Origin of the sequence: Streptomyces sp. NPDC001401, from assembly GCF_042895385.1 — a bacterium.
Classification (GTDB): domain Bacteria; phylum Actinomycetota; class Actinomycetes; order Streptomycetales; family Streptomycetaceae; genus Streptomyces.
The window spans coordinates 109,429-163,626 of the sequence record NZ_JBIAWI010000020.1 but is presented as its reverse complement, the minus strand read 5'-3'; the positions used below and the strand labels follow the sequence as shown (position 1 = coordinate 163,626).

The following is a 54,198-nucleotide window of genomic DNA, read 5'->3' as shown; positions in this document are numbered from 1 at the left end:
GCCAAGACCACGGTGGCCGCCGAACGCGGGGTACGGATGGTGCTCAGCGAGGACTCCGCGCTCGGCGAGGACCCGCCGCATCTGCGCCGGCTGCTGACCATCGTCGGCAACCTGCTGGACAACGCGATCGACGCGGCGGCCGGCGGACCGCCCCCGGCAGGCGGCCGCGAGGTGCAGCTGTCGCTGGTCGAGGCCGTCGACCAGGTGATGGTCAGCGTCGCGGACAGCGGCCCGGGGATTCCGCCGGGCGCCGCCGAGTCGATCTTCGAGGACGGCTGGTCGACCCGGCCCGACCGGGGCACCGCCCGGCGCGGGCTGGGCCTGGCCCTGGTCCACCGGCTGGCACAACGGCACGGCGGGACGATCACGGTCAGCGAGGGGCCGGGCGCCGTCTTCACCGTCGTACTCCCGCTGCTGCCCGACGCCACCCCCGGACCACGAGACACACAGTTGACGTCGGCCCTGCCGACAGGAGGTGACCGCGGATGATCAGGATTCTGGTGGTGGACGACGACTTCCGCGTCGGCCACATCCACTGCGACTACGCCTCCCGCGTCGACGGCGTCGAGGTGGTCGGGCGGGCGTCGACCGTGGCCGAGACGCTGGACGCGGTGCGCACCCTCCACCCCGACCTGCTGCTGCTCGACATCTTCCTGCCGGACGGCAGCGGACTCGACGTGCTGCGGCAGCTCAGCTCGGACGAGGGCGGCGCCCGCCCCGACGCGATCATGATCACCGCGGACCGGGACATCACCTCCGTACGCACCGCCATGAAGCTCGGCGCCGTGGGCTACCTGGTCAAGCCGTTCGGCGCCGCCGACCTGGCCGAGCGGCTCACCGCCTACCGCGAACTCCAGCACCGCGTGGACGCCCTGGGCCTCGCCCCCCGAACCGACCAGGCCGACGTGGACGCCCTCTTCAGCGCCGCCCGCCCACCGGCCGTGCCCCGGGTTCCGGCCAAGGGCCACTCCGCGCCCACCCTGGCCCTCCTGCACCAGGTCCTGCGCACCGCCCAGGAGGCCCTGTCCGCGGCCCAGGCCGCCGAACTCACCGGCGTCTCCCGCGCCACGGCCCAGCGCTATCTCTCCTACCTCGTGCGGGAGGGCATGGTCCGGCTCGAACTCCGCTACGGAACCACCGGTCGCCCCGAACACCTCTACCGCATCGTCCACTGAGCCGGGCGCCGGGCCCCACCCTCACGCCCCCGACAGCGGCCTGACCGTGCGGATCTGCTGGGCGTGTCCGACCGGGCCGTCGACGTCATGCAGGACCGTGCTGGTCAGGCCCTGCCCGGACGGGCCGAAGGCGACCGTGGTGTCCAGTCCCGTCCGCCGCAGCCAGGTGTCGACGCAGTCGGTGGAGCAGAACAGACGCTGATTGGCGCAGGTGTGCACGACATCGTCCCAGGCTCGGTGCCGGGCGGCTCCCCGGCTCTGCGGGGACCCGCAGTCATGCACGCGCCGTGGCAAGAGCGAGTACCGGGCGCCGCCTCTTCGGAGTCGGCGATACGCTCGCGCCGCCCGCGCGGGACCGGGAGGCGCGGTATGGAGTGGCAGGCCGCGCGCGGTGCTCACCAGCTGATTCCGGCCGCCACCGGAAGGTGGTCGCTGCCGGTGGCCGGCAGCACCCAGGAGCTCTCCGGCCGCACGCCACGGACCAGGATCTGGTCGATCCGCGCCACCGGGAACTTCGCCGGCCAGCTGAAGCCGAAGCCGTCCCCGGCCGCGTCCTGGACCGAGTGCAGCCGCGAGGTGATGCCGTCGAACGCGCGGTCGTCCGTGGTGCCGTTCAGGTCGCCGAGCAGCACCATCCGCTCGTTCTTCTCGGCGGCGATGGCCTTGCCGAGCGCCTGCGCGTTCCTGTCCCGGCTGGCCGTCCAATAGCCCGACCGGGGATTCACCCGCACGGATCCCAGGTGGGCCACGTACACAGCGAGGGGCCCGTGGTCCGTGGCCACTGTGGTGCGCAGTGCCCGGTTGTAGGCCATCTTGACGGCGGCCGGTTTGGTGGCTGCCAGCGGCCCGTAGTCCATCTCGGTGTCGACCGGCCGGATGTCCGACAGCGGCAGCTTGCTCCACAATCCGACCGTGCCCATCACCGTGTGGTACGGGTACGCCTTCGCCAGAGCCTTCTCGTACAGCGGCTTGGCCTGCGGGGTGATCTCCTCCAGTGCCAGCACGTCCGCCTTGGAGGCTGCCAGGTCGCGGGCGGTGCCGGCCGGGTCGGGGTTGCCGGCGCCGACGTTGTGGCTGACCACCGTGAGGTCACCGCCCGGGTGGGACTTGTCGCCGAGGAGCCCTCCGAAGAGGCTCAACCACACCGTGACAGGCAGCAGCAGCGCGACCACCGCGGAGGCGGAGCGGCGCCACAGCGCCCCGGCCAGCAGCACCGGGACGAACAGCCCGAACCACGGCAGGAAGGTCTCCACCAGGCTGCCGATGCCCCCTGTCCCGTTCGGGATCTTCGAGTGGAGCAGCATGAGCAGACCGAGCAGCAGCGCCAGCGCCGCGAGCACCGGGCCACGCTTCCAGGGCCCCGGCCGGGAGGCGAAGCGGATCGCCCGGCGCATACCCGCGCGCCAGGCCCCGGCGCCCGTGTCCCGGCGAGCGGCACCGCCCTGTCCGGTCTCCGCCGTGCACGCCGCGTCCACCTGCGCCATCGTCTGTCCTCGCTCACTGCCGGTCACGGCTGCATCCTCGGGTCCTGGGTGGGGTCGGCATACATATGGGGGCAACCACGATCAATCGCACTCGCGCGCAGTTCGTAGTGCCACGGTTCGTTCTTGTAGATCTGGCACAGCCCGTACTCGGCACCGTGCTCGGACAGCCACGTCGTCGCATCGGAGTGCCCGATGTCGACCGCGTCCCCCGACACATGAGGAGACGTCGCCGCGGTGGCCACCCAGCGCGCGGCCTCGGCTTCGGACCCGTACTTGGCGATCGCCTCGCGAAGAAGCTGATCCTGGTACGCCGGGGAACGCCAGCCGCTGTTGACATAGAACTTCACTCCGTCGTCCGCGGCAGCCGCCGCGGCCTGGCGGAGGGCCTTGAGCAGACCCGGCTTGAGCTTGGCCACAGCCGGAATCGAGTCGTCCAAGACCGTCACGCCGTCGGGGACGGCACCGTCGGCCTCGCCGAGCGCACCACGGTGCTCACCGCGAAGAGCATTCGAGAGTGATGCGGCCGAGGGGAGCGAGGAGGACGAGGAGTTCGGTAACTCGTAGCAGAGCGCTGCGGCGATCACTGCTAAGACGGCCGTCAGGCCGACCACAAAGAACCATCGAATCCGGCGGGCCGGTGTCCGTGCCGATGGTGGGGTTCGAGTCATACCGCCAGTCAAGGCAGCACGATGTTGCCGCCACGTATGCGGTTTTCGATATGCCGACGATATGCGCCGACTCGTAGCCTCGATGACATGCGTGTGCTGATTGTCGAGGACGAGCCCTTTCTGGCAGAAGCCATCCGCGATGGCCTACGCCTGGCAGCGATCGCGGCCGACATCGCAGGTGACGGCGACACCGCTCTGGAACTCCTGGGCATCAACGCCTACGACATCGCCGTCCTCGACCGCGACATCCCCGGACCGTCCGGTGACGAGATCGCCAAACGCATCGTCGCCTCCGGCAGCGGAATGCCGATCCTCATGCTCACCGCGGCCGACCGCCTCGACGACAAGGCCTCCGGGTTCGAACTCGGCGCCGATGACTACCTCACGAAACCCTTCGAACTCCAGGAACTCGCGCTCAGGCTCAGAGCACTCGACCGCAGGCGTGCCCACAACAGGCCTCCCGTGTGGGAGATCGCGGGTCTACGGCTGGATCCGTTCCGCCGCGAGGTCTACCGCGACGGCCGCTATGTCGCGCTGACCAGGAAGCAGTTCGCCGTACTCGAAGTCCTCGTCGCTGCCGAAGGCGGTGTCGTGAGCGCCGAGGACCTGCTGGAACGTGCGTGGGACGAGAACGCCGATCCGTTCACCAACGCCGTGCGCATCACCGTCTCGGCACTGCGCAAACGGCTCGGCGAACCCTCGATCATCGCGACCGTGCCGGGCGTCGGCTACCGCATCGACACGCAACCGGAGGCCGGACACGAGGGAGGCGAGCGTGGATAGGGCACCCGGGGTGAGCGTCCGCCTCAAACTCACCCTCAGTTACGCCGGATTCCTCATGCTTGCAGGTGCCTTGCTGCTCGCCGCCGTGTGGCTGTTCCTCCTGCGGTACGTCCCCGACCGTGCGATGCTCATCAACCCCGATGACAGGCCCGAGGGTGGTGTTTTTCCCATCCGGTCCGCCCTCCTGGACGTCTTTGCCCCAAGGGCAGCCGTAGTGTTGGCGTTCCTGCTGGTGTTCGGCCTCGTCGGAGGGTGGATCCTCGCCGGCCGCATGCTCGCCCCGCTGACCCGCATCACCCACGCCACCCGCATGGCCACGAACGGATCGCTTTCGCACCGGATCCAGCTGCCCGGCCGCAAGGACGAGTTCCGCGAACTCGCCGACGCCTTCGACGTGATGCTCGTACGGCTCGAAGCACACGTCGCCGAACAGCGGAGGTTCGCGGCCAACGCCTCACACGAGCTGCGCACCCCGCTGGCGATCTCGAAGTCGCTTCTCGACGTGGCCCGCACTGATCCGAACCGCGACACCGGCGAACTCATCGACCGCCTTCACGCCGTCAACACCCGAGCGATCGACCTCACCGAGGCACTTCTCCTGCTCAGCCGCGCCGAGCAGCGGTCGTTCACCCGAGAACCGGTCGATCTGTCACTCCTTGCGGAAGAAGCCACCGAAACGCTCCTTCCTCTCGCGGAAAAGCACGGCGTCACCATCGAGACCGGCGGTGACATCACCCCCACGGTCGGATCGCAAGCACTCCTGCTGCAACTGACCATGAACCTGGTGCACAACGCGATCGTCCACAACCTGCCTGAACAGGGCACCGTGTGGGTCAACACCAGCGTCCGTCCCGACACCGTGGTGCTCACCGTCGAAAACACCGGCGAGAAGCTCACCCCACAGTTGCTCTCGACACTCACCGAACCATTCCAGCGCGGCACCGAGCGCATACACACCGACCACGCGGGCGTCGGCCTCGGCCTGGCCATCGTCACGACCATCACCCAGGCACACGAGGGAACACTCACCCTCACTCCGCGCTCTGCCGGCGGGATCCGCATCACTGTGGAACTGCCCGCGATATCCCCGCACACCGGCGGGTGAAGCATCAGGGAATTGATGCGCTGCCACCACAGATCGGCGGCGAGGCCCTCACGAGTAGCTGGTACCCGTCACGTATTGGGTGGATTCGAAGAGGCCGGAGGCCATCTCGATGCCGGTGGTGACGGCATCCCGGGCGGTCGCCGTCATACACCCGTTGGCCCTGCGCAGAGCAGTCGCTGTGATGTTCCGTGGATTGCTGCCGCGTCGAGAATGCAGCAGCGAGGGGCCCGCCTCAAGGCCGGGCCCCTCATGGGCTCACGCTGCGGGCTCTGCTTCAGCCCTCTTCCCACGAGACGCTGCCCACGCCGGTGCCGATGGGCCCGTTGCACGACGCGCCGGACCAGCCCTCCCGGCCAGGGTTGAGCGTCACCCACTCCCCGTTGTGGTCCACCTCCCACCCGCACACCACCACGGCGCGGAAGGCCACGGCCTGCGCGGTGTTGTTAACGCAGTGAGCCCACCCCGTAACCCCGTCATCGGTATAGGTGTTGCAGGACAGAACGTTCTGCAGACCGACGTCCTTGGTGGTCACCTTCTGTGGCGCGGCGTCGTCGGCGTGGGCGGTGGTGGCGCCCACCATCGGCACGGCGGCCAGGGCGAGCGATGTGGCGATTGCGCTGATGAGTTTCAATTTTCCCCCTCAATCTGCCAGTTGACTCAGTGAGCGTGGGATTGCTGCGGGCTTTGCTCAGCCCTCTTCCCACGAGACGCTGCCCACGCCGGTGGACCAGGGATCGCAAGTGTTGCTCGACCAGCCCTGGTAGCCGGGGTTGAGCGTCACCCACTGCCCTTTGAGGTCAAACGCCCGCCCGCACACGATCGTGGCGCGGAAGGCCACGACCTGCGAAGTGTAGTTACTGCAATGAGCCGTTCCCGTACGCCCGCCATCCGTATAGGTGTCGCAGGTCAGAACGTTCTGCAGGCCGACGTCTTTGGTGGTCACCTTCTGTGGCGCGGCGTCGTCGGCGTGGGCGGTGGTGGCGCCCACCATCGGCACGGCGGCCAGGGCGAGCGATGTGGCGATTGCGCTGATGAGTTTCAACTTTCCCCCTCAATCTACCAGTTGGATCACTGAGCGTGGGATTGGTGCGGGCTTTGCTCAGCCCTCTTCCCACGAGACGCTGCCCACGCCGGTGGAGAAGGGATCGCACCTATTGCCCGACCAGAATTGATGGTCCTGCTTCCGCACGGGAATCGGCAAAGCCCTTCGATACCAGTCGAAAGGTCCAGGTGGCTTGGGCCAGAAGAAACTTCCGCCGTCCGGGATGAGGTTCGCGGTGTTTCCTGGTGCTGTGACCTTCGGTCACAAGCAGCGCGTTGCCATGAGAGCCGCGGACGAGTCGGGCGTGCGCCGGAGCGCGGAGTTTGCCGCTGGCAAACGGCCCTGCTCCCGTCTGACCAGCGCGCCGACTGTGCAGTGCGTTGCTGTGTAGGCGCGCGTGGGCATGGTGGAAATGGGCAGAACGTGGGGCGTCTTCGGCGGGAGGGCAGCTGACCAAGCCGTCCCTGCCATGCAGGGCCGGGGAATCGAGCCCTGCGGTGGTTTCGGCGAATGCTCAGGACGCCGAACGGCAAACGGCGGGCGCAGCCGTGCCCGAGGCAGTAGTTCGGCACAAGACGAGCCAAGGCCCGTTATCTGCAGCGCCCGCCTGGGGAAAGACGATCTGACATGCCGCACGACTTTGTGTTCCCTGACTCCTTCACCTCGCGACGCAATCCGCACGTACAGCGGGCCTACAGCCGTGAGCGGAACTGGTGCGCACGCTACCGACTGAGTGGGGAGCAGACTCGCGAAAAAGACCCGCCTTATCGAGCAGCTGACGACGGTGCTGTCCGGACCGCCGAAACCCGAAACCTCTGACGTGGCGGTGGCCGCGTTCGTTGATGTGTGGTGCAGTGAGCGCCGGGGGATGTCCCGGGCCTGGAAGCGGCGGGCCACGATGCACTGGGAGAGCTATTTCTGGGCGAATCTGGCTGAGGCCGTCGCCCGACGCCAGGGCGTCATGCCGGCCACCCTGGACGGCTATTTTCGAACACCTCCGTCAACGGCACGGGAGCTTCCTGCGGTGCGGACGCCAACCGCCTCACCGGGGCACCGCTGAAAGCGCGGGTACTGGGTGACGCAAGGGCGGCGCGGACACTAAAGGGCGCGAGCGGCGTGGACAGCTTCGAGCCGCCCGTCCGTACGGCGCAGCCCGAGGTGCGGCCGGTTGTGCGAGATGGTCGGCTGGGCCTGACTCTGCAAACTTGCGCGTAAGGGAGCCCAGTGTGGCAATTATCGCGATCTTCGACCAACCCGGCATGACCCAAGCCCAGTACGAGCAGGTCGCCGACAAGGTGAACAACGGCCGTGGCCTGGTCAAGAGCCCCGCGGACTGGCCCGTACCCGGCCTCATCTCGCACACCTCCGCCCGCACTCCCGATGGCTGGTACGTCGCCGACGTCTGGGAGTCCGAGGAGGCGTTCCGCCGGTTCAGTGAAGTCGTCCTGCCGCTTCTGCGGGAGGTCGGTGCTCCGGAGGTGGAGCCAAAGATCTACCCGGTCTTCAACCTGGTGACCGCGTAGCCGTCGGTCATCTGATACACGAGGGGCTGAGGCATGACCCACAGCCCCGGCTGAGGGGGTGCCACGGCACCCCCTCAGCCCTCGTCGCGAGGGAATGCTGCGACTCGACAGCAGGATCGCCACTGGCGCGATCCACGGAACTTAAGGTCAACGCATATCGTCGGTAGCCCTCACCCGATCAGTGGCCACGCTGAAAGTGCTCACTGTCCCCAGTGAGCGCCTCGGGTCCTCAGCCGCACGGCTCCAGCCCCGATCTTCAATAGCCGACAACACCGTCAGGCCACAGGTGCTGGGGCCATGTCGTCCAGCAGCCGCGGAGGGGGCCCTTGAGTCCACACCACCCGTAGTGTCGAGGCGGAGATCCGCCAGCCGTCGGCCGTCCTGACCAGTTCGGCGTCGGCATGGCCGGCCGAGATGAAGACGCTGCCCGAGCCGTCTGCCAGGACGTGGGTGCTCAGTTGGGCGCCACGGGTAGTGGCCCGGGACCCGTCGATGTCGATGATGGCGTTGGTGCCCAGATGCACGGTTCGGTCGAACAGAGCCATTCCTTGCCGGACGCGGGCCAGTAGGGCGTCGCGGCCGTGGACGGTGCCGATGGGCATCTCCGCGGTGACGTCTTCGGTGTGGAACGCGCGAGCCCATTCCTCGTCGAAAACCCCGTCGTCCAGGGAGCGCAGATAGCGGTCCAGCAGATCGGTGATCTCGGCGCGGTCGGTCAGGGCCTGCAACTGTCGCTGCATCTCTTCGGTGTCCATGGCTGCACACTTCTCCCTCAAGCGCACTTGAGGTCAACCTGTCTGCTCCGAGTCCAACCGAACGAGTTGTAGATGATCACGTGCTGTGGGACGCGGTGACAACAAACCACCAGTGGTCCGGGCTTGAGCCGCGCAAGTCCTAGCGGGGGAGGAAGCGGTCGACCAGGAGCGTGAGGCGGTCGGGAACCCGGTCGGCGGGCAGGCGTCCGGCGCGGGTGAGGGTGACCAGTCCGTGCAGCGCGGCCCAGAACGTCTCGACGAACAACCCCGGGTCATCCGGGTGCGCGTGGTCGACGAGTGGGTCCAGGAGGGCCTGGAACGCCTCGCGCAGCGGGGCGGGCGTGGCCTCGTCGGCGAAGGGGAGGCCGTTGTCGAGGCTGAACATGGCGTCATACAGGGCGGGATTGCGCGCGGCGAATTCGGTGTAGGCCCGGGCCAGTGCTGCCACCGCGTTCCGGCCGGCGGGCCCTTCCGGTGCTGCGGCGCGCAGCGCGGTCGTCAGCTCGGCGAAGCCCTCCAGTGCGACCGCTCCCACGATCTCGTTCTTGCCCCGGAAGTGGCTGTAGAGCACGGGCTGGCTGTACTCGATCTGCTCGGCGAGCCGGCGCGTGGTGACGGCGTCCCATCCGTGGGTCTCGGCGAGTTCGCGGGCAGCGGCGATGATCATGCTGTGGCGGTTGGCCCGCTCGCGTTCCTTGCGTTCACGTACCGACATGTCTCGATTCTAGCACCGCTAGACAATCAAGCAATGGCACGTCTAGCATCGCACTAGAATCTAGCGCCGCTAGATCAGGTTCTTGGGAGGGGACATGCAGGACACACTGGCCGTCGTCACGGTCGTCGTGGTCGGGATGATGGTGGGCGTGGAGTTCGCGGTGGCGGTGTTCGTCAACCCGATCCTCGACCGGCTCCCGAACGATGGCGGACTCGCCGCCCGCAGCGACGGGGCGCGCGTCCTCGGCCGAGTCATGCCGTTCTGGTACATCGGCTCGGTCGTCCTGGGCGCGGTGTGGGTCGCACTGGCGTGGGGCAGTGACGGCGCGTCGCTCGTCGCCGCGGGCACAGTGCTGCTCGTGCTGAGCGTGGTGATGTCGATCCTGTTGCTCGTGCCGATCAACTCGCGTGCCGCGACTTGGTCGCACGAGGGCGTGCCCGCGGACTGGAAGCAGCAGTTGGGGCGGTGGGACCGGTTTCACTATGTCCGTGTGGGCGTCATTGTGCTCGCGTTCGTGCTCTTCGCCGTCGCCCTGGTGTGAGTCTGTTGCGACAGCGGATCCCGGTCGTGAGTGATCACGCCGTTTGGTCCGTGGTGATCTGATGAACAGACGGTGGGCCCGGCTGGAGCAGTTGTTGCCGAAGGGTGTCAGGCCGGGCCGTCCACCGGTGTGGTCCACGCGGCGGCTGATGGAGGGCATACGGTGACCAAGGGCCTGATCGCCTGGGACCTGAACGTGGACTCCACCGTCTGCCGGGTCCCACCAGCATGCCGCCGGGGCGGCTGAAAAGGCGGACCTGCAAAGGATCTGCCCGGCGGCATCTTCAACGGAACCGGCCGACGACGGTCCAGGACTCTCCGGGGCGGACTGACCGGCAAAATTACGGGACTTGCGTGCGGTCCCGCACGATGATCTTGCCGGTGTTCCGGCCGCGCAGCATTCCCAGGAACGCGTCCACGATGCGCTCGAACCCGTCGACGACCGTCTCGTCCAGAGCGAGCCGGCCGCTCTGCAGATGCGGTACCGCGAACTCGTACAACTCCTCCTGCACATCACGGTAGTTGCTGACCAAGAAACCCTCCATGCGGATGCTCTTCTCCACGATGTCGGCGTAGTTGAAGCGTGGCGGCGCCGCGTCGGGAATGTTGTACTGGCTGATCGTGCCGATCCGGACGATGCGCCCGAACCCGCGCAACGCCCCGACCGCCGCGGCCAGTTGCTCGCCGCCGACGTTGTCGACGAACACGTCGATGCCGTCCGGCGCGACCTTGCCGAGCAGCTCGGCGGCGGGCCCCTCGTGGTAGTCGAAGACGGCGTCATAGCCGACCTCCCGCATGAGATGGCCGGCCTTCGCCGCCGAACCGGCACTGCCCACGAGTCGTCCGGCGCCGAGCAGCCGGGCGAACCGGCCGGTCGCCGTGCCCACCCCGCCCGCGGCCGCCGACACGAACAGGTCCTCGCCCTTCTTCAGCCGGGCGATCCGGGTCAGGCCCACATAGGCGGTCAGACCGGTGCCACCGAGGATGCTCAAGTACGCGGTCAGGGGCACCCCGTCGAAGCGGGGCAGCCGCCGGATCTCCTCGGGCGTGACCACCGAATGCGTGCGCCAGCCCTGCCGGTGGAACACGATCTCACCCTCGGCCAGCCCAGGCGTGCGCGAGGCGATGACCCGCCCGATGGCGCGCCCCTCCAGCGGTGCGCCGAGCGCGAAGCCGCCGGGCACGTCGTCCATCATCTCGCGGTGATACGGGTCGACGGACCAGTAGAGGTTCTCCACGAGCGCACTGCCGGCCGCCGGTTCGGGAAGCGCGGACTCGACGAAGGCGAAGTGCTCGGCGGTGGGAAACCCGTGGGGGCGGGCGGTCTGGTGCACGGTGAGTGCGGTCTCGTTCATGCCCGGACCGTAGGGCGGGAATGCGCCTGGTGGGCAGCCGGTTGGGCTCATGCGACACGCCCTTCCATGAGCAGTTCTCATACGTTGAGGTGACCGCCCCGTGGCCCGCACGACCGACTCCGATCTCGCCCCGCACGAACTGCGCGTGCTGGTGGCGGTCGCGGACACCTGCGGCTTCTCGGCCGCGGCCCAGACGCTCGGTCTGACCCAGTCGGCGGTCTCCCACTCGGTGCGCGGCAGCGAGCGCAAGATCGGTGCAGTGCTCTTCGAACGCGGCCGCACCGGTGCCCGCCCCACCCCTGCCGGAGAGAAGGCCGTCGCGCACGCCCGCCACATCCTGCGCCTGCTGGACGTCCTGACCACCGAGGCGCGCGGTGCGGCCCGGTCCGACGCGGCAAAGGGGCCGCTGCGGATTGCTGCCTTCCGCAGCGCGGCTCTGCACCTGCTGCCGCCCGTCCTCCAGCAGCTGCGCGCCCGGCATCCCGGAATCGAGCCGCGGGTGCGGATCGTCCGCGAGGTGGGGCGCGGCACCGCCGGCGAAGTGGCCGACGGGAAAGCCGACATCGCCATCGCCACGCTGGGCGGCTCCGTGCCGCTTCCACCGGGACTGGTCGCCAGCGGCCTCTTCGAGGAGCCGTATGCCCTGGTGCACGCGCCGGGTCACACCGCTCCGCGCTCACTGCCGCTGGTCGACTGGGCCGAGAACTGCGGCTCGTACACCCGCGACTGGTGGGCTGCACAGGACTGGATCCCGCAGGCCACCGTCGAGGCCGAGGACGACGGAGCGGTGCTCTCCCTGGTCAGCGCAGGCCACGGAATGGCGATCATGCCCGCGCTCTCCCTGACCGGAGCACCGAACTCGGTCCGTATCACCGATCTCGGCCCCCAGCGCCCGACACGCCAGGTCGGCCATGTCACCACCTCCGCACTGGCCAGATCCACCGTCGTGCGCGCCTTGGTGAGGGAACTGAGGGCGGCAGTCCCCCAGGGCGTGAGCCTTCTCGGCGGCGAGGCTTGATCAGCTGGTCCGCTGGGCACAACGTCACCAGCACAACGGGCAGACGACGCCGGCCTCTACGGAAATGGCGTCAGCCGCCTGATCAGCGCGATGAACAGCCCAACGCCCCGTCACAGCCCTGCTAGTGGCGCTTGGGGCGCAAGGTGCTGTCCGGGTGCAGTGTGCCGTCGTCGTCGAGGGCGTTCAGCACGGCGGGCAGGCCCTTGGTGAGCATCTTGGTGCGGACGGTGCCGAGGATTTTGGCCATGAAGAATCCTCCGGTGCCGGTGAAGCCGGTGTGGTGGTAGGTGAAACGTGTCCCGCCGCCGTGCGGTGCGAGTCGGTAGGCGACCTCCGTTACCTCGCCGCCGCCCTCGTCCTGCCAGGAGTAGCGCAGCAGCGAGGGCTCACGTGCCTCCAGCACCTCGCACAGCACGACGCCGCTCCACCCCGGCTTCGGCTTCGCGATGAACTTGAAGGTGGTGCCGGCCGTGGCCGTGAAGCCCTCCGGGCGTGCGCCGGCGCCAGTGGCCGTCCATAGCGGGATCAGCTCCGGATCGGTCACCGCGCGCCAGACCTTCTGCGGCGGGTGAGGGTAGTCGCGGACGATGCGGATGGTGCTCATGGCGGACTCCTCGGGCAGGGGCGTCAGACGCAGCACATACTTACAGTCAATGAAAACTTACAGCAACAGAAAATTTATAGCGACTGGACTACGCTGCACCCATGAGCATGCGCACTGTGGACTGGACGGCCCTGCGCCGTCGCGACGCGGAACCCGCCGCCGAGGGACTACGGGAGCGCAAGAAGCGGCTGTTGCGGCGGCAGCTGTCGGACACGGCCACCGAGATGTTCATGGAACGGGGCTTCGACGCCGTGCGGGTCTCCGAGATCGCCGAAGCCTGCGGGGTGTCGGAGAAGACCGTGTTCAACCACTTCCCCACCAAGGAGTCCCTCGTCCTGGACCTGGGCGAGGCCACGTTGGGCTCCCTGCGGACCACGCTGGCCGATCCGGATCTGTCGCCGGTCGAGGCTGTACTGAAGATCTTGTCCGGCGAGCTGGCGGCCATCACATCCTGGCTGACCGAACAGGACGACCTGAGCCAGGCAAAGAACATGCTGCTGCGCTTCGGCATGCTGATCAGATCCACTCCGTCCCTGCGGGCCTATCAGCGCGACATGGTCGATCAGCAGGTCGCCGTAGCCGCCGAAGTCCTGGCTCAGCGCAATGAGATGAGCCCGGACGACCCCGAACCACAGATCGCCGCAACCGCCCTCCTCGCCCTGTGGCCCATCCAGTTCCAGGCGCTACGCAAGCACCTGGACCGCGTCCAGGCCCCCGAGCAGCTGCACGACATGGTCAGCGCCGACGTCCGACGCGCAGCCCGACTCATCGACACGGGACTGACCTCGCTCGGCCCGGTCCGGCACAGCAAGTGAAACGGTCGGCAGGCCTCGGGCAACGCACGATGTGCCCCGGGCCCGCGGTGCGCCTCGTAACAACAACGGCCGTACCGCTCGTGCTCTGTCACCAACCGCTGTAGCCAGAACGCGCGGACAGTGCCCAGTGAAGTGCCCTGTGTCGCTGACGGCCGCGAGGCGGGCAGGGACAATCGGCCCGGTGAGTTCTTCTCCTCAAAAGTGGGCCCGTGCCGAACAGCTCGATGCCGCACGGATGGTGGACGCCCTTTATGCGCAGGCCGGTGTCCGCTTGAGTCTCGAGGGTGCCTGCTCGGGTGGACAGGTCGGTGCTGCCTACGTGCGCTGGACGGACGGTCACCGCTCCGTTCTGAAGTGGCGGCCGCATAGCCGGGCCGAAGAGATGGAGGCAGGGCCGCTTGCCGTGACCGAGGCGCTGCGGCTGGCGGGCTATCCGGCTCCGGCCACCGAGCTGGTGGCCCAGGTCGGCCATGCGGTGGTCATGGTGCAGGAGCTTCTGCCGGGCAGGAAGCTCGACCAGCTCGACCAGCGCAGCCTGGACCAAGTGCTGCAACTCAACCAGTTGCAGGCCGATCAGCTTTCCAATCGCCCTGAAATCCCCGCCGTGGACCTGCACTTGCGCGACGACGGTCCCGGCTACTGCCTGCACGGGCCGTTGCGTCAGCACAACCGCCGCAGTGCGGCGTTGGAACGGTGGATCGCTGCCGTCGGCGCCGACAGCCGGCCTCGGTTGTCCGGGGCGGACGCGGTGCACCTGGACTTCCATCCGGGCAACTTGCTGGCGAGCGGCGGGGCGATCACCGGAGTCGTGGACTGGGACGGAGCTGCCCGCGGGGACCGTCGATTCGACCTGGTCACCCTGCGCTTCGGCATCCACGGGCAGGAAACCGACCGAGGGGTGACAGAGCGGCTGGATGCCGTCCTCGATGCGCTGCCCGAGGACATCCTGCGGCCCACCTGGGCTCACATGAGCCTTCGCATGGTCGACTGGGCCATCAGGCACTTCACCCCGATCGACGTGGAGCACTGGCTGGACCTGGCCGAACAGCGCGTGAGCTGACGTCCAGGTCGAGGAGGTGACACAGCGCCGAGATACAGCCAACCGTCCGCGCCATGAGGCAGGTCACCAGCGAAGCCCCGGGGCACGGCGTCCGCTATGCCACGAGTGGCGGGACCGTCCACCACACCGGCCGGCCCATGGGTGCGCGGATGGGAAACCGCGGGGCCGGCAGACCGCTCTCGCGTGGGGGAGTGGCTACGACGGAGCAAACGGCGGTGGCCCGGGGTGAGCTCCCTAGCGGGTGGCGCTGGTGTCCCGCACCGCCTGAAGCTCCCGTTCGGCCACGGTCCGGAAGCTGTGGGGCGGGCGGCCGGTGAGGCGCTGGACGGTGTCGGTGGTCCGGTCCTCGGCTCCGCCGGCGATGGCGCGGTCCATGTCGGCCAGCATGGCGGCGAACTCCAGCGGCACGACTGCGGCCAGGCGGTCGCGCATCTGTGCGTACGTCAGGTTGCGGTGGACCACGGGGCGGCCGGTGACCTCCGTGACGATTGCGGCGATGTCGTCGTGGCTGAGCGCCTCCGGTCCGGTCAGGACGAGGTCGCTGTTGGGCGGGCGGTCGTCGGTCAGGGTTCGTACCGCGACGGCGGCGATGTCGTCGGCGTCGACGAATCCGACCCGGCCGCTCCCGGCCGCGGTCAGGATGGCGCCGTCTTCACGGATGCTGCGGGCGTGTGCATGCGTGCCGGTGAAGTTCTGCATGAACCAGGAGGGCCGCAGTACCGCCCACTGGTCGAACAGGCCGGGCAGGGCCTGATGGACCTCTCCCACCGCCGGGCCCCCTTCGGGGACGGCCGAGGAACTGAGGAGTACGGCGCGGTGCACACCCGCCGTGCAGGCCTGGCGGAGGAAGGGCAGCATGACCGCGGCCGGGTCCGGATCACCGACCGGCGGGACGAGGTAGACGCGTTCGGCTGAGGCGAGGGCATCGCCGAAGGTGGCGGGGTCGTACCAGTCGAACCGGACAGGTTGCGCGCCCGGGAGCCGGGCGGCCCTTCGGCTCGCGGCCCTGACGCGGTGGCCGGCGGCGATCAGCCCGGCGGCGGTGCGGCTACCGGTGGTGCCGGTGGCCCCGATGACCAAAGTGGTGCCGGTGGCCGAGGTGGTGTCGTTGACGGTCATCAGGCGTCGCTCCCGGCGAAGTCCAGGCCGGGCTCCTGGACGGCGAGGGGGTTCCAGTAGTCCCGGTAGGAGGTGAAGCGCCCGTCCTCGACGGACACGACGGCGATGTAGGTCATGTCGAAGTCGGCCCCTGTCTCGACCAGACGGCCCACGCCGCGCATCTCGACCACGATGGTCTCCGGGCTGGTGGTCCGGTGGATCCGCAGGTCGGGGAAGTCGTGCAGGTCGATGTGGTCGGGGTAGTCGCGCATATAGGCGGCGACGGCCTCGCGGCCCTCCAGTCGCTCGGGCCAACCCGGGGGCGCGAAGGGGAACTCCATCACGCCGTCCTCGGCCCACAGGCCGACCCAGGCGGCAATGTCCTTGTCGAGAAGCAGGCGCAGGCTGTGGCGGTACAGCTCGTCCGGCTCCCTCGGCTCCCGCGGCTCGCTCGGTGAAGTGTGCGTGGTCATGGGCATGGGGTCCTCCGTCCCGTACGATACGGACCTAGGGTCCGTTTTGAGGGATGATATGGACCGCGGGTCCGCTTTGCAAGGAGAGGCATCACGTGACCGAGCGCAGACCGCGCAAGGACGCAACTCGTAACCGGGCGGCCGTCTTCGCGGCCGCCGACGCGTTGTTCGCTCAGGGGCAGAGCCCCGAGAGCGTCACCATGGCCGACATCGCGGCCGCGGCAGGCGTCGGCAAGGCAACGCTCTTCCGCGCCTTCGGCGATCGCACCGGGCTGATCCGCGCGCTGTACGCGGCACGGCTCGAACCGATCAGGAATGCGGTCGAAGAGGGCCCGCCGCCCCTCGGGCCCGCCACCCCGCCGCCGGTGCGCGTGCCGGCCCTGCTCGACGCCCTCCTGTGCTTCAAACTCGACAACCGCCACCTCGCACTCGCCCTGGAACAGACCGGCGCGGACAGCCCCTACCGCACCGAACACTACGAGCGCTGGCACACCCTGCTCCGGGACCTGCTGGCGCAGATCCCGGGACTGACCGGCACCGACTTCGTCGGCTTCACCGCCCACGCACTGCTCGCCGCCACCCGGGCCGACCTCGTCGCCCACCTGGCCGGCAAGGAGGGCGCGTCCCGCGAGGAACTGCGGGAGCAGCTGGCGAAGTTCACCGCTTCGGTCCTCGGCATCCGTACGGGGCGGGGGGTGCCCTGAGGACGAGTCATACGGCGTGTTCGGCGCACAGGCACCCGACGCCCCGCTCGATCCACTCCTGGCCGGTCCACTCCGGATGCCGCTCGATCAGCAATGCCCGGACCTCGGCGACGATCGCGTCCTCACCCATCGCGGAATCCCGCCTGAGCCAGGTCTCGTCGCGCAGTTCGCGCAGGTAGTCGCGGACGTCGGCGAGCACCTGTGGGCCGCCCAGGTCGCCGTGACCCGGCACCACCACCCGGGGTGCGGTGGCGGCCAGCCGGTCCATCACCGTCAGCCAGCGCACACCGGAGACGTCCGTGTCGTACGGCGGGAACCACGGGAAGATGGCGAACTGCCCGGTCTCGGCCAGGTCGCCGGTGAACAGGACGCCCGCGTCCGGGACTTCGACCACCTGGTCGCCCTTCGTGTGGCCGCGGCCGGTGGGCCGCAGCCGCACGCTCCGGCCGCCGAGGTCCAAGTCGTATGCGCTGTCGTCGTCGTAGACCACGTCGGGGGTGGGCACCGGGACGCCGTCCAGGCGGCGGGCGATCGGCCCGCCGAAGCCGCGGAACATCTCCAGGTAGCCGGGCCCCTTCGTCTTCAGGTCGTCCGCCTGCGCGCGGTTGACCAGGTACGTGGCCCGGTCGGCGAAGACGTGTGCGCCGAAGGCGTGCTCGGGGTGGAAGTGGGTCGTGGTCAGGTACAACCGGCGGCCCTTCGCCACCTCGCAGGCGAGGGCGAGAACCTGCTCGGCGTTGGCGGTGCCGATGCCTGTCTCGACGACGAGTACGGCCTGCGTACCGCCGATGATGCCGATGTTGGGCACCAGTTGGACCCGGTGGTTCGGGATCACCAGCAGGTCGGGCGCGATCTCCTGCGCATGGGCAACCTGCACGGCGGGGTCGGGAAGCTGTTCGTCCGTCATGCTCCGATTCCACTGCCGCCGGACCTCGGCCGTCCAAGACCGACCAGGTGGGCTCGATACCGTACGGGTATCGTCGCCGGTCATGGAGCTACGCACGCTGCGCTATTTCGCCGCCGTCGCCGAGGAACTCCACTTCGGCCGTGCCGCCGCCCGGCTGCACATGAGCCAGCCACCGCTGAGCCGGGCCATCAAGCAGCTGGAGACCGACCTCGGAGCCGCCCTGCTGCACCGCTCCGCCGCAGGCGTCACGCTCACCCCCGCCGGGGCGGCCCTCCTCGACGAGGCGCGCACCCTGCTCGACCAGGCCGAGCGGATACGCGTACGCGTGGCTGCGGCGGCCGGCGCCGCGAGCCTCACCGTCGGCATCCTGGGCGACGGCACCGACCGGGGTGCCGCACGGCTGGCCGCCGCGTATCGCCGACGGCACCCCGGCCTCGAGGTCCGCATCCGCGAGACCGACCTGACCGATCCGACCTGCGGGCTGCGCGCCGGACTGGTCGACATCGCCCTGACCCGCGGGCCGTTCGACGAGACCGGCCTGACCGTGCGCGAGCTGCGCACCGACCCGGTGGGTGCGGTGCTGCGCGCCGACGACCCGCTGGCCCGCCGCGACCGCCTGGAGCTGGCCGACCTCGCCGACCGGCGCTGGTTCCGGTTCCCGGACGGCACCGACCCGGTCTGGCGGTCGTATTGGAGCGGCGGCGAGCCGCGCGAGGGTCCGGTGGTGCGCGCCGTCCAGGAATGCGTGCAGGCCGTGCTCTGGAACGGCACGGTCGGCATGGCCCCGCTCGGCCACGACCTGCCCCGGGGACTCGCCGTGGTGCCGCTGACCGACATGACGCCGAGCCGTGTGGTGGTGGCGTCGAAGGCGGGCGATGCCAACCCGTTGCTCCGGTCGTTCGTGCAGATCGCGACGGCCGCCTACCGCGACTGACTGTCTCCCTGTCCACTGTCGGCCCCAGGCTCCGCGCCGCCGGACGTACGGGCGAACTCGGCGGGCGTTCGGCCGTACTGGCTCTTGAAGGCCCGGATGAAATGGCTGCTGTCGGCGAACTGCCAGTGCGCGGCGAGTTCGGAGACGCTCGGGCGGCCCGCCGGCGCGAGGAGTTCGAGCCGGGCCCGTTCGAGCCTGCTGCGGCGGATGTACCCGGCGACGGTCTCCTCGGCTGCCGCGAACGCCCGGTGCAACGTCCGTACGGAGACGCTGAGTTCACGGGCCAGCGTCGACGGGGAGAGGTCCGGATCGGCGAGTCGGGTCTCGGCGAGGTCCTTCGCCGCCCGGACCAGTGCGTGGCCGAGGCGGGGCTGGGTGCCGTCGGCCCGCTGCCGCAGTACCCCCTTGACCAGTTCGATCAGGGCGTTGTGGGCCGCCCGCGCACCGGCCGGGGTGAGGTCCTGAACGGTCTCACCGACCAGGTTCACGTGGGCGAGCAACAGCCGCATTTCGGCCGAGGCCGCCGATCCGGTGATCAGCCGGTCCGGGGCCGGCGGTCCGAGTGCCTGCGCGGGCAGGATCAGCACCTTCGCCGTGGTGTGCTGTGCGACCTCGAACGTCGGCGGGCCGCTGCGCTGAAGCATGAACTGCCCCGCGGGTACGGTGAGTCGGCCGTCGCGCCGCCGGGTGAAACTCCAGGTGTGCCGCCGTACCACGTGCATGAGCACCTGGTCGTCGCGCTGGGGGGACAGGCCCTCGTTGGTCCCGATGAGCGACTCGCTGTGGACATCGGCGATCACCGAGTCGTGCGCCTTGACCGCGCGGGCACTGATCCGGAAGTCACCTGTGCTTCCCGGAGCGAACGCGGGTGCGGGATACGCCTCGCCGACCTGTGCTTCCCAGCTGTGCCGGAAGACGTCGAAGCCGTGCTCCGGGTTGCCCGACGCGGTGACGTCCACGGCGAACGTCCGCCCGGACCCCGGCCCGTTCGTCACCGTCAAGGCCGCCTCATTTCCGTCGTGGCGCTGATGTTCTGCCGGTGTGGCGCTGCCGTTCAAGCCTATGCGGTGCCGCTGTTCCTAGCGTGGGCGCAGCCGGACGCTCCCGCGCCGGCGTACCGTCTGAGAGGACCGAAGCAGTGAGTGATGTCGCCGATCGAGTCGTCGTGGTCACCGGAGGCGGGTCGGGCATCGGTGTCGCGGTCGCGCACCGGTTCGCGGCCGACGGTGCTGCCGTCGTGATCGTCGGGCGGACGCGGGAGAAGCTCGACAAGGCCGCCGCGGCGGCCCCTGACGGAGCGGCCGTCCTCGCGCGCACCGCCGACCTCACCGTGCCGGACGAGGTCGATGCACTGATCGCCTCCGTCGTCGCCGATCTGGGGCGCATCGATGTCCTGGTCAACAACGCGGGAGCACCGTCGTTCGGCACCGTCGAGACCGTCACCCCTGATCAGTGGCGAGCGACGATGGCGATCAACCTCGACGCCATGTACCACACGAGCCGGGCGTCGATACGGCATCTGCGCGCCACCCGTGGCTCCGTCATCAACGTCGGATCGTCAGGAGGTCTGGGCGGCGACTACGGCATGGTCGCCTACAACACCGCCAAGGGCGCCGTCGTCAACCTCACGCGCGCCATGGCGCTGGACCACGCCCCCGAAGTCCGCGTCAACGCCGTCCACCCCGGCTTCACGCTCCACACCGGGATCACCGCGGGCGCCACCCCCGACATGCCGGTCGTGCAGTCCTTCGCTGAGCGCATCCCCTTCGGCCGCGTCGCCGAACCCGAGGAGATCGCGGGAGTCGTCGCCTTCCTCGCCGGCCCCGACGCCCGCTACGTGACCGGCGCTCAGATACCGGTCGACGGCGGCCTCGGCGCCACGAACGGCCAGCCTCGCATCGAGATCTAGACACTCCGGAACGCGGGAACCTCGTATGGCCGGCTGGGCTCCTCCACCGGCCAAGCGTTTCCGCGTAAGATCACACAGCCCGTTCTCCGGTTGATGAGGAGCCCCAACAACCATGACTGACAAGCGTGTTGTGGTGGTCACCGGCGGAGGCACCGGCATCGGCGCCGCAACCACCCGGCTGCTTCGGGCAGGCGGGCACCACGTCGTCATCGGTGGACGTCGTCCCGAGCCGCTGCAGCAGGTCGCCGACGAAACCGGCGCTGTGCCGCACCCTGCTGATCTCACGGATGCCACTGCCGTACGTGAGCTGGTGGAGGCCACGGTCTCGCGCTACGGCAGGCTCGACGGACTCGTCCTCAACGCGGGCGTCGGGCGCAGTGGCGCGGTGGGAGATCTCTCGGACGAGACATGGGAGTTGGTGATGCGCACCAACCTGACGGGCCCCTTCCTGCTGCTGCGCGCCGCACTCCCGCACCTGCTGAAGACCCGCGGTTCGGTCGTTGCCGTCGCCTCCGTCGCGGCGCTGCGCAACGGGCTGGGCAACGCCGCGTACGCGACCTCCAAGGCCGCGCTGCTGCAGCTGTGCCGCTCCTTGGCCGTCGACTACGGCAGCCAGGGGCTGCGCGCCAACACCGTGTGCCCCAGCTGGGTGCGCACCGAGATGGCTGATGGTCGTATGGCTCGTTTCGCCGAGGAATCCGGCCTGGGCGGCGGCGTCGAGAGGGCCTACGAAGAGGCGACGAAGCTGGTGCCCGCAGGGCGCCCCGGCGACCCGTCCGAGGTCGCCGAGGCCATTGCCAGGTTGCTTTCGCCCGCCGCGTCGTTCGTCAACGGCGCGGTGCTCACGGTGGACGGCGGAGTATCGGCACTGGACGCGGGAACGCTGGCGTTCGACTTCAGCCTCGAGCGTCGCGACGGTGGTCACTGACCGGCAGAAGGCGGCTTCCTCAATCAGGCGTCTGTGAGCGCCCGTCGGGAGTGGAATCCTCCGGCAGCAGTGACCGCAGCGCCAGCTTCGTCAGTTCGGCCTCGAGGGTGTCCCCGTCCGGGACGACGGCCGCGCGGAAAGCGCGGCCGGCCAGCAGTGAGACGAGCCACCAGGCGGCCGTGTGCGGGTCGATGTCGTCGCGGACGTCGCCGGCCGACTGGCCACGGCGGAGCAGCTCGGCGAGCGTGTCGGCGAAGTGCTGGTGCACCTGGCGCAGGGCCTCGCCGAGCTCCGGGTCGTGGGCCAGCGCGGTGGCGTCCGCGAACAGGAAACCGTGCGCGCCGGGCTGATGGAAGTGATCCATATGGGCCGGATCCAGGAAGGCCGTGAGCACTTCGGGCACCGTGCGGCCGGTGTCGGCGGCGTGATGCAGGAGGGCGGAGACCGCGTCGGTGGCGTGATCGAGGGCCGCCCGGTACAGCGCGGACTTGGAGCCGAAGTTCTGGAAGACCACCGGCTCGGTGACCCCGACCTTCTTGGCGATGTCGGAGACCTTGCCGCGCTGGTAGCCGGTCTCGGAGAAGACCTCCGTGGCCGCAGCCAGGATCGACGCGCGCCGCTCGGCGGCGGGCAGGCGCGTACGCGTACGGGAGCGGGACTCGGTCACACAGGCCATCGTATGCCGCCCTTGCCGGATTTCTTAGTCGGGACTAAGTTGGAGCCAGTACTTAGTCCCGACTAAGTTATGGAGGAGGGTCATGCACCTCGGACACCTCATGCAGGGCGAGCCGCACGCAGACACGCCCGGCGTGACCATCGCAACCCCTCGCACCTACGAACTCTGCGGAGACCTCTGCTTCTTCGGTCGCCGGGGCCGCGCCTTCAGCCGCCTCGCCGAACTCAGCGGCGCCGAGCCGGGCGACCGCGTCCTGGACGTCGGCTGCGGCACCGGCTACCTGACCCGGCGCATGGCCGCCCGGATCGGCCCGGACGGTTCGGTGACCGGCGTGGACCCCTCGCCGCCGGTCCTCGACTACGCCCGGAGCAAGAGGCAGCGCCCCGGCAGCGCCCCCTGCACCTACCAGCAGGGCATCGCCGAATCCCTCGACGCGCCGGACGCCTCCTACGACACGGTCGTCACCAGCCTGATGCTGCACCACCTCCCGGAGGAACTGCGGCCCACGGCACTGCGCGAGATGCACCGCGTCCTACGGCCCGGCGGACGACTCCTGGTCGCCGAATTCCGGCCGCCCAGGGGCGGGATCGGCCGCCACCTGGTGCATGGCGCCGCCGGCCACGCCATGTCCCACAACCGGATCGACCTGCTGGACGGGCTCATCACGGACGCGGGCTTCGAGGTGGCCGGGCACGGCGACGTACGACCCTGGCTGTACTACGTACAGGCGATGAGGACGCACCCCCGGCCGCGAGCGTAGCGTCGTTGAACGGGCTCTGGCCTCAGCGAACGGAACGCAGGGGTAGGCGGCACGATCAGAGAGGAGAGTGCGTGAGCACTCAGCACAACGCTGCGGACGGATGGGCCGGCGGTCTCGGCGGAGCGGGGCGCGGTGCGTTGGAGGGTGTGCGCATCGCCGACTTCTCCCGGGTTCTCGCCGGGCCGTACGCCACCATGCTGCTCGCCGATCTCGGCGCGGACGTGGTGAAGGTGGAGCGGTTCGGTATCGGGGACGACACGCGGGCCTGGCACCCCCCGGTGGACCACGACGGCACCTCGACGTACTTCCTGAGCGTCAACCGGAACAAGAGGTCCGTCGTCCTGGACCTCACGACCGGGAGCGGTCTGGAGCAGGCCCGCGCCCTGGTCGCCGAGTGCGACGTCCTGGTGGAGAACTTCCGCCCCGGCACGATGGAACGGCTGGGGCTCGGCCATCGCGAACTCCGCGCCCGGCACCCGGAGTTGCTCTACTGCTCGATCAGCGGCTTCGGAGCCGGCGCGGGAGCGACGATCCCCGGTTACGACCTGCTCGTGCAGGCCGTGGGCGGCCTGATGAGCGTGACCGGGGACGCGGCCGGGGAGCCGATGAAGGCGGGCGTGGCGCTCGTCGACGTGATCACCGGCCTGCACGCCGCGCTCGGCATCCTCGCCGCACTGCGGCACCGGGACGCCACCGGGGAAGGGCAGCTCGTGGAGGTCAATCTGCTGGGCTCGCTGCTGTCGGCCATGGTCAACCAGGCGTCGGCGTTCGCCGTTGCCGGTGTGGTTCCGGGGCGCCTGGGCAACGCGCACCCGAGCATCGCCCCGTACGAGACCTTCCCGGCCGCCGACCGGCCCATCGCGATCGCGGTGGGCAACGACCGGCAGTTCGCGGCGCTCGCCGAGATCGTCGGCGATCCCGCTCTCGCCCTCGACGACCGCTTCCGCACCAATGCCGACCGGGTCGCCCACCGCGCCGAACTGCGGGACATCCTGACCGAACGGCTGGCCGCCGCCGGTGCGGACCACTGGTCGTCCGTCCTGCTGGCCGCGGGCGTGCCCGCCGGGCCGGTCAACACCCTTGACGAGGCCTTCGCCTTCGCGCACAAGCTCGGTCTTCCCGGCATCGTCGACATCCCTGCCCCACCCGCCGACGGAGCACAGGGCACGCCCTCCCGCCAGGTCGCGAACCCCATCACGCTGAGCGGGTCACCCGTGCAGTACCGCCTGCAGCCGCCGCGCCTGGGACAGCACACCGCGGAAATTCTCCACCCCACTGCCGACGAGGCGTCCGCGGCGGACGGATCGGTCACCTGACCGTTCCCGGCGCATGTACCCACGACCAGACCGCTCACCCAAGAAGACGCCGGCGAAGATCGTCGTAGTCGGCAAGATGTGGCCGCCTGCGGAAACGGGGGTGCGGCAGCCGGCCGGGCACCGGCTCCGTCACTCCCCTTGCTGGAGCGCCGACGTGGGCAGCGGCGATGCCGACTCGTGCGTCTGCCACGAATGGTCGGCGGGGGCGTAGCCGAGGTCGCGGCGTGCTGCGGAGATGTCGAACCAGTGGGCGCGGGTCAGTTCGGCCACGAGGAAGCGTGTCAGCAGCGGACGCTGTCGCCTGCGCGCCGCCTTCGCCGTGACTTCCAGAAGCGTGGCGGCCGCCCGTGCGGCGGAGGCGGGGACGCCCCGGACGTCCACGGTGCTGCCGTCGTGTGCCAGCAGGCCCCGGACGGTGCCGGCGAGGGTGCAGGGACGGCCCTGGGTGATGAAGTAACTGGCGCCGGCCAGTGGGGAGTCGGCCGCCAGTTTCGCCACGGCCAGCACGTGCGCCTCCGCGGCGTCGGCGACGTGGACGGTGTCCACGAGGTTGGATCCTGTTCCGGGCAGCAGCAGTTTCCCGCGTCGGACCGCGGCGCGCAGACCGGGCAGCAGATGCGGGTCGCCGTCGCCCCAGATCAGATGCGGGCGCAGTGAAACCGTGGCCAGACGGGGGCTGTTGGCAGCCAGGACCAACTGCTCCGCCCGGGCCTTGGACCAGGGATAGGGCGCAAGGAACCGCTTGGGACAGGGGGCCGACTCGTCCACGCCTTCCAGGTCCCGTCCGGCGAAGACCACGCTGGCGCTGGAGCAGTTGACCAGCCGGGTCACCCCATGGTGTCGGCAGGCGTCGAGGACGGCCGCGGTTCCCGCGATGTTGACGGACGCGAAGTCGCGTCGCGGCCCCCATACGTCGGCCAGTGCGGCCGTGTGCACGACGGCGTCACACCCGCGTACGGCGGCCGCGACCGCCGCGGCATCGCGGATGTCGCCGAACACGGCCTCAGTTCCGTCGGGCGGGGGTGCCCGGCGGCCGCGTTGCAGGGAACGTACCTGGTGACCGCGGGCCGTGAGACGCCGGCAGATCTCCGCGCCGAGGAATCCGCTGCCGCCGGTGACGAGGATCTTCATGCGGGTTCCTCCGCGAGACGGCGCCGCGCCCACTGGCCGAGTGCGCCTCGTTCGATCTTCGAGTTGTGCCGGACGTCGACGGGGAACCCGGGGTGGAAGACGATCGCGCGGACCTGGGCACCGCTGTCCAGGGCGGCGAGGGTGCGGCGCAGGTCGGCGACGATCCGGCTGCGCTCGGCGCCGCGGCGCGGGCCGTCGGTTTCCACGCACAGTGCGGGCAGGGCCTGTTGGTTGCTGCCGGCGTCGACCAGTGCGGTGCGTCGGACTCCGTCGACCGCGTTGCAGGCCGGCTCGATGCATTCGGTGTACAGGGGGCCGTCCGGGCCGGGGACGGTGTGCGCCTTGCGCCCGCAGTACCAGAGGTTGCCTTCCTCGTCTCTGCGGCCGAGATCGCCCGTGCGGTGCCACACGGACGGCCCGTCGGGGATCTTCGCCTGGGTGTCGGCGTGCGGGCGGCCGTAGTAGGTGCGGCTGACCAGGGGGCCGCACACCGCGATCTCGCCGATGCCGTGGGCGGGCAGCGGCTCGATCTCCGACCAGTGCGCGATCGGTCCGGCGTCGGGCGGGATGATGTCCACGGACACGGCCGGCAGAGTCCGGCCCACGCATCGGCCGGCGCCTCGTTCGCAGGCGGCGCGCGCCGAGCGCAGGTCGTGGCCGTCGATCGCACTCACCGGAAGGCTCTCGGTGGCGCCGTACACGCTGCGGATCACCGCCTGCTCCGGCAGGGCGGCGGTGAGGCGGTCCAGGAGGTCGTACTCCAGCGGGGCGCCGAAGGTGGCGACCGCCCGCACCGCGGCCAGGGCCCCTTCTCTGCGGCCGTCTGCGGCGAGCACGTTCATCAGGGCCGGAGAGCCCAGCAGGCAGCTCGCGCCGGTCCGCGTCACTGCTTCCAGCAGGTCGGCACGGCGGGCGCGGCCCGGCCTGCGGAAGTCCATCCGGGGGATGACGACGGTGACGCCCAGGGCCGGGCCGCCCAGGGCGAAGGGCAGGAACCCGACGAGCAGCACGGTTCCCGGCCGCGCCCCCAGCACGTCTCCGGTGGCGGCGCATTGGCGCACGAGCTGTTCGTTGGTGTAGACGGCGCCCTTCGGTGTGCCCGTGGAGCCCGAGGTGTAGGCGATCAGCGCCGTGCTGTCGCCCGTGGCATCCAGCCGGACGCGCGGTGCCGTGCGAGCGAGCGCGGCGATGGACGGCCAGGGGCCGGGGCCACGGCCGGTGGAGACCAGCGTGCGCATGGTGGGCGGTGCCCAGCCGCGCAGCGCTCGTGCCACCTGTGCCAGCGGTTCTCCCACGAATGCGTGAGGGGCGGCCTCCTGCAGACAGCGGCGCAGCGCATCACGGGGCAGGCCGGGGTCGATCAGCACGGCGCAGGCTCCGAGCGCGGACAACGCGTACACCGTGGCGAGCAGGTCCGCCGGGCGGCGGGTCATCACCACCGCACGCGTGCCCGGGCCGATGCCCGCAGCGGCCAACGCGTCGGCGGTGCGCAGGCATCGGGCATACAGGCCGGCATACGTGATCCGTTCCCGGCGCCCGCCGCAGAAGGTGTCGAGTGCGACCGCGGTGGGCCGGAACCGCTGCCAGTGCGAGAGCCGTCCCAGCAACCCGACCTGGGTCACGGGCACGGCAGTGGGGGAGGTGAACACGGCTCAGCTCTGCCTTTCCGTGTGGCGGCCGAGGAAATCCCGTACACGGGCGTTGACTTCCTCGCGGGCGTCCTCCTGGACGAGGTGGCCGGCGCGTGGAAACAGCCGCACCTCGGCGGAGGGAAAGCGGCGTTGCCACTCGGCGAGGAAACGGTGGTCGAAGACCGGGTCCCGGCCGCCCCAGCACACCAGCATGGGCAGTGACGTCAGCTCCGGTGCCTCGAGGGGGCCCACGTCGATCAGCGGCCACGCCGGGTCGGCGGAGGTCACGGGAATGTCCTGGACGAACCGCAGCACCGCCAGCCGCCGGTGTGCGCCGCGATAGGGGGCCAGGTAGGCGCGGCGCACCGGCGCGGGCAGCGGGGACGTCACGCCGAGACGGGACGCGGCCACGGCGAAGGCGTTGGTGCGGTGCACGAACCAGGCAGGCGGGCGGCCCCCACTGCGGATCAGGCGCAGGAACCACGGCAGGCGGTAGCCGGACGGCATCGTGAAGGCGGCGGAGTTGAGCATGACGATGCGGGAGAACCATTCGGGCCGGCGGCGTGCAAGGGTCATGCCGATGATTCCGCCCCAGTCGTGCCCGATCAGAGTCCAGCCCCGGGCCGGCAGGCCACGCTCGGCCTCCAGGTACCGCACCAGACGCTCCAGATCCGCCAGGCGACGGGAGGCGGTGTAGGCGTAGCCGGACTCACTCGGGCGCTCGGACAGCCCCATCCCGATGTGGTCGGGGACGATGCACCGGTAGTCGGAGCGCAAGTCCCGCACCAGGTGCCGCCACATGTAGCTCCAGGTCGGGTTGCCGTGCAGCATGAGCAGCGGCGCGCCCGTGCCCTCGTCGAGATAGTGCTGGCGCACACCGCCGTTCGCGAACCAGTTCGGGGCGAAGTCATAATCGGGACAACGGAGTTCGGCCTCGGTCAGCGACATCGGAGCATTGTCGGCCCCGCACGAACCTTCCGGTGCTGCGCGTAACTCCCAGGCATGAAGCCTCCGTTCATGATCACTCCACTGGCGGTATCCGGGCCGGCATCCGTTTGCCGTGCGGAGCTTGTTCTCACTTCACTTGCCCGGGTCGCCGCCGGCGGCACTCGACGACGACTGCGGCCCGGGCCGCGGAGGCGGCAGGACTTCCATGACCAAGCCCCGCTACAGCACGATCCGCCGAGTCGCCGTCCATGTGCCCGCGGATCGTCAGACCGGCACGGAGATCGAGGACGAGATCCGCTCCCGACACCCCGGCCTCCGTGTGCTGCCCGGCCTGCTGCGCCAGATGTACGGCTTCGAGGAGCGCCGCGTGGCGCCCGCCGACGCCTGGCCCTCCGACCTCGCAGCGGCAGCGGCCCGGCGCCTTCTCGACGAGTGCCGCCTCGGCCCCGACGCCGTGGACCTGCTCGTCTTCGCCTCCGCGAGCAAGGACCTGGAGGAGCCGGCCACCGCGCACGTCGTGGCCGACAAACTCGGCGTCACGGCACCGGCCTTCGACGTCCAGAACGCCTGCAACGGCGTCCTCAACGCCGTGGAGATCGCCGACGCGATGATCCGCGCGGGCCGCCATCGCCGCGTGCTCATCGCCACCGGCGAGCGGGGCAGCATGCTCGCCCGCTTCCCGGTGCGCGACCGCGACGAACTCGCCCTGCTGTTGCCCGCCCTCACGCTCGGCGACCTGGGGGCCGCACTCCTGATGGAGGCGAGCGAACGCCCCGGCCTGATCGGCATCCACTTCGTCACCAACTCGTCCGGCTGGCGGGCCGCGACGGTCACCAACCCGTACCTCGCGCCGAGTGCCCCGGCGATGTCCCTGCGCTTCGACTCCCAGGCGCTGGCCGCCTCTTTCACGGGGATGGAGCAGCAGGCCATGGACGCACTGCGCGAATGGGGCCGCAAACCCGACGATCTCGATGTCGTCTGCGTGCACCAGCCGTCCGTCGCCTTCACACGCGCCATCCTCGACTCGACCGGCATCGACCCCGGCAGGGCCGTGGCCACCTTCCCCCGCTACGGCAACGTCGCCACCGCGAGCCTGCCCCTGCAACTCGTCGAGGCCGCCCGGGAAGGCAGGCTGCGCCCCGGCGCTCTGGTGGCCCTCCTCGGTCTCGCCAGCGGAGCCTCCGCCGGAATCGCCCTCGTGGAATGGCAGCCCGACCCCGCTTGACGATCGCAGCCGCCGCCCGGACCCGACCCCTACGCAAGGAACGCGCCATGCACGCCACCACCGACACCTACCGCGCCGTCTGCGCTGCCCTCACCACCACCTTCCGTATCCCCGAGGACGAACTGTCACCGGACGTCACCCTGGAACAGCTCGAACTGGACTCGCTTGCGCTGGCCGAATTCGTCCTGGTTCTCGAGGAGCGGCTCGGGGTGCGGGCCGACAGCGGGGCTGCCGCCCGCTCCACAACGCTGGCCGAAGTGACCGCTTACCTCGACGACCTGCGCGCGGCCGGGGCGACGGCCCGATGACCCCGGCCAGGCCGCCGATCGCCGTCACCGGCCTCGGTCTGATCACCCCCGCAGGCCAAGGGGCCGAGGCCACCTGGGAGGCGGTCTGCGCCGGACGTTCCCTGGCCGCACGCGACCCCGCCCTGGAGGGCCTGCCCGTGGATTTCTCCTGCCGTCTCCCGCTCCGGGAGGAGGACATCGACCGGTGCGTCGGCCGCAAGTCCTGGCGCATGGGCCGATTCGCCAAGCTCGGTGTCCTCGCCGCCCGGGAAGCGGTGCGCGACGCGGGCCTGGATCCGGCGAGTTGGCACGGAGCCCGCGTGGCCACGGTCATCGGCTGCGGCATGGGCGGCACCGAGAAGTGGGAGGAACAGCACCTGCGGCTCGAGCGCCGTGGCCCCGACCTGGTCTCACCCCTCGCCATCCCCATGATCATTCCGAACCTGGTGGCCGGCGAGGTCTCCATCGACCTGCACGCCCACGGGGTCAGCCTGGCACCGGCCACCGCCTGCGCCTCCGGCGCCACCGCCATCGCCCTGTCCCGCGACCTGCTCGCCGCCGGCCTGTGCGACGTGGCCGTGGCGGGTGGCGTCGAGGCCGCCGTCAGCCGCCTCACCACGACCGGATTCTGGCGCATGGGTGCCCTGTCCGAGCGGACCCACGCGGTCACCGAGGCATCCCGCCCCTTCGCCGCCGACCGGGACGGCTTCGTGATGGCCGAGGGCGCCGGCATCCTGGTCCTGGAACGCGCCGCAGACGCCGCTGCCCGAGGCGCGCGCCCCCGTGCGCTGCTCGCCGGGTGCGGCAGCACCTCCGACGCACACCACCCCACCGCTCCGCCGGAGGGCGCCGAGGGCGCGGAGGCGGCCCTGCGCACCGCCCTCGCCGAAGCGGACCTCGCCCCCGCTGACGTGGACCACGTCAACGCCCACGGCACGTCCACGCCCCTCAACGACGCCACCGAGGCCGCGCTGATCGCCCGCGCCCTGCCGCACCGCCCCAGCGTCACCGCCGCCAAAGGCGTGCTGGGCCATACCCTCGGTGCGGCCGGCGCGATCGAGGCGGCCCTGACGGTCCTGACCATCCGGCATCGCCGCGTACCGCCGATCGCCAACCTCCAGGCTCCCGCGCCCGAGTTCGACATCGACTGCGTCACCAAACAGCCCCGCCGCCAGGACGTGCGCACGGCCGTCAGCCACTCCTTCGGCTTCGGCGGACACAATGTCGTCCTGGCTTTCACCGAGGCATGATCACCCCCGAACCGGCCCTACGCCCCCACACCGCCCGGTAGTTGAAGAGCCCCCAACAGGGAGTCCGCGATGCCCGCCAGTCCGGCGCGGGGTCGGCTCTCGGGCACGTCGCACAACGTGCCCGGCACACACCGCAGACCTCAGCGATGTTGGCGGGGCTGCCCTCGGGACGGCCCCGCCGCGTGCCGTCAGGCCCGGCGGCGCCGCCCCCGGCCGTACCCGCTACCAGGACCGGGTCACGGCAGGACCTGGATCTTCCGGCCCTTGCCGGCCTGGAACTGCTGCAAGGCCCCGGTGTAGTCCGCCAGCGGCAGCCGGTCGCTGATGAATACGTCGGGGTCGAGCACTCCGGCGGCGAACAGCTCGGCGGCGCGCTCGTAGCTGTGCAGGACCGCCATCGAGCCGGTGATGGTGATCTCCTCGTTGTAGATGCGGTACGGGTCGATCGTGGCCTGGGCCGCGTAGTCGGCGACACCGAACTGGAGGTAGGTTCCGCCCTTGCCGACCCGGCCCAGGGCGTCCTGGATGGCATGGGCGTTGCCGGTGGCGTCGATGACCACGTCCCAGCCGCGGGGGCGTTCGATCGCGTCGGCCGTGGTCGCCGCATTGCTGCAGCCCAGGGTGCGGGCCGTGGTGAGCCGGTCCTCGTTGAGGTCCACCATGTCGACCGTGGCGGCGCCGGTGCGCTTGGCGAGTTCCAGCATCATCAGGCCCATCGTGCCCGAGCCGTAGATGAGCACATGGCTGGCGAGGGAGCTGCGCAGGATGTCGTAGCCGCGTACCGCGCAGGACAGCGGTTCGATGAGGGCGGCGTCCTCGGTGCGGACGTGGTCGGGGAGTTTGACGCAGTTGGCGGCGGGGGCGGCCGTGTACTCGGCGGCGCCACCGGGGACCGTGACGCCGATGGCGTTCCAGCGCTCGCAGAGGTTGCCGCGTCCGAGACGGCAGTAGTGACACTCGTGGCAGTGGAGCGACGGATCGACCGCCACCCGGTCGCCGACCTTCAGGTCGCGCACGCCGGAGCCCAGTGCGACGACCTCGCCTGCGAACTCGTGCCCGGGAACGATGGGCAGGGTGGGCGCGAACTCGCCCTGCAGGATGTGCAGATCGGTGCCGCACAGACCGCAGGCGGAGACATCGATCACCACCTGCCCCGGGCCCGGTGTGGGGTCGTCGACGCTCTCGACGCCGACCTGGCCGGGCGAGCTGATGACGGCAGCTTTCACTTGACTGCTCCAAGGGACAGGCCCTGGACCAGCTTGTCCTGGGCGGCGAAACCGGCGATGAGCACCGGCAGGGAGACGCAGACGGCGGCGGCGCACACCTTGGCCAGGAAGAGGCCCTGGCTGGTGACGAAGCCGGTGAGGAACACGGGTGCGGTGCTGGAGACGACTCCGGTGAGCACCCGGGCGAAGAGCAGTTCGTTCCAGCTGAAGATGAAGGAGATCAGCGCGGTGGCGGCGATGCCCGGGGCAACGACCGGCGCGACGATCCGGGCCAGCGTCGTGGGCAGTCCGGCGCCGTCGATGGAGGCCGCTTCGAGGATCTCGACGGGGACCTCGGAGAGGAAGGAGCGCATCATCCACACCGCGATCGGCAGGTTCATCGAGGTGTAGAGGACGATCAGCACGGCGACGTTGTCGAGCATCCCGGTGTTCTGCGCGATCAGGTAGACCGGCAGCAGGCCGGCCACCGCGGGCAGCATCTTGGTGGACAGGAAGAAGAACATCGCGTCGCTCCACTTGCGCACCGGCTTGATGGAGAGCGCGTAGGCGGCAGGCATGGACAGCACCAGGACCAGCAGAGTGGAGACGACACTCGCGCTCAAGGAGTTGATCAGCGGCGGCCAGGGGCTGACACCGGTGCTTGCGCCGAAGAACTCCCGGTAGCCCTGGAAGGTCAGCGGTGCCCCGATGCTCGGCGGGTTGGTGGCCGCGTTCGGCTCGCTGTGCAGCGAGGTGAGCACCATCCAGGCGACCGGAAGGAAGAACACGATGCCGCACAGCCAGGCCAGCAGGCCCAGCGCACTGCGCTTGCGCCGTGCCGCGGAGCCCTGGTCGGTGCTGCGGCGCGGTACGGATGTGGTGATCGACGCGGCCATCAGCGGATCTCCTCTCTCAGCAGCGACGAGACGGTCCTCAGCGCGAACGTGGCCACGACGAGCGAGAACAGGACGACGATGACGCCCTCCGCGGAGGCCTGCCCGTAGTCGTGGGCCTGGTAGAAGGTCTCGTAGACCGTGTAGGGCAGGTTGGCGGTGCCGAGGCCGCCGCCGGTGAGGGTGAAGACGGCGTCGAAGTTCTGCACCACGTAGATGCTGCCGAGCAGTGCGGCGAGCTCCAGATAGCGGCGCAGGTGGGGGAAGGTCAGAAAGCGGAACACCTGCCAGGTGGTCGCGCCGTCCACCCGGGCCGCCTCGACGGCGTCCATGGGGCGGCTCTGCAGTCCGGCGAGCAGGATCAGCATCATGAACGGCGTCCACTGCCACACCAGCGACGCCTCCACGGACATCAGCGGCAGCGAGGACAGCCAGTCGGGCTGTGGTGCACTGTCGCTGCCGAACAGACTCCACACCCAGGTCAGCGTGCCGTTGAACAACCCGTACGTGGCGTTGTACAGGGCGTGCTTCCACAGCAGCGCGGACGCCACGGGCACGATGAGGAAAGGTGTGATCAGCATGGTGCGGACGAGGCCGCGGCCGCGGAACTTGCGGTCCAGCAGCAGCGCAAGGCCCAGGCCCAGCACCAGGCTGACCAGGACCACGGTGGCGGTCAGCGCGACGGTGGTCAGCAGAGCGGACCGCAGCTGCGGGTCCGTCACCGCGTCCTGGTAGTTCTGCAGGCCCGCGAAGCCCCGGTTGCCAGGGTCCAGGGCGTTCCAGCGCATGAACGAGATCACCAGGGTGCCGACGAACGGCAGTTGGGTGACCACGATCATGAAGATCAGGGCGGGGAGCAGCGGGGCCCGCCGGGCCCATGCACCGCGGGGTCGCCGGGAGGAAGGGCTCGCCTTCTCCGCGGTCTGCGGCGCCCGCATTCGCCCGGTCAGCGAGGTGGTGGTGGTCATGGTGTGTCTCCGCTGTGCGCCCGCCTCCCGGCCGCGCGGGTGCAGGGCCGGGATGCCGGGTAGCGTCGGGTGGATCGAGGACGGGTCACTTGGCCGCATGCTTGGCGGCGACCTTCTCGGCGAGCGCCTGACTGGTCTTCAGCGCCTTCTCGACGCTGGTGCGGCCGGCGATGGCGGAGCTGATCTGCTGGGAGACCTGCGTGCCCAGGTCGGTGAACTCGGGGATGCCGACGAACTGGATACCGGGGGCGGGCCGGGGCTGCACGCCGGGGTTCTGCGGGTCCGCGGACTTCAGCGCCTGCGCGGTCGCATCGGCGAACGCCGAAGCCGCCGCGGTGTACTTGGGGTTGGCGTAGGTGGAGGTCCGCTTGCCCGCGGGAACCCGGGACCAGCCGAGCTTCTTGCCGACCAGGTCCTCGTAACTCTTGCCTGATGCCCAGGAGATGAACTTCCAGGCGTCGCCCTGGTGCTTGCTGGCCTTCTGCAGGCCCCAGGCCCATGTGTAGAGCCAGCCCGAGCTCTTGGTCTGGTCGACCGGCGCGGGCGCGTAGCCCATCTTTCCGGCCACCGGCGATCCGTCGGCCTCCAGCGATCCGGCCGCCGAGGTCGCGTCGTACCACATGGCGACCTTGCTCTGCTCCATGTTGTTGAGGCACTCGGCGAACCCCGACTGCGGGGCCCCCGCCTCGCCGTGGGCGCGGACGAGGTCGACGTAGAACTTGGTGGCCTTGGTGAACGCGGGGCTGTCGACCTGGGCCTTCCAGTCCTTGTCGAACCAGGTGCCGCCCATGGTGTTGACCACCGTGGTCAGCGGGGCCATCAGCTCGCCCCAACCGGGCAGACCGCGCAGGCAGATGCCCTTCATCCCGGGCTTCGCGCCGTCCGCCTTGGCCGCCAGGCCGGCCACCTGCTGCCAGGTGGGGTTGGCCGGCATGGTCAGCCCCTTCTCCTTGAAGACGTCCTTGCGGTACATCAGGAAGGACGACTCGCCGTAGAACGGTTCGGCGTATATCTGCCCGGACGCCGTCAGGGACTCCTGCATGGCGGGCAGGATGTCGCCCTGGTCGAAGGCGGTGTCCTTCTTGGTGTACGAGGTGAGCGGGGCGAGCCAGCCGTTCTTGGCGTAGATCGGGGTCTCGTAATTGCTGATCGTGGCCACGTCGTACTGGCCGGCCTGGCTCGAGAAGTCCTGGGTGATCTTGTCGCGGACGTCGTTCTCGGGCAGCACCGTGAAGTTGACCTTGATGCCGGTCTCCTTGGTGAAATTCGCCGCGGTGAGCTTCTGCAGGTCCTGCATCTGCGGGTTGTTCACCATCAGCACGTTGATGGAGTGGGAGCCGGAGCCGCCGCCGGCTCCGCCGGCACCGGCGCATGCGGTGAGCAGTGCGCCGCAGACCGCCAGGGCGCCCAGGGGCACTGCGCGGCGCAGGGTGCGTGGTCTTGTGTTCATGATCGTCCCTTTCATGAAATGTCGGGTATGAAGGCTCGGGAGTGGGGATCGGGCGTGCGTGTGCGGGCTGGGGCTGCCGCCCGGACGGCTCCGGCGGATCAGCAGCCGACGGGGGAGTGCGGGTCCAGCCGCTCAGACTCGGTGGACGCGGGGTCCCATCAGTGAGTAGCGGTGCGCCTCGGAGTTCGACAGCCCGGCATCGGTGACGATCGCTTCGAAGTCACCGACCTCGGCGAAGCGGCAGAAGCTGCTCGCGCCGAACTTGCTGTGGTGGCCCATGAAGACGCGTCGCCGCGACGCGGCCAGCGCCCTGGCCTTGACGTCGGCCACCACCGGATCGGGGGTGGTCAGACCGAGCTCCCGGGAGATGCCGTTCGACCCCATGAAGGCAAGGTCGACGACAAAACCCTGGAGCATGGCGCAGGCCCATGAGCCCACTGTGGCCAGCGTCCGGGACCGGACACGACCTCCGAGGAGCAGCACGGTGTGCGGGGAGTCCACGATCGCGGCCGCCGTGGACAGTGAGGCGGTGACCACCGTGAGGGGGCGGTCGCCCGGGAGCAACGAGGCGAGGAGCTGTGGGGTGTAGCCCTCGTCCACGAATACGGTCTCCGCATCGCCGAGAAGTTTGACCGCCTCCGCGGCAATGCGGCGCTTGTCGGCGATATGCAGGGTCACCCGCTCGGAGAGACCGGTTTCAAAACCCGCCCCTTCGACCGGATAGGCGCCGCCGTAGGTGCGGCGGAGCAGACCCCTGCGTTCCAGTACGCCGAGATCGCGGCGGATGGTCTCCGGTGCGACGGCCAGGTCGACGGCCATGGTGGTGACTTCGACCCGGCCCTGATGGCGGGCGAGCGCAAGAATCCTGCCCTGACGTTCTTCGGCATTCACCGCGCTCACCTCGCTTTGGTACCGGTTCGGGCAAGGCGTGCCCGGTCGCGCCGCATATTTATATCAACGGCCTTTTCCGGTTCAGCGGCCCGCAATGGGCAGGAATCTGCCCGATAATGCCCGGTGAGATTGGCTGGGAAGCGCAGTTCAGGGGCCGAATTACCGCTTGCTTATCCCCTTTCGATGCCCGCGTGCGGCTGCTTCGGTGCCCGATCCGGGCGGAGGCGGTACCCATGCAGGTGGGTGCGGTGCGGCCATGGCGTCTCCGAGGTGAACGGCCCTGCCCCCAGGGACGGCCGTCAATGTTGTGCACTCTCTTGACTGTGGCAACAAAAGAGCCCTACATTCCTCGACGCCTTCGCTCAGTGCACTGAGCATCTGCTCCGGCCCGCCCGCACCCCCCCGCATCCGCCCCCAAGGAGCCGCACCGTGTCTGCCGGAACCCGTACCCGCATTCCCCGCACACGTCTGCGTATCGCCCTGGCCGCCCTGGTCACGCTGGCGTCCGCGGCGCTCACCACCCTCCCCTCACCGGCCGCCCAGGCGGACACCCCGGCCACGACCCACCTCACCGGCACCCTCTCCGACGGCGCCACCTGGATCGCCGACGTACCCGAGAACTGGAACGGCACCCTGCTGCTGTTCAGCCATGGCTTCGGCCCCACCGTCGCCAGGGACGCCCCCACCGACGCCGTACGCACCGAACTGCTCGCCGAGGGCTACGCGCTGACCGGATCGTCGTACGACCCCCATGGCTCGATGTGGGCCCTGAACAGCGCCGAACGCGACCAGTTCGCCACGCTCGGCGCCGTCACCGCGAAGATCGGCACCCCGCGGCGCACGCTGGCCGTCGGCCAGTCCATGGGCGGACTCGTCAACGCGCAGCTGGCCCGTGACGGCGGCGGGCACATAGACGGCGCGCTCGGCCAGTGCGGCCTGGTCGCGGGCGGCACGGATCTGGACAACTACCAACTGGACGCCGAGTACACCATCGCCCGCCTGCTGCTGCCCGGACAGGACGTGAAACTCGTGCGGTTCGGCACCTCCGCCGAGGCGTCCGCCACCGCCGACCTGCTGACCAAGGCGGTCACCGCCGCCCAGTCCACCCCGCAGGGCCGGGCCCGGATCGCGCTGGCCGCCGCCTACCTCAACCTGCCCGCCTGGTCGCCCGGAAAGGACCGGCCCGCCCCGACCGACTGGGCGGGCCAGGAGGAGCAGCAGTACGACTGGTTCGCGCAGGGCATCCTGTCGTTCGTCGAGGGCGGCCGCTACGCCGTCGAGCAGTCCGTCGGCGGCAGCAACTCCTGGAATCGGGGCGTGGATTACGGCCGCCTGCTCGCCGGTTCGGAACACGCATCCCAGGTCCGTGCCCTCTACCAGGCGGCCGGTCTCGACCTGCATGCCGATCTGCGCACACTGACCGAGGGCGCCGCGATCGCCGCCGATCCCGCCGCCGTCCGCACCGCGCAGCGGACGTCCTCCGCGGGCCAGGGACTCGAGGTGCCCCTGCTCGACGTTCACACCACCGCCGACAACCTGGTCCCGGTGCAGCAGGAGAACCGCTTCGCCGCTCGCGTGCGCGCCTCCGGCGACGGCGCGCTGCTGCGGCAGGCGTACGTCGAGCGGCAGGGCCACTGCACGTTCACCACCGCCGAGACGGTGGCCGCCCTGCACGCTCTCGAACACCGCGTCACCACCGGCCGTTGGGACGACGCCGCGACCCCGACGGCGCTCCAGCGGTCCGCCACCGCGCTCGGCCTGGACGGGGCGGCGTATGTCCCCTACCGCCCGGCCCGGCTGACGGTCGGCCGCGACGGCCCGGCGTACCCTGCCGACCGCTGAGTTCGGGATCGCTCATGTCGCTGGGGGCACGGCCGTGGGTGGCCACGGCCGTGCCCGGTGCGAGGTGCTGAGGATCGGGAAGCGCCGTGCCGCCGGACGGCCACCGCTTCACCGCCAGCCCCGCCCACTGAGGGAACTGTCCGGCGATCAAGCGCCGTACAAGGCCGTCGTCCATGGGGTGCATATCGGGGTGCATATCGGGATGCATCTGCCCCGCGCTCATGGACGGCATCCGAACACCGGGCACCGACGGGCGGCAAACGCCTTCCCAGTCGGCACTTTCGCAACCGGCCCCAGGTCAGCCCTAGGTCCATGTGCCGAGTCCGGTTCGGACCGGGGGCGGGTCCCAGGCCCGGCCTGCGTCGCTAGCGTTGGCGATCAGCTTGGCCCACCCCGGTGTCATGGGTGAATCCGAGGAGAGCGATGCCCAGCAGCGGCTATACGTACCTCTGCAAGTTCGACGAATTGAAGGAGGGCGTGCCTCGGCGGTTCGAGACGGAGGGCGTCGCCGTCTCCCTCGTGCTGACCGAGCAACAGGTGTTCGCGATCCATGACGTGTGCTCGCACAGTGCCGTCTCCCTCTCCGAGGGCGAGGTGGACGGGTGCACGGTCGAATGCTGGCTGCATGCCTCCCGCTTCGACCTGCGCACCGGACACCCCCTCGACCCGCCGGCGACACGCCCCGTCCCCGTGTATCCGGTACGGATCGAGGACGGCTGCGTGTACGCACGCCTCGTACCGCGGGCCGGTCGGTGACGCAGGTGCCGGACGATGCCGCTGCGGAGCGTGCCGATGCCGCCCGCAACCGTGCCCGGCTGTTGGAGGCAGCCGCATGGCTGGTGGCCGACCGGGGAGCCGAGCATGTGACGATGCACGAGGTCGCGCAGACGGCCGGCGTGGGGAAGGGCACCCTGTTCCGACGGTTCGGCGACCGCAGCGGTCTCCTGCTGGCTCTGGTGGGCGACACCGAGGCGGAATTCCATGAGGCGTACACCTTCGGTCCCCCTCCGTTGGGGCCGGGGGCACCGGCGAAAGACCGGCTGGCGGCGTTCGGTTGTGCCCTGATCGAGCGCGTCGCCGACGATACGGACCTGGGCCCGGCGCTGGGGCGTCAGATCCCCTGCGAACGACGCCAGGCCTCGCACTACGGCCGCGCCTTTCACCACCATGTCTCGTCGCTCCTGCAGGAGGCGGGCGTCGAGGGCGATCACGACATGCTTGCCCACGCCCTGCTCGCCTTCACGGACCTCGAGATGATGGACCACCTGCGCAACCAGTGCCAGGCCACCACCGCACGCCTGCAGAGCACTTGGGTGGACCTGGTACGGCGAGTCACAGCTGGCCAGGATGAGGGCCCAGTACTTGCCGTAGCCGCCGGGACCGGTGACCACCATCAGTGAACCGGGCTCGTGAACCAGTGAGAGGACTCGATCAGGGGGTCGAGCATGCCCGAGACGGGCACCACCACAGCCGGGACCCGGCGCACTGGACCCAGATCGGCAACGCGCTGGACCGGCCGAGCCAACTGCGCCTGCCGCTGGACTCGCCCTCCTCGGGCGGGATTTACGCCGACTGGTCCGACTACGAGCCGCTCGATCACTGAACACCTTGCTGACGAGCCAACAGGACCCTGGACAAGTCCCATCGTTGCAGTTCAGGAGCACTCTCCGCTTATTTGATCAAGACGTGGACGAGTACGCCCATGAAAGCGCGAGGCCAATCTCGCTCTTCTCCCCTCGGCGGTCATGAACGTCTCGGTTCCCCACACCATCGGGTCGAGTTCAGCGTGGGGCGTGCCCTAAAGCTCGTAACGCGATCACGATCCGGTCTTCTTGAGGCGTGTCCACGCGTGCGGGTCGTCGGCGGTGCGCGCCCCGAGGGCGCGATGTCCTCCGGGGCGCGCGGCAGGGGTTCGGGTTCAGGCGTTGTAGCCGCCGTGGGCGTCCAGCACCGCGCCCGTGACGTACGACGCGGCGGGGCTCGCCAGAAAGGCGATCGCCGCGGCGATTTCTTCGGGGTGCCCCACGCGTTGCAGGGACAGCGAGCTGACCAGGGCCTTGAGGGTCTCGGGGCCCGGCCCTTCCATGCCGCCCTCCATCAGTCCGGCCTCCACGACGTTGGCCGTGATGTCCCGGGGCCCGAGGTCCCGTGCGACCCCCATGGTGTACCTCTCGATCCCGGACTTGGTCGCCGAGTAGTCGGCAAGGCCCGGGGCGCCGACCCGGGAGCCCAGTCCGGAACTCACCGTGATGATGCGGCCGCCCGCGCGCAGCACTCGGGAGGCGGCCCGGATGACGGCGATCACGCCGAGGTAGTTGGTGGCGTGCATCCGGTCCAGTGCGGCGGTGTCGGCGTCCGGGTCGTCCACCGTGCGGCCCTGCTCCACCGAGATCGCCGCGTTGTTGACGAGGATGTCCAGGCCCCCGAAGTGCGCGACCACGTCGTCGATCAGCGCCGGTGCCCGGCTCATGTCCGCCTGGTCGGACTGGAAGGCGACGGCCTTCGCTCCCTTGCCGTGCACCTCGTCGACGACAGCCTGCGCCTGCTTCTCGGAGCTGACATAGGTGAAGGCGACGTCGGCGCCCTGCTCGGCCAGCAGCCGTACCGTCGCGGCTCCCAGTCCGCGCGACCCCCCGGTGACCAGGGCGACCTTGCCCGTGAGTGGCTTGCTCATTCTTCTCACCTCGTTGATTGACCCATCCCGGCAGTCGCAACGCTAATTGTTACGACAGCTTGTTGCAACCTTAGCTGTTACGACTGCGCTGTCGTAACATGAAGCGTTGCAGCCGAGAGGAGGGGTCCATGAGCGCCAACAGCAGGTTGACCATTGCCGCCCACGCGCTTGCCTGGATCGGTCTCTACCAGCGCCAGGGCCATGAGGTCGCCACCTCCGAGCAGATCGCGACCAGCGCGAACACCAACCCCGTGGTGATCAGGCGGCTGCTCGGCGAGCTGCGCAGGGCTGGGCTCGTGGAGTCCCGGCGGGGCGTGGGCGCGGGCTGGTCGCTGGCGCGCGAGCTGGAGTCGATGACCCTGCTCGACGTGTACGAGGCAGTGGAACCCGGCCCGCTGTTCGCAATGCACCGCACCACTCCGGACCAGGAATGCGTGGTGGGTCACGGCATCCAGCCGGCAATGCAGAGCATCTACGAGGGCATCGAGCAGACCGTGAGACACGAGCTGGCCCGCGTCACGCTCGCGAACGTACTGCGGGACGTACTCGCGGCACCTCGCTAGCCTCCCCATTACGCCCTGACATCACCAAAATCCCCATCCATGCCCAGGCCGGCGAATAGCCTGGCAACTCCTGCCGCTGGAGCCGGGGTTCGGTTCCGGACAGACCCGCTGGCGGCGCCTGGAGCGGTGGCAGCAGGCTGGGGTCTTCGGCCAACTGCACCGCATCCTGCTCGCCGAGCTGAACGGGGCCGGCGAACTCGACTGGTCCCGCGCGTGCATGGACGGCTCCCACGTCCGCGCGACGGCCCGGCCGCCCGTGCCGCCACCCCGGCTCACTCCTCGGTGACAAGGGCTACGACTCCGACCCCAACCGGCGGGAACTGCGCAAGCGGCGGATCCTGCCGGTCATTTCCCGCAAGGGCGCCCCGAACATCAAAGGCCTGGGCAAACTCCGCTACGGCGTCGAGCAAACCTTCGCCCTGCGCGACCAGTTCAAACGCCTCGCCGTCCGTTGGGAACGCCGAACCGAGCTCCACGACGCCTTCGATTCGTTGGCCGGCAGCCTCATCTGCTGGAGACGCCTCAAGAAGGCCCGCCCATGATCGTGTTACGAGCTCATAGGAAGCCGCGAGCCCCGAGCAGGGGTGGCTTCAGTTGCAAAGCCCGCTGCACGGCCCCAGCCACAGTGGACCGCAGCCGTAATCGGTCCAGTTGCACGAGGCGTAGCACACCGTGTCGCAGCTTCCGGTCCCCGCGCACTGGGAATTGCAGTCCACCGCCTGGATGCTCTGATCGCTCCTAGGCGCAGCGCCTTGAGTGTCGGCAGGGCCCAGCGCCCTGAGAATCGCCCGCGCCTCCCTCTGGCCGAACGCCGCCACAACCGCCGTCTCCAGCTCTTCGACGGCTGCTCCCTGCCGGCGCCCCGCGATGATCTGCGGTGCCAGCCGCGTCGCGTCGTCAAGGACGGCGGACTGCTCGGCGGACAGACCGGGGTGCGTCTTCCGGTAGTTCGCGAAGTGCGCCACCCACAGAGCACTCCGAGCCGAAGCGGACAGCGCGCCGTAAATGGCGCGCCGATAGTCCGCGGGGTAGGAAGCGAACTCGGAGTAGCCGGAGGGCAGCCGGTCGGGGTTGGCCTTCACCCATCGCGACGCCTTACTGCCTTTGGCGCGGGTCACAGCCTGCGCGGGTGAGGTTGCCAGGCCGCCGGTGACCAGAAACGTTCCCAGGGCCAGCCCCGGCACGGCCTTGAGGATTCCTCGACGGCTCGGGGGCCGGAGCGCATCGAGGTCGCGGAGCGCGCGCACCACCCGCAGCGAGTCCGACGGCCCCAACAGCCGCGCCAGGCGGAGGGACAGCGCGGCTCCGGTCCAGGCCCGTACCTGGTCGCCGTTGACCGCCAACAGGGTCGGGGCCCACTCGGCCCCTTCCCCCAGGGCACGCGCGCGCAGGCCGCGAATACGGGGTTCCGTGAGGCCCGCAATGGTCAACGTGCCGTCGACGGACAGGCGAACCCGATCCACCACTTCTTCGCAGAATCGGCAGTCGGCGTCGAATGCCAATATCCACTCGGTCACAAGCTTCTCCCCACGTTTAAGTGACAACCCGTCCCATGGTGTAGCGCGACATTCAGCACTCTTGCGCGCATCGGATATACCTGAAGAGAAAATCATTTGCCGAGGCGTCTGGAAGCGTCAATCATTTCGATGAGGATCGAAACGTCTTACATTCACAGACCGTTTCTGTGCGGTGTCGTGCAGGGGAACGTTCCGAAGCCCGGTGGCCCAGGCGGCCTGGATCCGGTTACGGAGCTCGAGTTCGGCGAGGGTGCTCGACGCGGGCGCGCTTTGCGGTGGGAGGCGTTGTGTTCCTCTTTCCAAGCCGGGGGTTCGGCCTGCCCGCGTTCGCGGCGGTGCGGGATGACCAGGCCGGTGCCGCGGTAGCCGTCGTCCGCGATGACGATGGTCTGGCCGACGGCGTCTTTCGCGCCGGACAGCCCCAAGCCTTGCGGTCGTTGCGGTTGCCGGGCAATGGCCGGCCGACCGCGACGACGAGCTGGGGGGGCGGCGTGGATGACGACCTGGTGATCCCTGCGGAACCATTTACGCGGCTGGAGTGCAAGCAAGGGCCCGAGGCGGTTGATGATGCGGCCGGCGGCCGAATTCGAGATGCCGAATAGCGGCGCCAGGGCCGGCCCTTGCGCACCGGGTCGCGCCCTCGCGCAGCAACGCTGTGATCAGCTTGCCGAACCGGCGTGGGCTCGGCCCGGCGAACGGGGTCGTCCAGGACGGCTCCGACGCCGTGATCACACCAGCCACGTGGAGATCAGCCCAATGCGAGATCACATACTGGGCGCCCTCCAAGGCAAGGGCGCCGCCTCTGTCTCGTGGGCGTAAAAATCCCTTTGCCGGGATTCAACTCGTGCCTCGAGACTGAGGTCATGCTCGGATTCGTCAGGACCGACAACGAAGCCCTCGTCGCATGCCTGGGCGACCCTCAGCGCACCGTTGCGGCATACCGCGAGCTGCTACGACGCGGAGAGACCGCACTGAGCGCCATTCGCGCAGGTCTGCATGACGAGAATCCGGCCGTCCGTGAGGGCTGCTGCCGCCTTCTCGATCACCTGGTCGACACCGAGTCAATGGGTGAACTCGTCGCCATGGCCGACGACCCGGACGCCCGCGTCAGGATCGCCGCATTCCACGCTCTGGCCTGTGACAGGTGCAAGGGCGACACCTGCGTACCGGGCCCGGACCGGGTCCTCGAGCCCTCGCTGCACCACCTGGTCTCAGACCCCGACCCGCACGTCCGGGCCATGGCTGCCGAACTCGTCGGCAAGTTCGCCCACTCCGATCCACGCGCCCTTGCCGCCTTGAAGGCGTCCCACGCCAACGACCCGAGCCCCGCGGTACGGAAGAAGGCGGGCTGGTTCACACCCGGCGGGACCATCTACGAAAGGACCCTTCCGCCCGCGACCCGATAAGGCGGACAGCCTTCAGCGCTACTACGTCGATTCCCCCGGCGGGCGGGGGGCTCGAGCACGGGAGCCGCCCACCAGGCGCCTTGAGGCACCCTCGTGACGTGCTACGACGACGCCCCCTACGCGGCCGGCCCGGTCATCAGCGGCCGCATGGCCGACGGCGGCGCCCAGCAACTCACCGCCGCCGACAGGGGGCACGATCGAAGCGGCCGAATGCCGCCGAGTTCGCCTCGGTCCTCGGTCCTCAGTCCTCAGTCCTTGTAGTCAGGGGCGATGCGCTCCACGAGTCGGAGCAATGCCGACCAGGCGAGGTCGTAGGCCTTGTCGTCCTGGAGGTCGGAGCTGTCGTCCTCTCCGGCCAGTTGGCGTGCGGTGAGCTCGCGGACCTCGGGGGCGGGGAGGACGAGTTTCGCGCCTCCGGCCGTGGCCGTGGTCTGGATCTCGCAGGCCTTGTCCAGGTAGTACATGCGCAGGAACGCCTGGGCGGGGGTCTCGCCCACGGACAGGAGGCCGTGGTTGCGCAGGATCATCGCCGGGTGGTCGCCGAGGTCGGCCACCAGCCGCCGCTGTTCGGCGAGGTTGAGGGCGACGCCCTCGTAGGCGTGGTAACCGAGCCTGCCGTAGAACTCCATGGAGATCTGGTTGAGCGGGAGCAGACCATCCTCCTGGGCCGCGACCGCGCAGCCCGCCCGGGTGTGGGTGTGCAGGACGCAGTGCGCGTCGGGGCGGGCGGCGTGGATCGCGCTGTGGATGACGAAGCCGGCCGGGTTGACGGGGTGAGGAGTCTCCTCCACGGGGTTGCCGTCGAGACCGATCTTGACCAGGTTCGAGGCGGTGATCTCCTCGAAGAGCAGGCCGTAGGGGTTGATCAGGAAATGGTGCTCCGGGCCGGGGAGCCGGACCGAGATGTGCGTGAAGATCAGGTCGGTCATCCGGAAGTGGGCCACGAGGCGGTAGACGGCAGCGAGTTCGCGGCGCAGGCGGAGTTCCTCTTCCGGGATGGTCGGGGCGGGGGCGGGCATCGGGGGCCTTTCTGCGAGTACGGGCACGTGCGGGTGCGGGTGCGGGTGCGGGTGCGTGGGGCGAACGGGTCGTGGTCAGGCCGCGCTGAGTTCGGGGGCCGTGGCTGTCGATGCCGGTACCGGCTCGCCCGCGAGTCGGCGGCGCCAGGCCTCGATGAGTGCTTCCTCCGCCGGCCGGGTCAGGAGGCTGACGGCCACGTAGGCCACGAGGCCGGCCAGCAGGCCGTAGTAGATCGGCTCGTTGGCGAGCAGGCCGTCGGTCACCATCAGCACGATCACCGTCGTACCGCCCACGACCATTGAGGTCAGCGCGCCCGGCAGGTTTCCGCGCCGCCAGACCAGGCCGCCGAGGATCGGGACGAGCAGGCCGCCGACGAGGAGGTTGTAAGCGACGGTGAGCGCCTCGATGACGTCCCCGAGGACGCAGGCGATCACCATGGCGGCCAGGCCGAGTACCGCGATGGCGAGCCGGTTGGAGCCGATCTCGTCGTGCTCCTGGGCGGCGGGGATGCGGCGGCGCAGCCGGGCCCAGATGTCGTTGTTGGCCACGGTCGCGGAGGCGATCAGGGCGCCGCTGGCGGTGGACATCATCGCGGACAGCGCGGCGGCCAGCACCAGTCCGCGCACGCCCGTCGGCAGCGCGTGTTTGACGATGGTGGCGAAGGCCTGGTCGGCGGCGGCCAGGTTCGGGTAGAGCGCCTTGGTGGCCATGCCGATGAACGCGCCGGCCAGGGCGTAGACCAGGCAGTAGACGCCGGCGACCGTGCCGCCCCACGAGGCGACCTTGTCGCTGCGGGCGGTGAAGACACGCTGCCAGATGTCCTGCCCGATGAGCATGCCGAAGGTGTAGATCAGCACGAAGGTGAAGATGGTCTGCCCGCCGATGGAGGTGGGGGAGAGGTAGCCGTGCGGGAGCCGGTCGGCCATGGCGGCGAAGCCGCCCGCCTTGACCACCGCGATCGGCAGCAGCAGGACGAGCACGCCGAGGCTCTTCACCACGAACTGCACCATGTCGGTGAGCGTGATGGACCACATGCCGCCGAGCGCCGAGTAGCCGACGACGATCGTGCCGCCGACGATCACAGCGACCCAGCGCGGCACGTCGAACAGGACGTCGAAGACACTGGCGTACGCGATCGTCGAGGTCACCGCCAGCATGAGGGTGTAGATCCACATGACGACGCCGGAGATCACGCTGGCGGCGTCGCCGTAGCGCAGGGAGAGCATCTCGGCGACGGTGTAGACCCGCAGCCGGGCGATCCGGGCGGAGAAGAAGACGCTCAGCGCCAGCAGTCCGAGGCCGATCGCGCCGACCATGGCGGCGCCCGAGACGCCGTAGGTGTAGCCGAGGCGTACACCGCCGATCGTGGAGGCGCCGCCGAGGACGACGGCGGCCATGGTGCCGGTGTACATGAGCGGGCCGAGGCGGCGGCCGGCGACCAGGAAGTCGCTCTTGGAGGCGGCACGCCGCTTGCCCCACCAGCCGACGCCGATGATGCCCAACAGGTATGCGGCCATGACGAGGTAGTCGACGGTCATGGGGGTCCTCCGGGGGAGGGAGAAGGGGAAGGGGAGCGGGGGGAGGTGACATGACCGTAGTCATCGGGTGTACTGGTGCTGAAGTGCCGTTTCTGTCCAATGTGGAGGCGTCCGTTGGATGAATCCGACAGCGCCGAGCAGCCGTCCGTGCCGCTGCGTGTGCTGCTCGCCGACCCGGGTCTCGGCCTCACCCAGGTCGCCGGATCCGCGGCCGGGGACCGTCCGGTCTCCACGGTCGGCACCACGGAGATCGAGGACCCCACGCCGTACCTGGTGGGCGGCGAACTCCTCCTCACCGCGGGCGTACGGCTCCCCGACGACGCGGACGGCGTCGACACGTACGTACGACGGGTCGTCGCGGCCGGTGTCGCCGCGCTCGGTTTCGGTGTCGCCCCCGTGCACCCCGAGGTGCCGCCCGAACTCGTGCGCGCATGCGACCGCCATGGCCTGCCGCTCCTGCGCCTGCCGCCGGCCACGCCCTTCGTCGCCGTAGGCCAGGCCACCTACGCGGCGATCGCCGAGACCCGCAACCGTGAGCTGCGGGAGATCTCCCGGGCGCAGTCCGCGCTTGCCTCGGCGGCCGCCCGCCCGGACGCCCTGCGGGCCGTTCTCGGCCAGCTCGCCGCCCACACCGGGGCCTGGTCGGTCCTCTACGACGCCCAGGGCACCGAACTCTTCTCCGCGGGCCCCCGCCCCGCGTCCCCCCACGCCCGACGGCTTCTTCGCGATCTCACCGTGCGCACACTGCTGCGCGGCGCGCGTCCCACGGCGGCAGCCGCTCACCACCCGGCAGGTGCCCGCCCGGATCAGGGAAGCGATCCCGGCCACGATCTCCACCTGACCGTCCACACCCTCCCCGGTGCGGACGGCGCTACCATCGCGTTGGCCCTCGGGCAGGCCGCCACCACGGCCCCCGCCGTCGTGCACCGCCAGGTGACCGGCACGGCGACGGTCCTGCTGGCCCTGCTCACCAGCCCGCGGCACGCCCTGAGCGCGGACACCGACAGCGTCGGCGCGCTGGTACGGCTCATGCTCGGGGCCACGCCCACCGAGGTCGCGCCCGCCCTCGTACCCGCCGGCGGGGCGAGGGGCCGACACTGGACCGTGGTGCACGGCCGGCACCTGCCCTCACGCTCCGCGCCGGCACCGCGGACCGGCGGTGACCCCGCTCAACTGGCCGCGCTGGGCACCCTGTTGGGCACCCCGTACGTGCACATGGACGGCCCCCACCTGAAGGCACTGGTACCCAGCGCCCCCGACGCCCGGCCGAGCGTCCCCGCGCAGGCGGCCGACCTCGGGTGGGTTCTCGGCTTCAGCGCACCCGCGGCCACGCCCGACCTGCCGCACGCCGACACCCAGGCCGAACGCGCCCTGGAGCGCGCGATCGCCGCCGAAGCACCGGCCGTCGTCCACATGCCCGAGGCCCTCACCGTCCACGCGCTCGTCTCCCCGGCCGACGCCCGCGAACACGCCCGCACCCGCTTCGCCCCCCTGGACCGGGCGGGCACACCCGGGGCCCCGGTCCTCCTCGACACCCTGCGAACCTGGCTCACCCTCCACGGCAGTTGGGACCGCACCGCAGCGACCCTGCAGGTACACCGCAACACCGTCCGCCACCGCCTGGCACGGGTCGCCGACTTCCTCGACGTCGACCTCCAGGACCCCGGCGTCCGCATGGAACTCTGGTTCGCCCTGCAGTGGTTGCCCGGGGAGCCGGCCGACGCAGGGCGCATGCGTTCGTGAAGCGGAATTGGCTTCGGGCATCGCCTTTTGAGCAGACAGGCATGGCCCAGTCGACTTGACGGTCCCCGGTGGCTCCCGACCGGCAGGGTCGGCAAGCATCGACGTGCGGAGGTTGGCCGTGATTCGATGTGATCTACTCCGGCAACCGGGAATCGGCTGGTTGAGCTTCGAGCGACGGCGGCGCCGGGCCGTCGGCTGAGGGCACGTACAGCAGCGCACCGCGCGCGTCAGCCCCGTTGGCCGGCGGCAGGCTGCGGATGCGGGGCGGGCCGTACGTCCTCGGTGGCCGCCCAGGCGGCGAGAAGTTGCAGGGCGTCGTGGTCGGGTGTGCCCGGGGCGGCACACCTGGAACACCGAGGCACTGGAACGCATCGCCGCGGCCGAGGAACTGGACATCGCGCCTCGACGCGGCGACGGATCCTTGCGCGAGCCGCCCACCGTCCGGGTCGTACGCGACGGCGACGAGTTGTACGTCCGCTCCTGGCACGGCACCCGTGGCACCTGGTGGAAGACCGCCCGAACCAGCAACGCCGGGCACATCACCGCCGGCGCCGAGGAAGCCGATGTCACCTTCACTCCGGAAAGCGATCCGGTGGTCAACGACCGTGTGGATGCGGCCTATCGGGCCGAGTACGGCCACTACAGCGGCTACGTCGAGCCCATGATCGCCGAACAGGCCCGCGCCACCACCTTGCGTGTCGGCCCACAGTGCTGAGCGCGGGCCTCAGGGGGTGTGACCTGCGGCGACCAGATTCGGGGATGCCAGGTGTGGAAGTTGGCGATCCGGCAGGGAGCGCGGTCAGCTCGCTTGCCGGTAGCGGTCGACGATCGCGGCTCGCAATGCCGGGGCAGACGCACCGACGGCAGACAAGACAGACGGCACCAGCCCTCTGTTCATGGCGATGAGGCCGAGAGCGAGGTGCTCGACGCCGATGGTGTCGTCGTGCCGGGCCTGCGCCTCGCGGACGGTGTTGGCCAGACTCTCCTTGGCGCGAGCGGTGAACGGGATATGCCCGGAGGGGCGGGCGTCGGTGGCCTCATGGAGACCGGTACAAGCGGGGGCCGTTCCCGTAAGGACGGCGCCTCGGGCGCGGCGACGCCGGCGCCAGCGACGCACGAGACCCGGGGGCACTCCGCGCCGGGGGTCGAGCCTGGACGGGCGGGATGCCCCGTGGACGGTTCGGCCGGCTCGTGTGAGGGCCTCCGGTCCGAAGGACTCCTCGATCCTGGCGCGCACGGCGTCGAGGTCGATCCCGATGGAGGCCAGTGCGTCCCGGTTGAGGGAGCCGAACAGCAGGGATCCGGCCCCGAGTCCGACCTGACGGACGATCTCCTCCTCCACGCGCTCGGGCGTGAGGCCGTGCTCCCGCAGAACGGCGCTCGCCGGCTGGTCGGTGGAGACGAGGGCGAGCAGGAGGTGCTCGCAGCCGAGGTAGTGGTGTCCAAGGCGTCGGGCGTGTTCCTGGGCGTGGACCACGACGGTGCGGGTGTCCGGGGTGAAGCGTTCGAACATCATGGCCTCCCGATCAGCCGGCCGTACTTGCGGTGCACGGTCTGCTTGGTGACGCCGAGCCGCTGGGCGATGTCCTGCCAGGACCAGCCCAGCTTGCGTGCGTTCTCGACCTGGAGGATCTCCAGCCGTTCGGTGAGTTCTCGCAGGGCGGCCACTGCGCGGAGCCCGACGTCCGGGTCGTTGCTGGCGGCTCCCTCGGCGATTTCGAGTGTGTTCTGCATGCTCGTCAGCATATGCTGACGGCCGGGATGGCGTCAACATATGCTGACGATGAGGGTGCGTGCGTCGTGGATTCGCCTGCTGCGGCGGATGTCGGCGAACGGCCCGCCGGTGCCGGAATGTCAGCGCTTGACCCTCCGGAAGGGTGCGTAGGCGTGGGTGCGCGGGCCGCCGAAAAGGTCCCAGAACCTGTCGCTCGCCTCACCGAGGACGTTGACCGTACGCCGACGAGGACGCCATGTTCCGCCACCTGGAGGCCACCGCCGAGGGGCAGAAGGAGTGGGCCGAGGCCGCCGAGATCGAGGACTGCGGGCGGATACCTCCCCGGCGGTTCCGGTCCACGGCAGGCCCGGCCGGCCGCTGCCACCCTGACCAGTGCCCTGGCGCATCAGGCTGCTCCCAAGTGGTACTGGAGGATGTTGGCTCCCTGATGGCCCCTGGGAGGCGCTGGGGCCGGGTCAGTCGGCAGGCAGTGTCGGCTGGATGCGGCGCAGGAACGTCGCGTTGTCGGGGGTGTCGCGCATGCGCTCCAGCAGGGTCTCCAGGCTGGCCTGGCCGTCGCGGGTCTGCAGGGCGCGGCGCAGGCCGCGCACGGCGGTCAACTCGGCCGGGGGCAGGAGGAGTTCCTCGCGGCGGGTGCCGGACGGGTTGATGTCGACGGCGGGGAAGACGCGGCGGGCGGCGAGGTCGCGGCTGAGGCGGAGCTCCATGTTGCCGGTGCTCTTGAGCTCCTCGAAGAAGTAGTCGTCGGCGCGGGAGCCGGTCTCGACCAGGGCGGTGGCGAGGATCGTGAGCGAGCCGCCCTCCTCGGCCAGCCGGGCGGCGCCGAAGAACCGCTTGGGTCCCAGCAGCGCGGTCGCGTCGACGCCGCCGGTCAGCGTGCGGCCACCGGCAGCGGCCGCGTTGTTGTGCGCCCGGCACAGCCGGGTCAGCGAGTCGAGCAGGATGACGACGTCCTCGCCGGCCTCGACGAGCCGCTTGGCCCGTTCGATGACGAGCTCGGCGAGCGCGATGTGCTGCTTGGCGGCCTTGTCGAAGGTCGAGGCGTACACCTCGCCGCGCACGGAGCGCCGCATGTCGGTGACTTCCTCGGGGCGCTCGTCGAGCAGCACCACCATCAGGCGGCACTCGGGGTGGTTGCCGGCGACGGCGGCCGCGATCTGCTGCAGCAGTACGGTCTTGCCGGTCTTGGGCGGGGCCACGAGCAGGCCGCGCTGGCCCTTGCCGACGGGGGCGATCAGGTCGGCGACGCGCCCGGTCAGGCCGGCCGCCGGGTGTTCCAGGCGGAGCCGGTCGCGCGGGTGCAGCGGAGTGAGGTCGCGGAAGTGGCGGCGGCCGCGCAGTTCGTCGGGCGTGCGCCCGTCGACCCGTACGACCTCGGTCAGGGCGCGCCGGCCGTCGCGTACGCCTTCGACGAGGTCGCCCTTGCGCAGGCCGTGACGGCGGATCAGCGCGGGGGAGACCGGGAGGTCGGAGGGCGAGGGCAGCAGGCTCTCGGCGCGCAGGTGCCCCTTCCCGTTCGCGTCGATGTCGAGGACACCGGTGGCGACCTGGGTCGTGGGCTCTTGCTTGGCAGGGGGGTGTTCGAGAGTGGTGGTCATGGTGGTCGGTCCTTTCGAGGACGGATGGCATGTGACATGCGGAAGGAAGGGGTGGGACGCCGCGGACGGAAGGCGGACAGAGCGCCTTCGGCGGCAGGAACAGCACCTCGGGGTACGGCACAGCCGTGACGGTCACGAGGCGGTGCTGGAAAGCCGGTGCGCCGACCGGGAAACGGTGGGCGATGCGGCGAACTGACTGATGAGGAACCGGCACCGGCGCCCTCAACGCGGGCGTACACAAGTGCTAGCAGGACCGTACCACAGCAGCTACGGCGTCAAACCGCTCAGCGGGTGGCCATGGAGCCGCGGAGAAGCGGGATTCATGGCTCCCGCGGGCTCCGGATGGTTGCTCCGGACAGTCGGTCCTGTGGTCGTCAACGCGCCGATCACCTCGCTTATTCCGTGCATCCAGTGGAATTCGACGACATGCCACCGGCCGCCGCCCGGGCGCAGGCGGGAAGAACTCCGGATCGGTCACAGTTGGCGAGGGACGAATGTCCGACGACGAGAAGGGCAAGTCATGCGCGCACTGATCGTGGACCCCGAGGCACCCGGACGGCTGCGCCTGGGTGAGGCCCCAGATCCGCGGCCCGCACCGGGCCAGGTACTCGTCGAGGTCCGGCACACCTCGCTGAACGCGGCCGAGCTGTGGTTCGCGCGGCAGGCGGCGCCGGGCGAGGTGATCGGCTTCGATGCGGCCGGTGTCGTCGTGGGCGCCGCGCACGGCACCGGGCCGGCGGTGGGCAGCCGGGTCGTGGGCTTCGCCGAGGGCGGTGGATTCGGCGCGCTGCGCGCCATGGACGTGGCCGATGTCGCCGTGGTTCCGGACGGCGTCGACCTCGGCGAGGCGGCCACGCTGCCGGTCGCCGCGGGCACCGCGCTGCGGGCGCTCGACCAGGCGGGGGCGCTGCTCGGCCGACGGGTGCTGGTGACCGGGGCCTCCGGCGGGGTGGGCGGGTTCGCGGTGCAGCTCGCGGGGCTCGGCGGGGCGCATGTCATCGCGGTGGCCGGTTCCGAGGACGGGCGGCGGTGGGTTGCCGAGCTCGGGGCGGACGAGGTGGTGGGCCGGGTCGATCAGGTGACGGGACCGGTCGACGTGGTCATCGACACCGTGGGCGGTGACCAACTGGCCGCCGCCTACGGCCTGTTGGCGTCCGGAGGCAGCGTGCAGAGCATCGGCTGGGCCTCCGGACGGGAGGCCGTGCTGCCCGTCGGGTCCACGCTGGGCAGCCCGGTGCCCAAGGCGATCGTGTCGGTCTACAACGGCGGCGGACTCACCGACCGGCAGGCGCAGTTGGGCCGGCTGCTCGCCCTGGTCGCCGCCGGGAAGCTGCGCGTGCCGGTCGGCTGGCGCGGCCCATGGGGCAAGATCGCGGACGCCGTGGAGGCACTCGGCAGCCGCAGTCTGCGCGGGAAGGCGATCCTCGACATCGACTGAGTTCCGTCCGCCCCGTATACCAGCCATACGAACCCCCGATGGCCCTTCCTTGACCTATTTCTTGTTCCGGCCCTGACCCCTACCTACGCTGCGACCACCGCACTTCGGCGGGCATGGGACAAGGGACTTGGGCAATCATGGGTCGACTGGCCGGGAAAATCGCCTTCATCAGTGGAACGGGGGCCGGAATAGGCCGGGCCGCGGCTCTGGTATTCGCTGCGGAAGGCGCCACCGTATTCGGCTGCGACATCGACGAGGACAGCGCCGCCGAAACCGTGGAAATGGTCGAGAAGGCCGGCGGAGTGATGCGGTCGCTCGCGCCCGTCGACCTGTCCACGGAGGCGGGCGCGCAGCAGTGGATCGCCGCCGGCATCGAGGCCTTCGGCGGGATCGACATCCTCTACAACAACGCCTCCGCACTGCGCAACGGCCCGTTCGAGACGATGCCGGCCGACGACTGGTACTTCACCATCAAGAACGAGCTGGACATCCCCTACTTCTGCACCCGGGCGGCCTGGTCGCACCTGATCGCGCGCGGCGGCGGTGCCGTCCTCAACGTCGCGTCCGTGGCCGCCGTACGCGGCGCGCCCTTCATGCCGATGGTGCCGCACGGCGCCGCCAAGGGCGGGGTGCTGGCGATGAGCAAGCACCTGTGCGCGGCCGGCGCACCGCACCGCATCCGCGTCAACACCATCGCCCCCGGCATGACCCGCACCTCGGCCACCGCGCCCTTCCTCGACGACCCGGACGGGCCCAGGGCCCAGCTGGAGGCACGGATCCCGGTCGGTCGCGTCGGCGAGCCGGAGGACATCGCGCGCGCCGCCGCCTTCCTGTGCTCCGACGAGGCCGCGTTCGTCAACGGCGCCAACCTCATGGTCGACGGCGGCGACAGCGCCAT

58 protein-coding genes and 3 pseudogenes (2 of these 61 cut by a window edge) are annotated in these 54,198 nt (G+C 70.1%); 30 read left to right on the top strand and 31 right to left on the bottom strand.

Going from position 1 to position 54,198, the window contains the following annotated elements:
* Together ACFY10_RS44685 and ACFY10_RS44680 are read left to right on the top strand one after the other, a co-directional pair.
* Positions 1–489 carry the end of an ATP-binding protein gene (locus ACFY10_RS44685; RefSeq protein WP_390671105.1) on the top strand. The gene continues 1,179 nt to the left of window position 1, outside the view, so the window shows 489 of its 1,668 coding nt (coding positions 1,180–1,668); its start codon lies beyond the left edge, outside the window; its stop codon occupies positions 487–489.
* Entirely contained in the window at positions 486–1,175 is a 690-nt protein-coding gene (locus tag ACFY10_RS44680; RefSeq protein WP_390671104.1) for a response regulator, read from the top strand. The genes ACFY10_RS44685 and ACFY10_RS44680 overlap by 4 nt, the downstream gene beginning before the upstream one ends.
* Positions 1,176–1,196: 21 nt before the next feature.
* Here the strand turns inward: ACFY10_RS44680 and ACFY10_RS44675 are convergent.
* The 3 genes and pseudogenes from ACFY10_RS44675 to ACFY10_RS44665 all read right to left on the bottom strand — a co-directional run.
* Positions 1,197–1,328, bottom strand: a pseudogene (locus ACFY10_RS44675) (thioesterase family protein); the annotation flags it as partial.
* 242 nt (positions 1,329–1,570) lie between these two features.
* On the bottom strand, positions 1,571–2,569 hold the full coding sequence (locus ACFY10_RS44670; RefSeq protein ID WP_390671168.1) for an endonuclease/exonuclease/phosphatase family protein: 999 nt from the start codon (positions 2,567–2,569) through the stop codon (positions 1,571–1,573).
* Between the two features lie 113 nt (positions 2,570–2,682).
* The gene (locus ACFY10_RS44665; RefSeq protein ID WP_390671103.1) at positions 2,683–3,327 is read right to left on the bottom strand and encodes a M15 family metallopeptidase; all 645 of its coding nucleotides are present in this window, start codon (positions 3,325–3,327) and stop codon (positions 2,683–2,685) included.
* A gap of 87 nt (positions 3,328–3,414) precedes the next feature.
* On the opposite strand from ACFY10_RS44665, the gene ACFY10_RS44660 reads away from it, so the two are divergent.
* Positions 3,415–4,110 carry a response regulator transcription factor gene (locus ACFY10_RS44660; protein ID WP_390671102.1) on the top strand — a complete coding sequence of 232 codons (696 nt, stop codon included), beginning with the start codon at positions 3,415–3,417 and terminating at the stop codon, positions 4,108–4,110.
* Positions 4,103–5,215, top strand: coding sequence for a sensor histidine kinase (locus ACFY10_RS44655; RefSeq protein ID WP_390671101.1), 1,113 nt, complete (start codon positions 4,103–4,105; stop codon positions 5,213–5,215). Before ACFY10_RS44660 ends, ACFY10_RS44655 begins: the two co-directional genes overlap by 8 nt.
* A gap of 274 nt (positions 5,216–5,489) precedes the next feature.
* On the opposite strand, the gene ACFY10_RS44650 is transcribed toward ACFY10_RS44655, so the two are convergent.
* Together ACFY10_RS44650 and ACFY10_RS44645 are read right to left on the bottom strand one after the other, a co-directional pair.
* On the bottom strand, positions 5,490–5,846 hold the full coding sequence (locus ACFY10_RS44650; protein WP_390671100.1) for a hypothetical protein: 357 nt from the start codon (positions 5,844–5,846) through the stop codon (positions 5,490–5,492).
* A 57-nt stretch (positions 5,847–5,903) separates the two neighbouring features.
* Positions 5,904–6,257, bottom strand: a complete 354-nt coding sequence (locus ACFY10_RS44645; RefSeq protein WP_390671099.1) for a hypothetical protein — start codon at positions 6,255–6,257, stop codon at positions 5,904–5,906.
* 733 nt (positions 6,258–6,990) lie between these two features.
* Here ACFY10_RS44645 and ACFY10_RS44640 point away from each other — a divergent pair.
* A complete protein-coding gene (locus ACFY10_RS44640; RefSeq protein WP_390671098.1) occupies positions 6,991–7,317 on the top strand; it encodes a terpene synthase family protein in 327 nt (108 codons plus the stop codon).
* A 199-nt stretch (positions 7,318–7,516) separates the two neighbouring features.
* Positions 7,517–7,780: a hypothetical protein gene (locus ACFY10_RS44635; protein WP_390671097.1), complete on the top strand. Its 264-nt coding sequence runs from the start codon at positions 7,517–7,519 to the stop codon at positions 7,778–7,780.
* Positions 7,781–8,055: 275 nt separating this feature from the next.
* Here ACFY10_RS44635 and ACFY10_RS44630 read toward each other — a convergent pair whose 3' ends face one another.
* Positions 8,056–8,535, bottom strand: a complete 480-nt coding sequence (locus ACFY10_RS44630) for a nuclear transport factor 2 family protein (RefSeq protein WP_390671096.1) — start codon at positions 8,533–8,535, stop codon at positions 8,056–8,058.
* A gap of 139 nt (positions 8,536–8,674) precedes the next feature.
* A complete protein-coding gene (locus ACFY10_RS44625) occupies positions 8,675–9,250 on the bottom strand; it encodes a TetR/AcrR family transcriptional regulator (protein WP_390671095.1) in 576 nt (191 codons plus the stop codon).
* Between the two features lie 94 nt (positions 9,251–9,344).
* On the opposite strand from ACFY10_RS44625, the gene ACFY10_RS44620 reads away from it, so the two are divergent.
* The gene (locus tag ACFY10_RS44620; protein ID WP_390671094.1) at positions 9,345–9,791 is read left to right on the top strand and encodes an anthrone oxygenase family protein; all 447 of its coding nucleotides are present in this window, start codon (positions 9,345–9,347) and stop codon (positions 9,789–9,791) included.
* 340 nt (positions 9,792–10,131) lie between these two features.
* Here the strand turns inward: ACFY10_RS44620 and ACFY10_RS44615 are convergent, their stop codons facing one another.
* Positions 10,132–11,145 carry an NADP-dependent oxidoreductase gene (locus tag ACFY10_RS44615; protein ID WP_390671093.1) on the bottom strand — a complete coding sequence of 338 codons (1,014 nt, stop codon included), beginning with the start codon at positions 11,143–11,145 and terminating at the stop codon, positions 10,132–10,134.
* Between the two features lie 100 nt (positions 11,146–11,245).
* Here ACFY10_RS44615 and ACFY10_RS44610 point away from each other — a divergent pair, with 100 nt between their 5' ends.
* Entirely contained in the window at positions 11,246–12,163 is a 918-nt protein-coding gene (locus ACFY10_RS44610) for a LysR family transcriptional regulator (protein WP_390671092.1), read from the top strand.
* 121 nt (positions 12,164–12,284) lie between these two features.
* Here ACFY10_RS44610 and ACFY10_RS44605 read toward each other — a convergent pair whose 3' ends face one another.
* Entirely contained in the window at positions 12,285–12,767 is a 483-nt protein-coding gene (locus ACFY10_RS44605) for an SRPBCC domain-containing protein (RefSeq protein WP_390671091.1), read from the bottom strand.
* 101 nt (positions 12,768–12,868) lie between these two features.
* Here ACFY10_RS44605 and ACFY10_RS44600 point away from each other — a divergent pair, with 101 nt between their 5' ends.
* Both ACFY10_RS44600 and ACFY10_RS44595 read left to right on the top strand, forming a co-directional pair.
* Positions 12,869–13,582 carry a TetR/AcrR family transcriptional regulator gene (locus ACFY10_RS44600; RefSeq protein ID WP_390671090.1) on the top strand — a complete coding sequence of 238 codons (714 nt, stop codon included), beginning with the start codon at positions 12,869–12,871 and terminating at the stop codon, positions 13,580–13,582.
* Between the two features lie 181 nt (positions 13,583–13,763).
* Positions 13,764–14,642, top strand: coding sequence for a phosphotransferase (locus tag ACFY10_RS44595; protein WP_390671089.1), 879 nt, complete (start codon positions 13,764–13,766; stop codon positions 14,640–14,642).
* Between the two features lie 234 nt (positions 14,643–14,876).
* Here ACFY10_RS44595 and ACFY10_RS44590 read toward each other — a convergent pair whose 3' ends face one another.
* The gene (locus tag ACFY10_RS44590; protein WP_390671088.1) at positions 14,877–15,761 is read right to left on the bottom strand and encodes an NmrA family NAD(P)-binding protein; all 885 of its coding nucleotides are present in this window, start codon (positions 15,759–15,761) and stop codon (positions 14,877–14,879) included.
* Positions 15,761–16,213, bottom strand: a complete 453-nt coding sequence (locus tag ACFY10_RS44585; protein ID WP_390671087.1) for a nuclear transport factor 2 family protein — start codon at positions 16,211–16,213, stop codon at positions 15,761–15,763. Before ACFY10_RS44585 ends, ACFY10_RS44590 begins: the two co-directional genes overlap by 1 nt.
* Before the next feature lie 95 nt (positions 16,214–16,308).
* On the opposite strand from ACFY10_RS44585, the gene ACFY10_RS44580 reads away from it, so the two are divergent.
* Entirely contained in the window at positions 16,309–16,917 is a 609-nt protein-coding gene (locus ACFY10_RS44580; protein WP_390671086.1) for a TetR/AcrR family transcriptional regulator, read from the top strand.
* A 7-nt stretch (positions 16,918–16,924) separates the two neighbouring features.
* Here ACFY10_RS44580 and ACFY10_RS44575 read toward each other — a convergent pair whose 3' ends face one another.
* Positions 16,925–17,824, bottom strand: a complete 900-nt coding sequence (locus ACFY10_RS44575; protein ID WP_390671085.1) for an MBL fold metallo-hydrolase — start codon at positions 17,822–17,824, stop codon at positions 16,925–16,927.
* 82 nt (positions 17,825–17,906) lie between these two features.
* Between ACFY10_RS44575 and ACFY10_RS44570 the strand changes: the two genes are divergently transcribed.
* Positions 17,907–18,758: a LysR family transcriptional regulator gene (locus ACFY10_RS44570; protein WP_390671084.1), complete on the top strand. Its 852-nt coding sequence runs from the start codon at positions 17,907–17,909 to the stop codon at positions 18,756–18,758.
* On the opposite strand, the gene ACFY10_RS44565 is transcribed toward ACFY10_RS44570, so the two are convergent.
* Positions 18,746–19,753 carry a helix-turn-helix domain-containing protein gene (locus ACFY10_RS44565; protein ID WP_390671167.1) on the bottom strand — a complete coding sequence of 336 codons (1,008 nt, stop codon included), beginning with the start codon at positions 19,751–19,753 and terminating at the stop codon, positions 18,746–18,748. The two genes, ACFY10_RS44570 and ACFY10_RS44565, sit on opposite strands and share 13 nt — an antisense overlap.
* 143 nt (positions 19,754–19,896) lie before the next feature.
* Here ACFY10_RS44565 and ACFY10_RS44560 point away from each other — a divergent pair, with 143 nt between their 5' ends.
* Positions 19,897–20,667, top strand: coding sequence for an SDR family NAD(P)-dependent oxidoreductase (locus tag ACFY10_RS44560; protein WP_390671083.1), 771 nt, complete (start codon positions 19,897–19,899; stop codon positions 20,665–20,667).
* A gap of 112 nt (positions 20,668–20,779) precedes the next feature.
* On the top strand, positions 20,780–21,595 hold the full coding sequence (locus ACFY10_RS44555; RefSeq protein WP_390671082.1) for an SDR family NAD(P)-dependent oxidoreductase: 816 nt from the start codon (positions 20,780–20,782) through the stop codon (positions 21,593–21,595).
* Positions 21,596–21,614: 19 nt separating this feature from the next.
* On the opposite strand, the gene ACFY10_RS44550 is transcribed toward ACFY10_RS44555, so the two are convergent.
* On the bottom strand, positions 21,615–22,262 hold the full coding sequence (locus tag ACFY10_RS44550) for a TetR/AcrR family transcriptional regulator (protein ID WP_390671081.1): 648 nt from the start codon (positions 22,260–22,262) through the stop codon (positions 21,615–21,617).
* A 91-nt stretch (positions 22,263–22,353) separates the two neighbouring features.
* On the opposite strand from ACFY10_RS44550, the gene ACFY10_RS44545 reads away from it, so the two are divergent.
* Both ACFY10_RS44545 and ACFY10_RS44540 read left to right on the top strand, forming a co-directional pair.
* Positions 22,354–23,031 (top strand): class I SAM-dependent methyltransferase, encoded by a 678-nt coding sequence (locus ACFY10_RS44545; protein WP_390671080.1) that lies wholly within the window; start codon positions 22,354–22,356, stop codon positions 23,029–23,031.
* A 71-nt stretch (positions 23,032–23,102) separates the two neighbouring features.
* Positions 23,103–24,347, top strand: a complete 1,245-nt coding sequence (locus ACFY10_RS44540) for a CaiB/BaiF CoA transferase family protein (RefSeq protein ID WP_390671079.1) — start codon at positions 23,103–23,105, stop codon at positions 24,345–24,347.
* A 129-nt stretch (positions 24,348–24,476) separates the two neighbouring features.
* On the opposite strand, the gene ACFY10_RS44535 is transcribed toward ACFY10_RS44540, so the two are convergent.
* The 3 genes from ACFY10_RS44535 to ACFY10_RS44525 are packed head-to-tail and all read right to left on the bottom strand — an operon-like array spanning position 24,477 to position 28,057.
* Positions 24,477–25,478 carry an NAD-dependent epimerase/dehydratase family protein gene (locus ACFY10_RS44535; RefSeq protein ID WP_390671078.1) on the bottom strand — a complete coding sequence of 334 codons (1,002 nt, stop codon included), beginning with the start codon at positions 25,476–25,478 and terminating at the stop codon, positions 24,477–24,479.
* Positions 25,475–27,127 carry a fatty acid CoA ligase family protein gene (locus ACFY10_RS44530; protein ID WP_390671077.1) on the bottom strand — a complete coding sequence of 551 codons (1,653 nt, stop codon included), beginning with the start codon at positions 27,125–27,127 and terminating at the stop codon, positions 25,475–25,477. The genes ACFY10_RS44535 and ACFY10_RS44530 overlap by 4 nt, the downstream gene beginning before the upstream one ends.
* A gap of 3 nt (positions 27,128–27,130) precedes the next feature.
* Positions 27,131–28,057 (bottom strand): alpha/beta fold hydrolase, encoded by a 927-nt coding sequence (locus tag ACFY10_RS44525; protein ID WP_390671076.1) that lies wholly within the window; start codon positions 28,055–28,057, stop codon positions 27,131–27,133.
* 205 nt (positions 28,058–28,262) lie between these two features.
* On the opposite strand from ACFY10_RS44525, the gene ACFY10_RS44520 reads away from it, so the two are divergent.
* The 3 genes from ACFY10_RS44520 to ACFY10_RS44510 are packed head-to-tail and all read left to right on the top strand — an operon-like array spanning position 28,263 to position 30,819.
* Complete coding sequence (locus ACFY10_RS44520) at positions 28,263–29,282, top strand: 3-oxoacyl-ACP synthase III family protein (protein WP_390671075.1); 1,020 nt, start codon at positions 28,263–28,265, stop codon at positions 29,280–29,282.
* A gap of 47 nt (positions 29,283–29,329) precedes the next feature.
* Complete coding sequence (locus tag ACFY10_RS44515) at positions 29,330–29,590, top strand: acyl carrier protein (protein WP_390671074.1); 261 nt, start codon at positions 29,330–29,332, stop codon at positions 29,588–29,590.
* Positions 29,587–30,819 carry a beta-ketoacyl-[acyl-carrier-protein] synthase family protein gene (locus tag ACFY10_RS44510; RefSeq protein WP_390671073.1) on the top strand — a complete coding sequence of 411 codons (1,233 nt, stop codon included), beginning with the start codon at positions 29,587–29,589 and terminating at the stop codon, positions 30,817–30,819. The genes ACFY10_RS44515 and ACFY10_RS44510 overlap by 4 nt, the downstream gene beginning before the upstream one ends.
* A gap of 236 nt (positions 30,820–31,055) precedes the next feature.
* Here the strand turns inward: ACFY10_RS44510 and ACFY10_RS44505 are convergent, their stop codons facing one another.
* From ACFY10_RS44505 to ACFY10_RS44485, 5 genes are all read right to left on the bottom strand, one after another.
* Positions 31,056–32,045: a zinc-dependent alcohol dehydrogenase family protein gene (locus tag ACFY10_RS44505; RefSeq protein ID WP_390671072.1), complete on the bottom strand. Its 990-nt coding sequence runs from the start codon at positions 32,043–32,045 to the stop codon at positions 31,056–31,058.
* Positions 32,042–32,920, bottom strand: coding sequence for a carbohydrate ABC transporter permease (locus tag ACFY10_RS44500; RefSeq protein ID WP_390671071.1), 879 nt, complete (start codon positions 32,918–32,920; stop codon positions 32,042–32,044). Before ACFY10_RS44500 ends, ACFY10_RS44505 begins: the two co-directional genes overlap by 4 nt.
* Entirely contained in the window at positions 32,920–33,885 is a 966-nt protein-coding gene (locus ACFY10_RS44495; protein ID WP_390671070.1) for a carbohydrate ABC transporter permease, read from the bottom strand. The genes ACFY10_RS44500 and ACFY10_RS44495 overlap by 1 nt, the downstream gene beginning before the upstream one ends.
* Positions 33,886–33,970: 85 nt before the next feature.
* Positions 33,971–35,335 (bottom strand): ABC transporter substrate-binding protein, encoded by a 1,365-nt coding sequence (locus tag ACFY10_RS44490; protein ID WP_390671069.1) that lies wholly within the window; start codon positions 35,333–35,335, stop codon positions 33,971–33,973.
* 132 nt (positions 35,336–35,467) lie between these two features.
* On the bottom strand, positions 35,468–36,226 hold the full coding sequence (locus tag ACFY10_RS44485; RefSeq protein ID WP_390671068.1) for a DeoR/GlpR family DNA-binding transcription regulator: 759 nt from the start codon (positions 36,224–36,226) through the stop codon (positions 35,468–35,470).
* Between the two features lie 429 nt (positions 36,227–36,655).
* On the opposite strand from ACFY10_RS44485, the gene ACFY10_RS44480 reads away from it, so the two are divergent.
* Positions 36,656–38,068, top strand: a complete 1,413-nt coding sequence (locus tag ACFY10_RS44480; RefSeq protein ID WP_390671067.1) for an alpha/beta hydrolase — start codon at positions 36,656–36,658, stop codon at positions 38,066–38,068.
* Between the two features lie 85 nt (positions 38,069–38,153).
* On the opposite strand, the pseudogene ACFY10_RS44475 reads toward ACFY10_RS44480, so the two are convergent.
* Positions 38,154–38,264 (bottom strand): annotated as a pseudogene (locus tag ACFY10_RS44475) (phosphotransferase); the annotation flags it as partial.
* 227 nt (positions 38,265–38,491) lie between these two features.
* On the opposite strand from ACFY10_RS44475, the gene ACFY10_RS44470 reads away from it, so the two are divergent.
* From ACFY10_RS44470 to ACFY10_RS44460, 3 genes are read left to right on the top strand one after another with little or no spacing between them, the layout of a single operon-like run.
* Complete coding sequence (locus tag ACFY10_RS44470; protein ID WP_390671066.1) at positions 38,492–38,824, top strand: non-heme iron oxygenase ferredoxin subunit; 333 nt, start codon at positions 38,492–38,494, stop codon at positions 38,822–38,824.
* A gap of 5 nt (positions 38,825–38,829) precedes the next feature.
* Positions 38,830–39,468, top strand: a complete 639-nt coding sequence (locus ACFY10_RS44465) for a TetR/AcrR family transcriptional regulator (protein ID WP_390671065.1) — start codon at positions 38,830–38,832, stop codon at positions 39,466–39,468.
* 17 nt (positions 39,469–39,485) lie between these two features.
* Complete coding sequence (locus ACFY10_RS44460; RefSeq protein ID WP_390671174.1) at positions 39,486–39,671, top strand: hypothetical protein; 186 nt, start codon at positions 39,486–39,488, stop codon at positions 39,669–39,671.
* Positions 39,672–39,986: 315 nt separating this feature from the next.
* On the opposite strand, the gene ACFY10_RS44455 is transcribed toward ACFY10_RS44460, so the two are convergent.
* A complete protein-coding gene (locus tag ACFY10_RS44455; protein ID WP_390671064.1) occupies positions 39,987–40,742 on the bottom strand; it encodes an SDR family NAD(P)-dependent oxidoreductase in 756 nt (251 codons plus the stop codon).
* Between the two features lie 128 nt (positions 40,743–40,870).
* Here ACFY10_RS44455 and ACFY10_RS44450 point away from each other — a divergent pair, with 128 nt between their 5' ends.
* Together ACFY10_RS44450 and ACFY10_RS44445 are read left to right on the top strand one after the other, a co-directional pair.
* Positions 40,871–41,305: an Rrf2 family transcriptional regulator gene (locus ACFY10_RS44450; protein ID WP_390671063.1), complete on the top strand. Its 435-nt coding sequence runs from the start codon at positions 40,871–40,873 to the stop codon at positions 41,303–41,305.
* 320 nt (positions 41,306–41,625) lie between these two features.
* A complete protein-coding gene (locus ACFY10_RS44445) occupies positions 41,626–41,847 on the top strand; it encodes a hypothetical protein (protein WP_390671166.1) in 222 nt (73 codons plus the stop codon).
* A gap of 48 nt (positions 41,848–41,895) precedes the next feature.
* On the opposite strand, the gene ACFY10_RS44440 is transcribed toward ACFY10_RS44445, so the two are convergent.
* Positions 41,896–42,822 carry a bacteriocin fulvocin C-related protein gene (locus tag ACFY10_RS44440; RefSeq protein WP_390671062.1) on the bottom strand — a complete coding sequence of 309 codons (927 nt, stop codon included), beginning with the start codon at positions 42,820–42,822 and terminating at the stop codon, positions 41,896–41,898.
* Positions 42,823–43,079: 257 nt separating this feature from the next.
* Positions 43,080–43,563: pseudogene (locus ACFY10_RS44435) on the bottom strand (IS5/IS1182 family transposase); the annotation flags it as partial.
* Positions 43,564–43,685: 122 nt separating this feature from the next.
* Here ACFY10_RS44435 and ACFY10_RS44430 point away from each other — a divergent pair.
* Positions 43,686–44,228 (top strand): HEAT repeat domain-containing protein, encoded by a 543-nt coding sequence (locus tag ACFY10_RS44430; protein ID WP_390671061.1) that lies wholly within the window; start codon positions 43,686–43,688, stop codon positions 44,226–44,228.
* Positions 44,229–44,476: 248 nt separating this feature from the next.
* Here the strand turns inward: ACFY10_RS44430 and ACFY10_RS44425 are convergent, their stop codons facing one another.
* On the bottom strand, positions 44,477–45,247 hold the full coding sequence (locus tag ACFY10_RS44425; protein ID WP_390671060.1) for a class II aldolase/adducin family protein: 771 nt from the start codon (positions 45,245–45,247) through the stop codon (positions 44,477–44,479).
* A gap of 75 nt (positions 45,248–45,322) precedes the next feature.
* On the bottom strand, positions 45,323–46,786 hold the full coding sequence (locus ACFY10_RS44420; RefSeq protein WP_390671059.1) for a sodium:solute symporter: 1,464 nt from the start codon (positions 46,784–46,786) through the stop codon (positions 45,323–45,325).
* A 114-nt stretch (positions 46,787–46,900) separates the two neighbouring features.
* On the opposite strand from ACFY10_RS44420, the gene ACFY10_RS44415 reads away from it, so the two are divergent.
* Together ACFY10_RS44415 and ACFY10_RS44410 are read left to right on the top strand one after the other, a co-directional pair.
* Entirely contained in the window at positions 46,901–48,529 is a 1,629-nt protein-coding gene (locus ACFY10_RS44415; RefSeq protein ID WP_390671058.1) for a PucR family transcriptional regulator, read from the top strand.
* A 325-nt stretch (positions 48,530–48,854) separates the two neighbouring features.
* Entirely contained in the window at positions 48,855–49,244 is a 390-nt protein-coding gene (locus tag ACFY10_RS44410) for a DUF2255 family protein (protein WP_390671057.1), read from the top strand.
* An 84-nt stretch (positions 49,245–49,328) separates the two neighbouring features.
* Here ACFY10_RS44410 and ACFY10_RS44405 read toward each other — a convergent pair whose 3' ends face one another.
* The 3 genes from ACFY10_RS44405 to rho all read right to left on the bottom strand — a co-directional run bounded on the left by ACFY10_RS44405 (position 49,329) and on the right by rho (position 51,862).
* A complete protein-coding gene (locus ACFY10_RS44405; RefSeq protein ID WP_390671056.1) occupies positions 49,329–50,045 on the bottom strand; it encodes a Clp protease N-terminal domain-containing protein in 717 nt (238 codons plus the stop codon).
* Complete coding sequence (locus ACFY10_RS44400; protein WP_390671055.1) at positions 50,042–50,263, bottom strand: AsnC family protein; 222 nt, start codon at positions 50,261–50,263, stop codon at positions 50,042–50,044. Before ACFY10_RS44400 ends, ACFY10_RS44405 begins: the two co-directional genes overlap by 4 nt.
* 456 nt (positions 50,264–50,719) lie before the next feature.
* A complete protein-coding gene (rho, locus tag ACFY10_RS44395; protein WP_390671054.1) occupies positions 50,720–51,862 on the bottom strand; it encodes a transcription termination factor Rho in 1,143 nt (380 codons plus the stop codon).
* A gap of 520 nt (positions 51,863–52,382) precedes the next feature.
* Here rho and ACFY10_RS44390 point away from each other — a divergent pair.
* On the top strand, positions 52,383–53,300 hold the full coding sequence (locus tag ACFY10_RS44390) for a zinc-binding dehydrogenase (RefSeq protein ID WP_390671053.1): 918 nt from the start codon (positions 52,383–52,385) through the stop codon (positions 53,298–53,300).
* A 137-nt stretch (positions 53,301–53,437) separates the two neighbouring features.
* Positions 53,438–54,198 carry the 5' portion of an SDR family NAD(P)-dependent oxidoreductase gene (locus ACFY10_RS44385; RefSeq protein WP_390671052.1) on the top strand. It continues 10 nt past the right edge of the window, so only the first 761 of its 771 coding nucleotides appear in the window; the start codon lies at positions 53,438–53,440; its stop codon lies off the right edge, out of view.

Excerpts from the sequence above, each read along its gene's own strand:
- ACFY10_RS44680 (WP_390671104.1), top strand. The coding sequence starts at position 486 with ATGATCAGGATTCTGGTGGTGGACGACGACTTCCGCGTCGGCCACATC.
- ACFY10_RS44670 (WP_390671168.1), bottom strand. The coding sequence starts at position 2,569 with ATGCGCCGGGCGATCCGCTTCGCCTCCCGGCCGGGGCCCTGGAAGCGT.
- ACFY10_RS44665 (WP_390671103.1), bottom strand. The coding sequence starts at position 3,327 with ATGACTCGAACCCCACCATCGGCACGGACACCGGCCCGCCGGATTCGA.
- ACFY10_RS44660 (WP_390671102.1), top strand. The coding sequence starts at position 3,415 with ATGCGTGTGCTGATTGTCGAGGACGAGCCCTTTCTGGCAGAAGCCATC.
- ACFY10_RS44635 (WP_390671097.1), top strand. The coding sequence starts at position 7,517 with ATGACCCAAGCCCAGTACGAGCAGGTCGCCGACAAGGTGAACAACGGC.
- ACFY10_RS44630 (WP_390671096.1), bottom strand. The coding sequence starts at position 8,535 with ATGGACACCGAAGAGATGCAGCGACAGTTGCAGGCCCTGACCGACCGC.
- ACFY10_RS44625 (WP_390671095.1), bottom strand. The coding sequence starts at position 9,250 with ATGTCGGTACGTGAACGCAAGGAACGCGAGCGGGCCAACCGCCACAGC.
- ACFY10_RS44620 (WP_390671094.1), top strand. The coding sequence starts at position 9,345 with ATGCAGGACACACTGGCCGTCGTCACGGTCGTCGTGGTCGGGATGATG.
- ACFY10_RS44615 (WP_390671093.1), bottom strand. The coding sequence starts at position 11,145 with ATGAACGAGACCGCACTCACCGTGCACCAGACCGCCCGCCCCCACGGG.
- ACFY10_RS44605 (WP_390671091.1), bottom strand. The coding sequence starts at position 12,767 with ATGAGCACCATCCGCATCGTCCGCGACTACCCTCACCCGCCGCAGAAG.
- ACFY10_RS44600 (WP_390671090.1), top strand. The coding sequence starts at position 12,869 with ATGAGCATGCGCACTGTGGACTGGACGGCCCTGCGCCGTCGCGACGCG.
- ACFY10_RS44590 (WP_390671088.1), bottom strand. The coding sequence starts at position 15,761 with ATGACCGTCAACGACACCACCTCGGCCACCGGCACCACTTTGGTCATC.
- ACFY10_RS44585 (WP_390671087.1), bottom strand. The coding sequence starts at position 16,213 with ATGACCACGCACACTTCACCGAGCGAGCCGCGGGAGCCGAGGGAGCCG.
- ACFY10_RS44575 (WP_390671085.1), bottom strand. The coding sequence starts at position 17,824 with ATGACGGACGAACAGCTTCCCGACCCCGCCGTGCAGGTTGCCCATGCG.
- ACFY10_RS44570 (WP_390671084.1), top strand. The coding sequence starts at position 17,907 with ATGGAGCTACGCACGCTGCGCTATTTCGCCGCCGTCGCCGAGGAACTC.
- ACFY10_RS44555 (WP_390671082.1), top strand. The coding sequence starts at position 20,780 with ATGACTGACAAGCGTGTTGTGGTGGTCACCGGCGGAGGCACCGGCATC.
- ACFY10_RS44545 (WP_390671080.1), top strand. The coding sequence starts at position 22,354 with ATGCACCTCGGACACCTCATGCAGGGCGAGCCGCACGCAGACACGCCC.
- ACFY10_RS44535 (WP_390671078.1), bottom strand. The coding sequence starts at position 25,478 with ATGAAGATCCTCGTCACCGGCGGCAGCGGATTCCTCGGCGCGGAGATC.
- ACFY10_RS44525 (WP_390671076.1), bottom strand. The coding sequence starts at position 28,057 with ATGTCGCTGACCGAGGCCGAACTCCGTTGTCCCGATTATGACTTCGCC.
- ACFY10_RS44520 (WP_390671075.1), top strand. The coding sequence starts at position 28,263 with ATGACCAAGCCCCGCTACAGCACGATCCGCCGAGTCGCCGTCCATGTG.
- ACFY10_RS44515 (WP_390671074.1), top strand. The coding sequence starts at position 29,330 with ATGCACGCCACCACCGACACCTACCGCGCCGTCTGCGCTGCCCTCACC.
- ACFY10_RS44510 (WP_390671073.1), top strand. The coding sequence starts at position 29,587 with ATGACCCCGGCCAGGCCGCCGATCGCCGTCACCGGCCTCGGTCTGATC.
- ACFY10_RS44500 (WP_390671071.1), bottom strand. The coding sequence starts at position 32,920 with ATGGCCGCGTCGATCACCACATCCGTACCGCGCCGCAGCACCGACCAG.
- ACFY10_RS44495 (WP_390671070.1), bottom strand. The coding sequence starts at position 33,885 with ATGACCACCACCACCTCGCTGACCGGGCGAATGCGGGCGCCGCAGACC.
- ACFY10_RS44490 (WP_390671069.1), bottom strand. The coding sequence starts at position 35,335 with ATGAACACAAGACCACGCACCCTGCGCCGCGCAGTGCCCCTGGGCGCC.
- ACFY10_RS44470 (WP_390671066.1), top strand. The coding sequence starts at position 38,492 with ATGCCCAGCAGCGGCTATACGTACCTCTGCAAGTTCGACGAATTGAAG.
- ACFY10_RS44455 (WP_390671064.1), bottom strand. The coding sequence starts at position 40,742 with ATGAGCAAGCCACTCACGGGCAAGGTCGCCCTGGTCACCGGGGGGTCG.
- ACFY10_RS44450 (WP_390671063.1), top strand. The coding sequence starts at position 40,871 with ATGAGCGCCAACAGCAGGTTGACCATTGCCGCCCACGCGCTTGCCTGG.
- ACFY10_RS44430 (WP_390671061.1), top strand. The coding sequence starts at position 43,686 with ATGCTCGGATTCGTCAGGACCGACAACGAAGCCCTCGTCGCATGCCTG.
- ACFY10_RS44425 (WP_390671060.1), bottom strand. The coding sequence starts at position 45,247 with ATGCCCGCCCCCGCCCCGACCATCCCGGAAGAGGAACTCCGCCTGCGC.
- ACFY10_RS44420 (WP_390671059.1), bottom strand. The coding sequence starts at position 46,786 with ATGACCGTCGACTACCTCGTCATGGCCGCATACCTGTTGGGCATCATC.
- ACFY10_RS44405 (WP_390671056.1), bottom strand. The coding sequence starts at position 50,045 with ATGATGTTCGAACGCTTCACCCCGGACACCCGCACCGTCGTGGTCCAC.
- ACFY10_RS44400 (WP_390671055.1), bottom strand. The coding sequence starts at position 50,263 with ATGCAGAACACACTCGAAATCGCCGAGGGAGCCGCCAGCAACGACCCG.
- rho (WP_390671054.1), bottom strand. The coding sequence starts at position 51,862 with ATGACCACCACTCTCGAACACCCCCCTGCCAAGCAAGAGCCCACGACC.
- ACFY10_RS44390 (WP_390671053.1), top strand. The coding sequence starts at position 52,383 with ATGCGCGCACTGATCGTGGACCCCGAGGCACCCGGACGGCTGCGCCTG.